48 protein-coding genes and 1 pseudogene (2 of these 49 cut by a window edge) are annotated in these 57671 nt (G+C 70.0%); 19 read left to right on the top strand and 30 right to left on the bottom strand.

Going from position 1 to position 57671, the window contains the following annotated elements:
* Together dapA and thyX are read right to left on the bottom strand one after the other, a co-directional pair.
* A protein-coding gene (gene dapA / locus ACIGXP_RS23195; protein WP_363220287.1) for a 4-hydroxy-tetrahydrodipicolinate synthase crosses the window boundary here: on the bottom strand, positions 1–365 show its 5' portion. 535 nt of this gene lie to the left of the window's left edge; only the first 365 of its 900 coding nucleotides appear in the window; its start codon is at positions 363–365; its stop codon lies off the left edge, out of view.
* A 221-nt stretch (positions 366–586) separates the two neighbouring features.
* On the bottom strand, positions 587–1336 hold the full coding sequence (gene thyX / locus ACIGXP_RS23190; protein WP_399771063.1) for an FAD-dependent thymidylate synthase: 750 nt from the start codon (positions 1334–1336) through the stop codon (positions 587–589).
* 170 nt (positions 1337–1506) lie between these two features.
* Between thyX and ACIGXP_RS23185 the strand changes: the two genes are divergently transcribed.
* Both ACIGXP_RS23185 and ACIGXP_RS23180 read left to right on the top strand, forming a co-directional pair.
* Entirely contained in the window at positions 1507–1743 is a 237-nt protein-coding gene (locus ACIGXP_RS23185) for a hypothetical protein (protein ID WP_399771060.1), read from the top strand.
* 92 nt (positions 1744–1835) lie between these two features.
* Positions 1836–2390, top strand: a complete 555-nt coding sequence (locus ACIGXP_RS23180) for a hypothetical protein (protein ID WP_363220284.1) — start codon at positions 1836–1838, stop codon at positions 2388–2390.
* A gap of 201 nt (positions 2391–2591) precedes the next feature.
* Here ACIGXP_RS23180 and ACIGXP_RS23175 read toward each other — a convergent pair whose 3' ends face one another.
* The 5 genes from ACIGXP_RS23175 to rpsO all read right to left on the bottom strand — a co-directional run bounded on the left by ACIGXP_RS23175 (position 2592) and on the right by rpsO (position 8066).
* Positions 2592–3044 (bottom strand): tetratricopeptide repeat protein, encoded by a 453-nt coding sequence (locus ACIGXP_RS23175; RefSeq protein ID WP_363220283.1) that lies wholly within the window; start codon positions 3042–3044, stop codon positions 2592–2594.
* A 13-nt stretch (positions 3045–3057) separates the two neighbouring features.
* Positions 3058–3810 (bottom strand): 4-hydroxy-tetrahydrodipicolinate reductase, encoded by a 753-nt coding sequence (gene dapB / locus ACIGXP_RS23170; RefSeq protein ID WP_399771055.1) that lies wholly within the window; start codon positions 3808–3810, stop codon positions 3058–3060.
* Between the two features lie 32 nt (positions 3811–3842).
* Complete coding sequence (locus ACIGXP_RS23165) at positions 3843–5222, bottom strand: M16 family metallopeptidase (protein ID WP_399771052.1); 1380 nt, start codon at positions 5220–5222, stop codon at positions 3843–3845.
* Positions 5219–7441: a polyribonucleotide nucleotidyltransferase gene (locus ACIGXP_RS23160; RefSeq protein WP_399771049.1), complete on the bottom strand. Its 2223-nt coding sequence runs from the start codon at positions 7439–7441 to the stop codon at positions 5219–5221. The genes ACIGXP_RS23165 and ACIGXP_RS23160 overlap by 4 nt, the downstream gene beginning before the upstream one ends.
* A 337-nt stretch (positions 7442–7778) precedes the next feature.
* Complete coding sequence (gene rpsO, locus ACIGXP_RS23155; RefSeq protein ID WP_030619140.1) at positions 7779–8066, bottom strand: 30S ribosomal protein S15; 288 nt, start codon at positions 8064–8066, stop codon at positions 7779–7781.
* A gap of 268 nt (positions 8067–8334) precedes the next feature.
* Between rpsO and ACIGXP_RS23150 the strand changes: the two genes are divergently transcribed.
* Positions 8335–8628 (top strand): DUF397 domain-containing protein, encoded by a 294-nt coding sequence (locus tag ACIGXP_RS23150; protein WP_363217945.1) that lies wholly within the window; start codon positions 8335–8337, stop codon positions 8626–8628.
* Between the two features lie 58 nt (positions 8629–8686).
* Here ACIGXP_RS23150 and eccD read toward each other — a convergent pair whose 3' ends face one another.
* Positions 8687–10195 carry a type VII secretion integral membrane protein EccD gene (eccD, locus tag ACIGXP_RS23145; protein WP_363217948.1) on the bottom strand — a complete coding sequence of 503 codons (1509 nt, stop codon included), beginning with the start codon at positions 10193–10195 and terminating at the stop codon, positions 8687–8689.
* A gap of 342 nt (positions 10196–10537) precedes the next feature.
* Here eccD and eccCa point away from each other — a divergent pair, with 342 nt between their 5' ends.
* The 5 genes and pseudogenes from eccCa to ACIGXP_RS23120 all read left to right on the top strand — a co-directional run bounded on the left by eccCa (position 10538) and on the right by ACIGXP_RS23120 (position 16553).
* Positions 10538–14503: a type VII secretion protein EccCa gene (eccCa, locus tag ACIGXP_RS23140; protein ID WP_399771044.1), complete on the top strand. Its 3966-nt coding sequence runs from the start codon at positions 10538–10540 to the stop codon at positions 14501–14503.
* A gap of 135 nt (positions 14504–14638) precedes the next feature.
* Positions 14639–15002: pseudogene (locus ACIGXP_RS23135) on the top strand (hypothetical protein).
* Between the two features lie 11 nt (positions 15003–15013).
* Positions 15014–15505 (top strand): hypothetical protein, encoded by a 492-nt coding sequence (locus ACIGXP_RS23130; RefSeq protein ID WP_399771041.1) that lies wholly within the window; start codon positions 15014–15016, stop codon positions 15503–15505.
* Positions 15427–16017, top strand: coding sequence for a hypothetical protein (locus ACIGXP_RS23125; protein ID WP_399771038.1), 591 nt, complete (start codon positions 15427–15429; stop codon positions 16015–16017). Before ACIGXP_RS23130 ends, ACIGXP_RS23125 begins: the two co-directional genes overlap by 79 nt.
* The gene (locus ACIGXP_RS23120) at positions 16014–16553 is read left to right on the top strand and encodes a hypothetical protein (protein WP_399771035.1); all 540 of its coding nucleotides are present in this window, start codon (positions 16014–16016) and stop codon (positions 16551–16553) included. Before ACIGXP_RS23125 ends, ACIGXP_RS23120 begins: the two co-directional genes overlap by 4 nt.
* 46 nt (positions 16554–16599) lie before the next feature.
* Here ACIGXP_RS23120 and ACIGXP_RS23115 read toward each other — a convergent pair whose 3' ends face one another.
* The 8 genes from ACIGXP_RS23115 to ACIGXP_RS23080 all read right to left on the bottom strand — a co-directional run bounded on the left by ACIGXP_RS23115 (position 16600) and on the right by ACIGXP_RS23080 (position 26565).
* Positions 16600–18696, bottom strand: coding sequence for a PQQ-binding-like beta-propeller repeat protein (locus ACIGXP_RS23115; RefSeq protein WP_399771032.1), 2097 nt, complete (start codon positions 18694–18696; stop codon positions 16600–16602).
* Positions 18697–18736: 40 nt separating this feature from the next.
* Positions 18737–20950, bottom strand: coding sequence for a protein kinase (locus ACIGXP_RS23110; protein WP_399771029.1), 2214 nt, complete (start codon positions 20948–20950; stop codon positions 18737–18739).
* Positions 20951–20961: 11 nt separating this feature from the next.
* Positions 20962–21948 (bottom strand): serine/threonine protein kinase, encoded by a 987-nt coding sequence (locus ACIGXP_RS23105; RefSeq protein ID WP_399771026.1) that lies wholly within the window; start codon positions 21946–21948, stop codon positions 20962–20964.
* 154 nt (positions 21949–22102) lie between these two features.
* Positions 22103–22402 (bottom strand): WXG100 family type VII secretion target, encoded by a 300-nt coding sequence (locus ACIGXP_RS23100; protein WP_363217940.1) that lies wholly within the window; start codon positions 22400–22402, stop codon positions 22103–22105.
* Between the two features lie 78 nt (positions 22403–22480).
* Positions 22481–22831: a WXG100 family type VII secretion target gene (locus ACIGXP_RS23095; protein WP_363217939.1), complete on the bottom strand. Its 351-nt coding sequence runs from the start codon at positions 22829–22831 to the stop codon at positions 22481–22483.
* A gap of 141 nt (positions 22832–22972) precedes the next feature.
* A complete protein-coding gene (locus ACIGXP_RS23090; RefSeq protein WP_399771022.1) occupies positions 22973–24220 on the bottom strand; it encodes a S8 family serine peptidase in 1248 nt (415 codons plus the stop codon).
* Positions 24221–24310: 90 nt separating this feature from the next.
* A complete protein-coding gene (locus ACIGXP_RS23085; RefSeq protein ID WP_399771019.1) occupies positions 24311–26122 on the bottom strand; it encodes a hypothetical protein in 1812 nt (603 codons plus the stop codon).
* 2 nt (positions 26123–26124) lie between these two features.
* Positions 26125–26565 (bottom strand): hypothetical protein, encoded by a 441-nt coding sequence (locus ACIGXP_RS23080; RefSeq protein WP_399771016.1) that lies wholly within the window; start codon positions 26563–26565, stop codon positions 26125–26127.
* 606 nt (positions 26566–27171) lie between these two features.
* Between ACIGXP_RS23080 and ACIGXP_RS23075 the strand changes: the two genes are divergently transcribed.
* From ACIGXP_RS23075 to ACIGXP_RS23065, 3 genes are read left to right on the top strand one after another with little or no spacing between them, the layout of a single operon-like run.
* A complete protein-coding gene (locus ACIGXP_RS23075) occupies positions 27172–27681 on the top strand; it encodes a hypothetical protein (RefSeq protein WP_399771013.1) in 510 nt (169 codons plus the stop codon).
* Positions 27682–27738: 57 nt separating this feature from the next.
* Positions 27739–30012, top strand: coding sequence for a hypothetical protein (locus tag ACIGXP_RS23070; protein WP_399771011.1), 2274 nt, complete (start codon positions 27739–27741; stop codon positions 30010–30012).
* A gap of 24 nt (positions 30013–30036) precedes the next feature.
* A complete protein-coding gene (locus ACIGXP_RS23065; protein WP_399771009.1) occupies positions 30037–30579 on the top strand; it encodes a hypothetical protein in 543 nt (180 codons plus the stop codon).
* A 3-nt stretch (positions 30580–30582) separates the two neighbouring features.
* Here ACIGXP_RS23065 and ACIGXP_RS23060 read toward each other — a convergent pair whose 3' ends face one another.
* Positions 30583–30972, bottom strand: a complete 390-nt coding sequence (locus tag ACIGXP_RS23060) for a putative T7SS-secreted protein (RefSeq protein ID WP_399771007.1) — start codon at positions 30970–30972, stop codon at positions 30583–30585.
* Positions 30973–31552: 580 nt separating this feature from the next.
* Here ACIGXP_RS23060 and ACIGXP_RS23055 point away from each other — a divergent pair.
* The gene (locus ACIGXP_RS23055; protein ID WP_399771004.1) at positions 31553–31906 is read left to right on the top strand and encodes a DUF4333 domain-containing protein; all 354 of its coding nucleotides are present in this window, start codon (positions 31553–31555) and stop codon (positions 31904–31906) included.
* 131 nt (positions 31907–32037) lie between these two features.
* Here the strand turns inward: ACIGXP_RS23055 and ACIGXP_RS23050 are convergent, their stop codons facing one another.
* Genes ACIGXP_RS23050 through eccB form a run of 3 tightly spaced genes read right to left on the bottom strand, consistent with a single transcriptional unit; the run spans position 32038 to position 35481 of the window.
* Entirely contained in the window at positions 32038–32646 is a 609-nt protein-coding gene (locus ACIGXP_RS23050; RefSeq protein WP_399771001.1) for a hypothetical protein, read from the bottom strand.
* Positions 32643–33932 (bottom strand): type VII secretion-associated serine protease mycosin, encoded by a 1290-nt coding sequence (gene mycP, locus ACIGXP_RS23045; protein WP_399770998.1) that lies wholly within the window; start codon positions 33930–33932, stop codon positions 32643–32645. Before mycP ends, ACIGXP_RS23050 begins: the two co-directional genes overlap by 4 nt.
* A 25-nt stretch (positions 33933–33957) precedes the next feature.
* Complete coding sequence (eccB, locus tag ACIGXP_RS23040) at positions 33958–35481, bottom strand: type VII secretion protein EccB (RefSeq protein ID WP_399770996.1); 1524 nt, start codon at positions 35479–35481, stop codon at positions 33958–33960.
* Positions 35482–35688: 207 nt separating this feature from the next.
* Between eccB and eccE the strand changes: the two genes are divergently transcribed.
* From eccE to ACIGXP_RS23025, 3 genes are all read left to right on the top strand, one after another.
* A complete protein-coding gene (eccE, locus tag ACIGXP_RS23035; protein WP_399770993.1) occupies positions 35689–37050 on the top strand; it encodes a type VII secretion protein EccE in 1362 nt (453 codons plus the stop codon).
* The gene (locus ACIGXP_RS23030; RefSeq protein ID WP_363217925.1) at positions 37050–37814 is read left to right on the top strand and encodes a hypothetical protein; all 765 of its coding nucleotides are present in this window, start codon (positions 37050–37052) and stop codon (positions 37812–37814) included. Before eccE ends, ACIGXP_RS23030 begins: the two co-directional genes overlap by 1 nt.
* 358 nt (positions 37815–38172) lie before the next feature.
* Positions 38173–41355, top strand: a complete 3183-nt coding sequence (locus tag ACIGXP_RS23025) for an SCO5717 family growth-regulating ATPase (RefSeq protein ID WP_399770990.1) — start codon at positions 38173–38175, stop codon at positions 41353–41355.
* Positions 41356–41463: 108 nt separating this feature from the next.
* On the opposite strand, the gene ACIGXP_RS23020 is transcribed toward ACIGXP_RS23025, so the two are convergent.
* From ACIGXP_RS23020 to rimP, 9 genes are all read right to left on the bottom strand, one after another.
* The gene (locus tag ACIGXP_RS23020; RefSeq protein WP_399770987.1) at positions 41464–42411 is read right to left on the bottom strand and encodes a bifunctional riboflavin kinase/FAD synthetase; all 948 of its coding nucleotides are present in this window, start codon (positions 42409–42411) and stop codon (positions 41464–41466) included.
* 139 nt (positions 42412–42550) lie between these two features.
* Positions 42551–46936, bottom strand: a complete 4386-nt coding sequence (locus ACIGXP_RS23015) for a hypothetical protein (protein WP_399770984.1) — start codon at positions 46934–46936, stop codon at positions 42551–42553.
* A 255-nt stretch (positions 46937–47191) separates the two neighbouring features.
* Positions 47192–48097: a tRNA pseudouridine(55) synthase TruB gene (truB, locus tag ACIGXP_RS23010; RefSeq protein ID WP_363219959.1), complete on the bottom strand. Its 906-nt coding sequence runs from the start codon at positions 48095–48097 to the stop codon at positions 47192–47194.
* Positions 48094–48552, bottom strand: a complete 459-nt coding sequence (rbfA, locus tag ACIGXP_RS23005; protein ID WP_363219960.1) for a 30S ribosome-binding factor RbfA — start codon at positions 48550–48552, stop codon at positions 48094–48096. The genes truB and rbfA overlap by 4 nt, the downstream gene beginning before the upstream one ends.
* Positions 48553–48592: 40 nt before the next feature.
* Positions 48593–48886 carry a DUF503 domain-containing protein gene (locus ACIGXP_RS23000; protein ID WP_067008837.1) on the bottom strand — a complete coding sequence of 98 codons (294 nt, stop codon included), beginning with the start codon at positions 48884–48886 and terminating at the stop codon, positions 48593–48595.
* 208 nt (positions 48887–49094) lie between these two features.
* A complete protein-coding gene (gene infB / locus ACIGXP_RS22995; protein WP_399770980.1) occupies positions 49095–52157 on the bottom strand; it encodes a translation initiation factor IF-2 in 3063 nt (1020 codons plus the stop codon).
* 146 nt (positions 52158–52303) lie between these two features.
* Positions 52304–52600 (bottom strand): YlxR family protein, encoded by a 297-nt coding sequence (locus ACIGXP_RS22990; RefSeq protein WP_363217625.1) that lies wholly within the window; start codon positions 52598–52600, stop codon positions 52304–52306.
* Between the two features lie 101 nt (positions 52601–52701).
* The gene (nusA, locus tag ACIGXP_RS22985) at positions 52702–53688 is read right to left on the bottom strand and encodes a transcription termination factor NusA (protein WP_363217624.1); all 987 of its coding nucleotides are present in this window, start codon (positions 53686–53688) and stop codon (positions 52702–52704) included.
* A gap of 2 nt (positions 53689–53690) precedes the next feature.
* Complete coding sequence (rimP, locus tag ACIGXP_RS22980) at positions 53691–54239, bottom strand: ribosome maturation factor RimP (RefSeq protein ID WP_363217623.1); 549 nt, start codon at positions 54237–54239, stop codon at positions 53691–53693.
* A 241-nt stretch (positions 54240–54480) separates the two neighbouring features.
* On the opposite strand from rimP, the gene ACIGXP_RS22975 reads away from it, so the two are divergent.
* The 4 genes from ACIGXP_RS22975 (at position 54481) to ACIGXP_RS22960 (ending at position 57242) form a co-directional block, all read left to right on the top strand.
* Complete coding sequence (locus ACIGXP_RS22975; protein WP_399770975.1) at positions 54481–54984, top strand: hypothetical protein; 504 nt, start codon at positions 54481–54483, stop codon at positions 54982–54984.
* Positions 54981–55490, top strand: coding sequence for a ferritin-like domain-containing protein (locus ACIGXP_RS22970; RefSeq protein ID WP_399770973.1), 510 nt, complete (start codon positions 54981–54983; stop codon positions 55488–55490). Before ACIGXP_RS22975 ends, ACIGXP_RS22970 begins: the two co-directional genes overlap by 4 nt.
* A 52-nt stretch (positions 55491–55542) precedes the next feature.
* Positions 55543–56442 (top strand): aminoglycoside phosphotransferase family protein, encoded by a 900-nt coding sequence (locus ACIGXP_RS22965; RefSeq protein WP_399770970.1) that lies wholly within the window; start codon positions 55543–55545, stop codon positions 56440–56442.
* Between the two features lie 401 nt (positions 56443–56843).
* Positions 56844–57242, top strand: a complete 399-nt coding sequence (locus tag ACIGXP_RS22960; protein ID WP_399770968.1) for a hypothetical protein — start codon at positions 56844–56846, stop codon at positions 57240–57242.
* A gap of 18 nt (positions 57243–57260) precedes the next feature.
* Here ACIGXP_RS22960 and ACIGXP_RS22955 read toward each other — a convergent pair whose 3' ends face one another.
* Positions 57261–57671: the 3' end of a proline--tRNA ligase gene (locus ACIGXP_RS22955; RefSeq protein ID WP_399770966.1), read on the bottom strand. Its footprint extends 1293 nt past the window's final position; the window shows 411 of its 1704 coding nt (coding positions 1294–1704); its start codon lies off the right edge, out of view — the gene reads right to left on this strand; its stop codon occupies positions 57261–57263.

Below are 57671 nucleotides of genomic sequence, written 5' to 3'. Positions count from 1 at the left end.
TCCTGCGGGGGCTTGTTGTAGTACGGCGTGACGACGAGGAGGCCGTGGGCGCCGATGCGCTCGGCCTCGCGGGCCAGCTCGAGGCTGTGGTGGGTGTCGTTGGTTCCGACGCCGGCGACGACGTGGGCGCGGTCGCCGACCGCCTCCAGTACGGCTCGTACGAGGTCCGCTTTCTCCGCGTCAGTGGTGGTGGGGGACTCGCCGGTGGTGCCGTTGATGATCAGGCCGTCGTTGCCTGCGTCCACCAGGTGGGCGGCGAGCCGCTGCGCGCCGTCGAGGTCGAGTGCGCCGTCCGCCGTGAAGGGCGTGACCATGGCGGTGAGGACCCGCCCGAAGGGGGTCTGCGGAGTCGAGGTCGGAGCCATGGGTAACACGCTACTCGGTGCTGCATACGTGGTCTGCCCGTGGGGTGCCGGGAAAGTCAGGACAAATGAGGAGCCCGGCACTGCCTGCTCGGGGGTTCAAGCAGTGCCGGGTCCGTTTGATCAGGCTAGATGAACTTCTCTAAATGCCGCAATACGGACACTTCGCCCGGCTGATCCGGACATCCGTTCCTGGTGGGGGAACAGAGCTTCGTAGGCCTTTCTTACGGGGCCACGCGCCCGTTCGCGTTGAAGGCGGCGTAGGTGAGCGGCATGAGCTTCGCCCACTCCGCCTCCATCTGCTCGCCGACCATCTCGATCTCCCGCTGCGGGAAGGACGGCACCTTGGCCAGCTCGTGCTGGGTGCGCAGGCCGAGGAAGTGCATCAGGGAGCGGGCGTTGCAGGTGGCGTACATCGAGGAGTACAGGCCGACCGGGAGGGCGGCGCGGGCGACCTCACGGGCGACGCCCTCGGCGAGCATCTTCTGGTAGGCCGCGTAGGCCTGCTCGTACGACTCCCGCAGGGTGCTGCTGACCGCCTCGTACTGGGCCGGGGTGCCCTCGACGAAGACGTACTTGCCGGGGCGGCCCTCCTGGACCAGCTTGCGGTCGGTGCCGGGGACGTAGAAGACCGGCTGGAGCTCCCGGTAGCGGCCGGACTCCTCGTTGTACGACCAGCCGACCCGGTGCCGCATGAACTCGCGGAAGACGAAGATCGGGGCGCTGATGAAGAACGTCATCGAATTGTGCTCGAAGGGGCTGCCGTGCCGGTCCCGCATCAGGAAGTTGATCAGGCCCTTGGAGCGCTCGGGGTCCTTCTTCAGCTCGTCCAGGGACTGCTCGCCGGCGGTCGAGACCCGCGCGGCGAAGAGGACGTCGGCGTCCGAAGCGCTGGACTTCACCAGCTCGACGGTGACGTCACTGCGGAACGTGAGCGACTCGGGGGTGGTCACGGGGGTTGGGGTCCTTCCCATCACAGCTGTGGTTCGCGCCCACCTTACGGGGCACTCGCCGGGGCCACGGCAGTACCTCACGTCAAAAATCCCACCATGGATTTTTTCCGACATGGGCACCTTTTGTGTCACTCGAGCGTCTGTACCGGTGAGGCCTGCTCGTTCGATCCCCGAAAGGAGACGTACCCGCGATGTTCCGTCGGCGCGAGCCCGTGCCCTTCGCCTTCCTGGCCGAGGCGGACCGGTTCCGCAGCAATGTCACTCCCCCGCCCCGTCAGCGGGCGTCCTTCGGCGAGATGGCCGGGCGCTGGCTGCTGGGTCTCACGATCGCCGCGGGGTTGGTCGGAGCCCTCGTACTCGGCATGCCGGCCATGTCCACGCCGTCCAGTACGCCGGTGCAGCAGTCCCAGGCCTCCCAGGGGCACTGACTGACCCTTCCGGCCGCCCACGGGTGGTGAGCGGGAACACCGGCGGATAGCCTCACCGGGCACAGCTCACGCAAGGATTGTGAGGACCAGCCGTGCCCCTGTCCTTCCTGACGGCCGACCGGACCTTCGAGGCCGCCGCCGAGAGCGCGCTGCCGTACGACGACCGCGAGCGCTGGCGGCGCCCCTACCGACCCGGCCCCTGGCGTGTGGCCGCGGCGGCACTGGTGCTGCTGTTCGCCTCCTTCGTGCTGTTCGCCGCGGTGGCCCTCGCCCTGACCGACTCACTGTCCTCCGGCGGAGCGGTCTTCGTCGCGGCGCTCCTGGTGATCACCGGCGCGCTGCGGCTGCTGCGCATGGGCGTGTGGGTGAGCGGCCGGGGGCTGCGCCAGGTCGGTTTCCTGGTGACGCGTACGGCGCCGTGGGCCCGGGTGATCTCCGTGCGGACGGTGCAGCAGCCGGTGCGCTGGCTGGGGCTGCCGCGGACGGTGCAGGGGCAGGCGCTGACGCTCGTACGAAAGGACCGGGCGGCCGGGGAGACGGCGCCGCTGCTGACCACGCACACGCTGGACTTCCTGGGCCGCCCGGCCGCGTTCGACCGGGCCGCGGATGTGGTGGAGGCGTGGGCGGCGGAATACGGGCGCGGGTGACCGAAGGGTGCCCTGTGCTGGTCGGGGGCGGCGGGCGCTGCCCGCTGTGAGGCGCCTCCCCCGGAGGGGGGTACCCCCAGCGCCCAACCGTGCCGCCCCTGGGGTCCCCCAGGCCCTTGAGGCACTGGGGGAGGCAGGACTTCCCGCCGCTACGGCGCGATGCGACCGACGGGGCTGCCGCTCCCCCAGCGACAGGGGCAGTCAGGGTTGGACGGGTCGGCCGTCGTGCAGGGCGATGGCCCGTTGCATCGCCTTGCGGGCGCGTGGCGTGTCGCGGGCGTCGTGGTAGGCGACGGCGAGGCGGAACCAGCAGCGCCAGTCGTCGGGGGACGCCTCGGTCTCGGCCTTGCGCTTGGCGAAGACCTCGTCGGCCGAGTCGCGGTCGATCCGGCCGCTGGGCAGGCGCTTCAGCTCGTCGACCGGCAGGCCGCCCTCGGCGTCCAGCTCGGCGGCGAGGGCGTTGGCCCTGCGGACGAACCGGGTGTTCTTCCACAGGAACCACAGCCCGATGACCGGCAGGATCAGCACCGCGACCCCGAAGGTCACGGTGACGACCGTGCCGGACTCGATGAGCATGACGCCACGGCTGCCGACCAGGACGAAGTAGAAGACCAGGACGGCGGCCGTGACGAGGTAGGAGATCTTCGCGCGCATGGCAGGGCCTGTCTCAGCTCAGGTCCAGGAAGTGCTCCAGGCCGAACGTCAGGCCCGGAGTGGTCACCACGCGGCGGGCGCCGAGCAGGATGCCCGGCATGAAGCTGCTGTGGTGCAGGGAGTCGTGGCGGATGGTGAGGGTCTCGCCCTCGCCGCCGAGCAGCACCTCCTGGTGGGCCAGCAGGCCGCGCAGGCGGACGGCGTGCACCGGGATCCCGTCGACGCTCGCGCCCCTGGCGCCGTCCAGGGCCGTGGCCGTGGCGTCCGGTGCCGGCGCCGTACCGGCCGCCCGGCGCGCCTCGGCGATGAGCTGGGCGGTGCGCGTGGCCGTACCGCTCGGGGCGTCCACCTTGTTCGGGTGGTGCAGCTCGACCACCTCGACCGACTCGAAGTACGGCGCGGCGATCTGCGCGAACTTCATCGTCAGCACGGCCCCGATCGAGAAGTTCGGCGCGATGAGCACACCGGTCCGCGGGGACTCGGCGAGCCAGCCCTTCAGCCGCGCGAGGCGCTCCTCGTTCCAGCCCGTCGTACCGACGACAGCGTGGATGCCGTGGCGCACACAGAAGTCGAGGTTGTCCATGACGGAGTCCGGGGTGGTCAGCTCCACGGCGACCTCGGCGCCGGCCGCCGTCAGCGTCTCCAGGGTGTCGCCCCGGCCGAGAGCGGCGACCAGCTCCATGTCCTCGGCGGCCTCGACCGCCCTGACCGCCTCGGACCCGATCCGGCCCTTGGCACCGAGGACCGCCACGCGCAGCTTGCTCATCTCTTGCTTCCTTAGGGGAGTGACCGGGAGGGTTAGGCGACGGCGTCGTGCAGCCGCGCGGCCTGCTTGTCCTTCAGCGGGCCGATGACCGACAGCGACGGGCGCTGTCCCAGGATGTCGCGGGCGACCGAACGGACCTCGTCCGGGGTGACCGCCGCTATCCGGTCCAGCATCTCGTCGACGGACATCTGCTCGCCCCAGCACAGCTCGCTCTTGCCGATGCGGTTCATCAGCGCGCCGGTGTCCTCCAGGCCGAGGACGGTGGAGCCCTGGAGCTGGCCGATGGCGCGGGCGATCTCGTCGTCGGTGAGGCCGTTCGCGGCGACGTGGTCGAGTTCGTCGCGGCAGATCCTCAGCACGTCGTGCACCTGGCTCGGCCGGCAGCCGGCGTACACGCCGAACAGGCCGCAGTCGGCGAAGCCGGAGGTGTACGAGTACACGCTGTAGGCGAGGCCCCGCTTCTCCCGGACCTCCTGGAAGAGGCGGGAGGACATGCCGCCGCCGAGGGCGGTGTTGAGCACGCCCATGGCCCAGCGGCGGTCGTCGGTGCGGGCGAGGCCCGGCATGCCGAGGACGACGTGCGCCTGCTCGGTCTTGCGGCCGAGCAGCTCGACCTTGCCGGACGTGCGGATCGTACGGCTGCCGTCGCGCGGGGCGATGGGCTGCGCGTGCAGGTTCTTGAGCGCGTCCGCCTTCTCGAAGGCAGCGCGGACCTGTCGTACGACCGTGGCGTGGTCGATGTTGCCGGCGCAGGCGACCACCAGGTGGGTGGGGTCGTAGTGCTTCTTGTAGAAGCGGCGGATGCGGTCGGCGGTGAGGGCGTTGACGGTGTCGACCGTGCCGAGGACCGGGCGGCCGAGGGCGTTGTTGCCGAACATGGTGTGCGCGAACAGGTCGTGCACACAGTCGCCCGGGTCGTCCTCGGTCATGGCGATCTCTTCGAGGATCGCGCCGCGCTCGACGTCGACGTCCTCCTCGAGGATGAGCGAGTCGGTCAGCATGTCGCAGACGACGTCGATCGCGAGCGGCAGGTCGGTGTCGAGCACGCGCGCGTAGTAGCACGTGTACTCCTTGGCCGTGAACGCGTTCATCTCGCCGCCGACGGCGTCGATGGCGGAGGAGATGTCCAGCGCGCTGCGCTTGCGCGTGCCCTTGAAGAGCAGGTGCTCCAGGTAGTGCGTGGCGCCGTTCAGGGCCGGCGTCTCGTCGCGGGACCCGACGTGTGCCCAGATGCCGAAGGTCGCTGAGCGGACCGAGGGCAGGGTCTCGGTGACGATGCGCAGGCCGCCCGGGAGGGTGGTCTTACGGACCGTGCCGATGCCGCCTGTGCCCTTGATGAGGGTTTGGGTACGGGCGACGGCCCGCGCCTCCGAAGAGGTGCGGGCCGTCGTCCTGGAGCTACGGGACGTCACTGCTCGGCGTCGTCCTTGTCCTGGTCGTCGTTGCCTTCTTCGCCCTCGATCACCGGGACGAGGGAGAGCTTGCCGCGGGAGTCGATCTCGGCGATCTCGACCTGGACCTTCTGGCCCACGCCGAGGACGTCCTCGACGTTCTCCACGCGCTTGCCGCCGGCGAGCTTGCGGATCTGCGAGATGTGCAGCAGACCGTCCTTGCCGGGCAGCAGGGAGACGAACGCACCGAAGGTGGTCGTCTTGACGACCGTACCGAGGTAGCGCTCGCCGACCTCGGGCATCGTCGGGTTGGCGATGCCGTTGATCGTGGCGCGGGCGGCCTCGGCGGAGGGGCCGTCGGCGGCACCGATGTAGATCGTGCCGTCGTCCTCGATGGTGATCTCGGCGCCGGTGTCCTCCTGGATCTGGTTGATCATCTTGCCCTTGGGGCCGATGACCTCACCGATCTTGTCGACCGGGATCTTGACGGTGATGATCCGCGGGGCGTGCGGGGACATCTCGTCGGGCCGGTCGATGGCCTCCATCATCACGTCGAGGATGTGGAGACGGGCGTCGCGGGCCTGCTTGAGGGCCGCGGCCAGGACGGAGGCCGGGATGCCGTCCAGCTTGGTGTCGAGCTGGAGGGCGGTCACGAACTCCTTGGTGCCGGCGACCTTGAAGTCCATGTCACCGAAGGCGTCCTCCGCACCGAGGATGTCGGTGAGGGTGACGTAGTGCGTCTCGCCCTCGATCTCCTGGGAGATCAGACCCATGGCGATACCGGCGACCGGGGCCTTCAGCGGCACACCGGCGTTCAGCAGCGACATGGTGGAGGCGCAGACCGAGCCCATGGACGTCGAGCCGTTGGAGCCGAGGGCCTCGGACACCTGGCGGATCGCGTAGGGGAACTCCTCGCGCGTGGGCAGCACCGGCACGAGCGCGCGCTCGGCGAGGGCGCCGTGGCCGATCTCGCGGCGCTTCGGGGAGCCAACGCGGCCGGTCTCACCGGTGGAGTACGGCGGGAAGTTGTAGTTGTGCATGTAGCGCTTGCGGGTCACCGGGGAGAGGGTGTCCAGCTGCTGCTCCATGCGGAGCATGTTGAGGGTGGTGACGCCCAGGATCTGGGTCTCGCCACGCTCGAACAGCGCGGAACCGTGCACCCGCGGGATGGCCTCGACCTCGGCGGCCAGCGTACGGATGTCGGTCACGCCACGGCCGTCGATGCGCTTCTTCTCCTTGATGACGCGCTCACGGACCAGGGTCTTGGTCAGCGAGCGGTACGCGGCGGAGATCTCCTTCTCGCGGCCCTCGAACTCCGGCAGGAGCTTCTCGGCGGCGAGCCCCTTGACGCGGTCCAGCTCGGCCTCGCGCTCCTGCTTGCCGGCGATGGTGAGCGCCTGGGCCAGCTCGGGCTTGACCGCGGCGGTCAGGGCCTCGAGGACGTCGTCCTGGTAGTCCAGGAAGATCGGGAACTCGGCGGTCGGCTTGGCGGCCTTGGCGGCGAGGTCGGCCTGGGCGCGGCACAGGACCTTGATGAAGGGCTTCGCGGCGTCGAGACCGGCGGCGACGACCTCCTCGGTCGGCGCCTCGGCACCGCCCTCGACCAGCTTGATGGTCTTCTCGGTGGCCTCGGCCTCGACCATCATGATCGCGACGTCGCCGTCCTCCAGGACGCGGCCGGCGACCACCATGTCGAAGACGGCGTCCTCGAGCTCGGTGTGCGTCGGGAAGGCGACCCACTGGCCGTGGATCAGCGCGACGCGGACGCCGCCGATCGGGCCGGAGAAGGGCAGACCGGCCAGCTGCGTGGACGCGGACGCGGCGTTGATCGCCACGACGTCGTACAGGTGGTCGGGGTTGAGCGCCATGACCGTGGCGACGACCTGGATCTCGTTGCGCAGGCCCTTCTTGAAGGACGGGCGCAGCGGGCGGTCGATCAGTCGGCAGGTGAGGATGGCGTCCTCGGACGGCCGGCCCTCACGGCGGAAGAAGCTGCCGGGGATCTTCCCGGCTGCGTACATCCGCTCCTCGACGTCCACCGTCAGCGGGAAGAAGTCGAGCTGGTCCTTGGGGTTCTTGGAGGCGGTGGTGGCCGACAGCACCATGGTGTCGTCGTCCAGGTACGCCACGGCGGAACCGGCGGCCTGCTTGGCCAGGCGGCCCGTCTCGAAGCGGATGGTGCGGGTGCCGAAGGGGCCGTTGTCGATGACGGCCTCGGCGTAGTGGGTCTCGTTCTCCACTAGCGTTTTCTCCGTTACATATCGTCTTTCGTCCCTTGGCTGCCCGTGTGGCAGGGGGACGGTGGTGGAGAAGCGCGCCGTCTGGTGCGGGCCGGTCTTCGATCGAAGCACCCGGGGCTCGCAATCCCCCGGGGGCCACTACCGAGGACCGGCGGCGGCGAGGAGCGCTTCTCCTCGTTCTTCGTCGTACGTGCTGTGTCGTACGCCGTTCTGTGTCATGCGTATTGCGTTGTGCTACCACACTACAAAGCGTGAGTGACACTCCGCACGTTTCCGCATGTACGACGAAGGGAGCGGTCCCCGGGTGCTACCGGGAACCGCTCCCCTTCATGGCGTCTTACTTGGCGCCCGCCGCACCACGGCGGATGCCGAGGCGGTCGACCAGCGTACGGAAGCGCTGGATGTCCTTCTTCGCCAGGTACTGCAGAAGGCGGCGGCGCTGACCGACCAGGATCAGCAGACCACGGCGGGAGTGGTGGTCGTGCTTGTGGGTCTTGAGGTGCTCCGTCAGGTCGGAGATCCGACGGGAGAGCAGAGCGACCTGGACCTCGGGGGAGCCGGTGTCACCCTCCTTGGTACCGAACTCGGCGATGATCTGCTTCTTCGTAGCGGCGTCGAGCGACACGCGTACTCCTCATAGTCTGTTGAGTGCCACCGAGTGCCCCCGGTCTGCGTCTCGGGGGAGCTTCCGTTACTCGGGAGGCGGGGATCCGCTGGGCGCAGCCACCAGAACCGAGGGTTCCGGGGGTGCGTACACAAACGGCCGTCGCCCAGAGTACCAGCTGGTGGCCGACGCCATTCCCCCCGCTCCGGAAACCGCCCGGCCGGGACGCCGCAGGCCACTAGGGTGAGCGCCGGGACCGTACGCACGCCGGAAAGGGATCGCGCCAACGATGACGGAGACGGAAGCGGAGATCAAGGCACGCAAGGAGCGGGAGCGGGACGAGCTGTACGCGCTCGACATCTCGGACGTGGAGTGGCACTGCGCCCCCGGCACCGAGGAGCACGAGGAGCGCGTCGAGATCGCGTACCTGCCCGACGGAGCCGTGGCGATGCGCTCCTCCCTGGACCACGACACCGTGCTGCGTTACACCGAGGCGGAGTGGCGGGCGTTTGTGCTGGGGGCACGGGACGGGGAGTTCGATCTGGAGCCCAGCGAGCGCAACGGCGGTCTTGCGGCCCAGTGAGCGGAACGTGACAAAGGGCGGCACGCATGCGTGCCGCCCTTTTCCGTGGCGCCGGTCCTCAGCTGGTCATCGCCCGTGCGCGCGCGTACACGTCGAACACGGCCAGCGCCAGCGGGATCAGCGTGAGCAGGACGAAGCTCTCGGCGATCTCCAGGAAGCGCCCCCAGAAGGGGGTGACACCGCGCCGCGGAGTGATCAGCCCGATCGCGGTGACCAGGGCGGTGGCCGCGCCGACCGCCGCGGCGAGCCAGACGCTGCGGATGTCGAGTGCGGTGGTGTCGCCCTGGAAGGCGTCGATCAGGTAGCTCCGGGGCGGGTTCAGGGCGAGCCCGAGGCCGAGGAAGACGATCGCGGCGAGACCGGCGGCCAGGGTGGCGCCGACCTGCGCGGTGTAACGGAACAGGTGTGCCCGCATCAGCATCGCGAGGCCGGTCGCGAGAGCCAGGAGCTGGGCCCAGGTGTTGCTGGAGAAGCCGAGGACGATCGACGCGCCCACGGCGACGAGGGCACAGCCCCCGACGAGGCCTACGAGGAGTTCGTGGCCGCGCCGGGCCTGGGCGGCCACCCGCTCGGCGTCCACGGGCTCCTGCTGGGCGGGCTCGGCGGTGTCATAGCCGCCGCGGGAGGGGTTGGGCGGTTCGAAGCCGATGGGCAGCCGCGCGAAGCGCATGGACAGCCCCGGCAGGAAGGCCAGCGCCACCACGGACAGCGGGGCGCAGATGGCGGCCGTCTCGATGGGCTGCAGATCGGTGAGGGTCGCGATGAAGGTGGTGATCAGACCGATCGCGGAGGCGAAGAGGAACGCGACGAAGGGTCCGTCGCCGCCGGGCGAGACCAGGGTGAGCACCAGGGAGGCGACGAGGACCGCTGTGCAGGCGAGCAGGAACTGGAGCCGCCCGATGCCCTCGCCGGCGGCGAGCGGCAGCAGCCCGGAACCGGCCACGCCGACATTGGGCAGGGCGCCGAGTCCCAGCGCGACCGCGGACCCCCGGTCGTCGTACACACGTGCGCGTACGCAGCCGATGGTGACCAGCAGGATGCCGGTGACGCCCGCGATGATGCCCTGCAGGCTGTGCATGTCGTGGCGGACCTGGGAGCTCCAGGCCACGAACGCGAGCAGCGCGGGCAGGATGCCGCCGGCGACGAGTCCGGCGGCGCGGGTGAGGTCGCCGCTCCACAGGGTGCGGTCACGGGTGACGGCGGAGGCCACCGCCTCGGAGACGTCGTCGAGGACGGCGGGCGGCAGCGACTCGGCGAACGGGCGCAGGGTGAGCAACTCACCGTCGAGAATGCGCTGTGCCGTGAAGGAGCGCGCGCCGTCGAGGACGGTGCCGTCCCGCCGTACGAGGTGGTAGCCGACCGGAGCGCCCTCGGCGGGGCTCTGCTGGGACAGGCGCAGGATCTCCGGGTACAGGTCGGCGACCGGTACGTCGTCGGGCAGCGCCACGTCGATACGACTGTCGGGCGCCACGATGGTGACCCGGCAGAAGCCGAATCCCATGCCCGCCCCGGAAGGGGCTCCGGTGCCCGGTCCACCGGTCGCGCCGGCCGGCGCGGAGGCCGTCATGCTCACCTGCTGTTCCCCCTCGTCGGTGGTGGGGCGGCCCATGGTGCCGCTGCCGCCGCGCACCTTCCGCCCGTAAAGATCCTGTGTAGGTTGTGCGGCGCCCCGCGCTCAACCGGTCGACCGGGCGGTCGCATCCGGGGTGTGCGGGGAGGCGCCCCCTTCGAACCGTTGCGGATTGCCCGGGTTTTCCCGGAACGATTCGCAACTGCTCACGCGTCTCACCGGCACCCTACCGCCAGCCGTTGTCAGTGGTTGTCAGTAGGATCGCGCTTCGCGATCGGCGTTCGCCTGACACGGGGCGGCGGACGAAAAATCTCGGTCCGGCAAGGGAATTGGTGCGTAGTGAGCCACATCGTCGTCAAGCGCCCGCCACGGGCACTGCCGAAGGAAGTGCCCACGGACGAGGTCGTGCTGGAGGCGCCGCCGGAACTGCCGCGCGGTCAGCAGGAAAGCGCTTGGATGCAGCTCCTGCCCATGCTCGGCATGGGCGGTTCGGTGGTGTTCTTCTTCAACCCGCAGGCCCAGCCCTTCATGAAGATCATGGGTCTGCTGATGGTGGCCTCGACGCTCGCCATGGGTATCTCGATGCTGGTCCGCTACCGCCGCGGCAACCAGGGGCAGATGGCGGACATGCGCCGTGACTACCTCCGCTACCTGTCCCAGACCCGGCGCTCCGCCCTCGACACCGCGAAGGCCCAGCGCGACGCCCAGTACTACCTGCACCCTTCGCCGGAGCAACTGTGGGCACTGGTCGCCGAGGGCAGCCGGGTGTGGGAACGGCGCACCGGTGACGAGGACTTCGGGCAGGTGCGGGTGGGACTCGGCCCGCAGGCCCTGGCCACTCCCCTGATCCCGCCTCAGACCGCCCCGGTGGACGAGCTGGAGCCGTTGACCGCGGGCGCCATGCAGCGCTTCCTGGCCACGCACAGCAGCCTCGACGAGCTGCCGATGGCGGTCTCGTTGCGTGCCTTCTACCACGTGACGATCAGCGGCGAGCCCAACACCGTGCGCGGCGCCGCCCGTGCCGTCGCCGCCTCCCTCGCCTCACTGCACTCCCCGGAGGACCTGGTCATCGCGGTCGCCACCGGACGTCAGTCGGCGCCCGAGTGGGAGTGGGCCAAGTGGCTGCCGCACGTACAGGCCCCGGGCCTCGCCGACGGCGCCGGCAGCATGCGTCTGATCACCACCGACCCGGTGGAGCTGGAGGACCGGCTCGCCGCCCGCCTCCAGGGCCGCCCGCGTTTCCACCCCGGTGGCGCTCCGGTTGCCGAGCAGCCGCACGTGGTGGTCGTGCTCGACGGCATCTCCCTGCCCCCCACGTCACTGCTGGCCAACCCCGAGGGCCTGCAGGGCGTGACGGTCCTGGAGGTCGTGCCGGGCGACCTCACCGCCGGCCGCGGTGACCTCTCCGTCATCGTGCAGCCCAGGGAACTGCGCCTGGAGTCGGCGCACGGCATGGTCTACGAGGGGACACCCGACGTCCTGTCGTACGAGGCCGCCGAAGCCCTCGCCCGTCAACTGGCGCCGCTGCGGATGGCGTCGGGCGGGGACGACGACGAACCGCTGCTCGCCAACCTGGAGTTCACGGACCTGCTGAACCTGGGTGACGCGGCCTCCGTCGACCCGAAGCGGACCTGGCGGCCGCGCTCGCAGTCGGAGCGGCTGCGCGTGCCGATCGGTCTCGGTGAGGACGGCCGGCCCGTGATGCTCGACCTCAAGGAGGCGGCACAGGAGGGCATGGGACCGCACGGCCTGTGCGTCGGCGCGACCGGTTCCGGCAAGTCGGAGCTCCTGCGCACGCTGGTCCTCGGCCTCGCCGTGACCCACTCGTCCGAGACGCTGAACTTCGTCCTCGCCGACTTCAAGGGTGGTGCCACGTTCGCCGGCATGGCCCAGCTGCCGCACGTGGCGGCCGTGATCACCAACCTCGCGGACGACCTGACGCTCGTCGACCGCATGGGCGACTCGATCCGCGGTGAGCTCAACCGCCGCCAGGAGATGCTCCGTGACGCGGGCAACTACGCCAACATCCACGACTACGAGAAGGCCCGCGCGGCCGGCGCCCCGCTGCAGCCGATCCCGTCCCTCGTCCTGGTGATCGACGAGTTCAGCGAGCTGCTGACCGCCAAGCCGGACTTCATCGAGATGTTCGTGCAGATCGGCCGTATCGGCCGTTCACTGGGCGTGCACCTGCTGCTGGCCTCGCAGCGCCTGGAGGAGGGCCGCCTGCGCGGCCTGGAGACGTACCTGTCGTACCGCATCGGCCTGCGGACCTTCTCGGCGGCGGAATCCCGTGCCGCGCTCGGCGTCCCGGACGCCTATGAGCTCCCGAACGTCCCGGGTTCCGGCTTCCTGAAGTTCGGCACCGACGAAATGGTGCGCTTCAAGGCGGCGTACGTCTCCGGTGTGTACCGCACCAGCTCGCAGCAGGCCGCGGCGCTCGGCGGTCCGTTGCCCGTCGACCGCAGGCCGGTCGTGTTCACCGCGGCCGAGGTGCCGGTGCAGTACGTGCCGGTCCCGCAGCAGCGTCAGGAGGCGGCAGCCGAGCAGCAGGACGACGCACTCGCCGACACCGTGCTCGACGTGATCGTGCGGCGCCTGGAGGCGCAGGGCCCGGCCGCCCACCAGGTGTGGCTGCCCCCGCTGGACAGCCCGCCGTCGCTCGACACGCTGCTGCCGGGGCTCGCCCCGGTACCCGGCCGCGGCATGACCCAGCCGGGCTACGAGGGCGCGGGCCGGCTCGTCGTCCCGGTCGGCCTCATCGACAAGCCCTACGAGCAGCGCCGCGACCCGCTGTGGCTCGACTTCGGCGGCGCGGCCGGCCATATGCAGATCATCGGCGGCCCGCAGTCCGGCAAGTCGACGCTGCTGCGTTCGGTCATCGCGTCGTTCGCCCTCACCCACACCCCTCACGAAGTGCAGTTCTACGGTCTGGACTTCGGTGGCGGCGGTATGGCCGCGGTGGCCGGCCTGCCACACGTGGGCGGCGTGGCGTCACGTCTCGACCCGGAGAAGGTCCGTCGTACGACGGCCGAGGTGTACGGCGTCATGACCCGACGCGAGGAGTACTTCCGCTCCACGGGCATCTCCTCCATCGCGGAGTTCCGCTCCCGCCGCGCGCGCGGCGACATCTCGGTGACCGACCAGCCCTGGGGCGACGTCTTCCTGGTCATCGACGGCTGGGGCAACTTCCGCACGGACTACGAGGCCCTGGAGCCGCTGGTCCTGGACATGGCCCAGCGCGGCCTCGGCTACGGCATCCACGTGATCATCACCGCGTCGCGCTCGATGGAGGTCCGGGCGAACCTCAAGGACCACCTGATGAACCGCCTTGAACTGCGGCTGGGTGACCCCATGGACTCCGAGATCGACCGCAAGATCGCGGCGAATGTGCCCACCGGCGTACCGGGCCGCGGCCAGACCCCGCAGAAGCAGCACTTCATGGCAGCGGTCCCGCGCATCGACGGCCTCTCCTCGGACACGGACCTGGCGGAGGCGACGACCGCTCTCGCGGCCGAGGTCACCCGCCACTGGCAGGAGCCCGGCGCACCGCAGGTACGCCTGCTGCCCCGCGAGTTCGCGGCGGCCCAGCTCCCGCCGGGCGACCGTTTCCCGAACCGGGGCATCTCCTTCGCCCTCGACGAGGACAACCTCGAGCCGGTGTTCGTGGACTTCGAACAGGACCCGTTCTTCCTGGTGTTCGGTGAGAGCGAGTCCGGCAAGTCGAATCTGCTGAAGCTGCTGATCAAGCGCCTCACCGAGCGCTACGACGGGCACAGCTGCAAGCTGTTCGTCGTCGACAACCGCCGCTCGCTCCTCGGGGTGACCCCGGACTCGCACCTGGCCGAGTACATCCCGATGTCGAACCAGATGCAGCACCACATGGACGCGCTGGCCGACCTGATGCAGCGCCGCACGCCGACGGCCGACGTGACCCCGGAGCAGCTGCGCAACCGCAGCTGGTGGCGGGGGCCCACGGTGTACGTCGTCATCGACGACTACGACCTGGTGTCCACCTCCAGTGGCAACCCGCTGGCCGGCCTGACGGAACTCCTCCCCTTCGCCCGCGACGTCGGCGTCCGCTTCATCATCGCGCGCTCCACGGCGGGCGCCGGCCGCGCCGGCTACGAGACCTTCATGCAGCGCATCAAGGAACTCGGCGCCCAGGGCGTGGTCCTCGCGGGCGACCCCGCCGAGGGCGAACTGCTGGGCGGCGTCCGACCGCGGGCGATGCCGGCGGGCCGGGGCATCTTCGTGTCGCGGAAGCGGGGGAAGCCGATGGTGCAGGTGGGGTTGGTGGAGTCCTAGCGGATTGTCATCCTTTCGAGCGATACGGCTCTCCGGCCGACCCGGGATGCCGCGGACCATGACGGTCCGCGGCATCTTGCCGTTCGCCTCAACCAGCTAGCGGCAGACAGTGGGGGTGGCGGAGGGACTGGGGACTTGGTCGTCCACCAGGACGACCTGGGAGCCGTTGGGCACGAGGCCAACATCCTTTACGGCGAAGTTGAAGAGTCAGGCGGACATCGCCGCGGCCGGAGCGGGCAAGGGCTCGACCGGCTCGACGATGCAGGCCGCAGCAACTCTGAAGTCGCACGGATTCCAGACGGGCAACGCCCTGGAAACCACCGTCGAGATCTGGACCTCACAGGTGAGGTCCGTACTACAGGCATGTGCGCATATCTCCGACCACCTGGACTACACCCGTAAGCGGCACGCGCAGGACGACGCCGAGATCGGTGCCGTACTCCGGGGCCGTGACGGCTCAGCCGTGGCCGTCTCCCAACTCAACGAGTACTTCAAGTAGGAGTACCTCCGATGGCCCTCACACTCACAGACCTCGTTGACGTCGACCTCAGCAGACTCGCCACTGCCGTGTCGGACTGGAAGAAGGCCGTCGACGGCTTGAAGAAGGCGGCGGAGAGCGCACGTACGGGGATGCAGGCCAAGTCGGACTCGGCACGGTGGGCCGGCGTGAACGCGACGGTGACGCGTGAGTTCGTTGCAAAGACCGCCAAGGAGGTCTCGGATCTCCACAGCGAGGGCAACAGCAACTACCAAGTCCTCGAGGACGGGCACAACGAACTTGCCTCGCTGCAGAAGCAGTTGAGGACCGCCGTTCAGGTGGACGCCCCGCATCTCGGTGTCCGGGTCGAGGACATCGGTGCCGGAAAAGTCCCGGTGCCGCAGCCGACCTCGACCCGAACGACGCTGCTCGCTTCCTGGGTGAAGTGGGACAGGACCCGGACGCCTATTCCGCCATCACCACCGCACAGCAGACTTACACGACCAATGTCGTGGATCATGTGATCAACGGATCCAGCCATTCGACGGCGTCGCTGGACGGGCGAGTAGGTGCCGCTGTCGCCCCCGGTTCTGCGATCGCAGGGATCATGAGCGACACCCGGGCTCATGCGATCTACGAATACCACACCGCTTCCGACGCAGAGTTCAACGAGGCTGCTGCCGAGGAGCAAAAATGGGTGAATCGCGTCCTGGGCATGGGCATCGAAAAGGTGGGGGAACGGGTTCCCATCGCCGGCGCCCCTCTTGAATGGGCCTCGGAGGACATCCAGGAATCCATCATGGAGAGCATCGAGCACGACACGTCGAGCGAAGCCGAGACGCAGGCCGGTGAGGAGTACACCAACGGTCGGCAGGCGGCTCTGGATTCTGCCCGGTCCGCCGTCGACCACGCACTGGTGAACAACAAGACCATCGATCCCGACACCGCCGACGATCTCAGGAGGGCCGCGCGCACATCTGCCGGTCACAGCCATTCGGACGGCGGCCAGTGGAAATCGGAGAGTAGCAAGCATTGAGATACGCACCGCATGCCCTCCGTGGCGTATCACTCCTTGTTGCCGCGCTGACCGCAGCCGGCTGCTCCTCCGACGCACCCCGGCAGGACTTCACCGTCCCCAAAGCCCTGTGCGGGATCTCTGTCCCGACCGACGCTCTCTCTCAGCTGTTGCCTGCCTCGGGCAAGCAGCTCGCCGCCGAACGGACCGGAAGTCTGGACGAAGGCTCCGCGCTGTGCACGGTCAAGGTCGACGGAGCCACGGTGCTGGAGGTCAGCGGAGAGCGCATCGATGCCGGAGACTCGGCGCGGAACATCTTGCGCAGCCGACTGTCCATTCAGGATCCGAAGTCCTCAGACACTGGCTCGATCGCATATGCCGATCACGCCGCAGCGTCGCTGATCAAGTGTCGCGGCAGCGAAGTCGAGGTGGAGGACGTCAGCACCGTCATCAAGACTCTGAAGCCGGCACGCGCAGACGAACCAGCGATGAAGAAGCTGACCCAGGGATACACGAACTCGCTCAAGGCGCAGAATCCGTGCAAGAAGAAGTCCTGAGTCGGCCCTTCCACACCGAACCGCCGATGAACCTTCCTGGAGGCCTTCAGAACACCGGCAGCGCGTAGAGCGAGCTGTCGTTCGTGATGAACGCCCTGTTGCCGTCGACTGCGATGGAGTGGTGCCGCGCTTCGGGCAACTCGTATGACCAGCCCGACTGCCCCGAGTCCATGTTCACGGTATTGACCGTCGTGCGGTACGAGTGGTCGATCATCCACACTCCGGTGCCCTGGACGAGCACGGCGCAGTCGCCGCTGCCGGCCTTGTAGGAGGTCCAGGTGTTGCCGCCGTCGGTCACCCTGCGCCGTTCGGGGAACCGCCCGCCAGTCGCATAGACGGAATCTCCATGGACACTCACCGGCCCCCACTGCGCGGGATGGTTGTACATGTCCTGGGTCGTGTGAGACCAGATCTCCGTCGCGTCGGTGATTTTCAGGGCGGTCAGTGTCTTGCCGTTGAGGTAGACGACGCCGTCCTGTACGACAGGAGTGATCGAGACCTTCTCCGCCTGGTGTCGCAGCTCCCACGCGAAGCGGCCGTCGCCGGTCATCACCGCCAGTACGTGGCCGTCGGTCGTCGGAAGGACCAGACGTCCACTCCCGACGGCTCCCTTGGCGGAAAGCTTGCCGCGGTACCGCGCCGGGGCCTGGGCCGTCCAGCGGATCCTGGCATCCGAGCGCCCGACGCTGCGCAGCCGGCCGTCCTTCGTGACAACGTAGACCGCTTCGTCGTCCACGCCCACGAGTGACTTGGCTTCGGCCTCCACGGTCCATTTACGCTCGCCCGTGGACGGAACGAACGTGTGCAGCGTGCCCTCGGCGTCGACGGTCACGATCAGGCGGTCGGACAGCGAGAGATACTGGCTCGGCTGCACATCTGCTGCCAGCCAGCGCCGTTTGCCATTGACGACGTTGTAGGCGCCGATCCCCCGGACACCATTGTTGTAGTCACCGATCACGACGACATCCCGTACGGGCAGTGGAGCGGGAGATTCCTGGTCGATGATGTCGTGGCGGCTCCACAGCGCTTTGGGAGACCCGTCGACGATGTAGTCACCGTCGTCCGCCGAGAGCAGGCGGGCTTCGGGAGTCGTCACTGCAGGGGGAATGTCGAACAGGGCGTCCTTCTCGTCCCTCCGCTCCTCCCGGAGCAGCCACCAGCCCGTCGTACCGCCCCCAGCGGCGAGCACCGTGCCGCCGGCCGCGAGCCCGGTGAGGAGACGCCGCCTCGTCACGGTCCTGACGGTGCTCAGCAGGAGTGGGGCAGTGAGCCGCCGTACCTCGTCTTCACGCGCCTTGATCTCCTCCGCGACCGGCCCGCGCCGCCACACGCGACCGCTGTTCCTCAGCGGGGCGAACGCCGTAACGATCTGGCCTGGGCTCGGCCGTGACGCGCCGTCCTTGGCCAGACAAGGGGCGACAAGTGCGTGCAGTTGGGGAGACAGTCCGTCCCAGCGTGGCTCGCCATGCACGACCTCGTACTGGACGGCTGCCATGTGCCCGCCCTCGAACGCGCGTCGACCGGTGGCCGCATAAACAAGCACAGCGCCCAAGGAGAACACGTCCGCGGCAGGCGTCACTCGCCGCCCGAGCACCTGCTCAGGCGCACCGTACCCCGGAGTGACGGGGATCTGACCGGTCGTGGTGAGCGTCAGCCCGTGCTCCGGGCGGGCGATGCCGAAGTCGATGACCCGTGGACCGGTCGACGTCAGCACGACGTTCTGGGGTTTGAGGTCACGGTGAATGAATCCCGCGGCGTGGATGTCCGCGAGGGTCTGCGCGATCGTCGCCGCCAAACCGCGCACACTCGTCTCGTCGAGAGGCCCGAGCTTGTCGACCGCCTGGTCCAGGGTCGGGCCGGCAAGGAATTCGGTGGCAATCCAAGGGCGACCGCCCTCGGTGTGCGCGCCCAGGACCGCCGCCACGCCCGGGCTGTGCACGGCCTGTGCCGCCAGCGCCTCACGCACAAAGCGCTGGGCGATGTTCGGGTCGTGAGCCAGTTCCGGGCGCAGGACCTTGATCGCCGCGACGGCCCCGGCGCCGTCCTGGCCGACGTAGACCCTGCCCATGCCGCCCTCGCCGAGGACGCCGAGCAGGCGGTAGGGGCCGAGGCGGACCGGGTCACCGACGCCCAAGGAGTTCATCGCTGACTGCTTTCTCTTCTGCTCATCGGGGGACGGCCACTCACTTGAGCGGGAAGGCGGCGAGGAACTTGCCGCCCAGTGCGACCGTCACCCTGGCCTTCTCGTGAGTGATGAAGCGGTCCCCGGTGGTCTTGTAAGAGTTCACGGGTGTGCGCGACGCGAGATCGACCGCCCAGAGTGCCGAAGAACGTTTGCTGTAGGCGAAGTCGGTGCCGATCACCGGCGCGGCGGACACGTCCGCTCTCGCTCCTCCACCGCCCCTTTCCTTCCACAGCACCCGGCCGCTGCCGGAGTCGAAGGCGACGAGACCGAGACCCTTTTCGACGGCGTAGACCACGCCGTCCTTGACAGCCGGAGGACCGTAGGTATGCCCGGGGCGCTCAGACCTGGAGTCCCATACCCGAGCGCCGTCGCTCAGCCGCAGCGCCCGCAGCCGACCGGTACCGAGGTACAGATTCCGGGCGTCCGTCGCCAGCGGTGCGTACACGCGGTCCGGTGCGGCGCCGTCGAAAGGCTTGTCCCAGCGCACCGCACCTGTCCGGGTGTCCCGTACGACGATGCGCACCTTGCCGGCGTTCGTCTCCTGCAAGGCCACCAGGTGGTGACCGACGACTCGGGCCGTGAGGAAGTGCAAGCGGTCGGTCTTGTCCGGCCGTGAGGGCAGCGGCGCGGCCCACAGCTTCTTCCCCGTGCTGATGTCGACGGCGAAGACGGACCAGGACTGGGATGCCAGGAAGTACGCGATGTCGTACTTGCCCTTGCCCGCCGCCGCGTACACGACGCCATCGGCCGTACACAGCACCTGGTTCTCGTCGATGACGCCGTTGAAATCCGTGAGTTGGGCAAAGGGCTCACTCGCCACGCCCGACAGAAGGTCTACGGAGGCAAGGACGAGCGGAAACCCACCAGGCTTCCCCGCGTTTCCCTCGGATCCTCTCGGGGCCACCATGCGCACGAGCCGCTCGCCGTCAGTGGCGACCTGCCAGTGGATCTCCATCTCTTTCGACGTCCACTTGATGTCACCGGAGCGGGCGTCGATTCCGGCCAGACCGGTACCAGCCACCAGCGTCACAAGGTTGTCGACGGCGAGTGGCTGCGCGGGCGGTTCGGTGCCGTACGGCGGATCGGCGACTTGGTACTGCCAGAGCGAGTCGAGCTCCTTCTCCGGCAGCTGGCTGTTGCTTGGAATCACGACAGGATGCCTCTGCCCCGACTCCGATCGCCGGTTCCATGCCCAGGCTCCCGCCCCGACGGCCACCGCGCCGACTGCCAGTCCGCTTCCCGCCAGCAGCAGCCTGCGTCGGGACATCGGCGCCGTCGGTGTGGTCAGCGTTTCTGCAAGGTGTTCCGGCGGTGCGGGGAGTCGTCGAGGCGCGATCTGCCAGACCTCGGTGGCCCGGCGGGCGATCTCCGCGAGCAGTGAGTCCGGCAGGTGATCGGCGAACTCCCCTGAGCCGTCGTGCAGTTGGGTGGCGAGCTCAGAGGTGGTCGGACGGCGGAACGGGTTCTTGTCCAGGCACTGGGCGAGGATCGGGACCAGGGTGGCGGGTACGCCGCTCAGGTCCGGGTCGCCGTACCGGACCCGGTAGAGAAGATCGGCAGCCTGCCCCTGGCCGAACGGGGCACGGCCGGTGGCGGCGTAGACAAGCACGCCGGCCAGTGCGAACACGTCGCCGGCCCCGGTGTGTTCCTCTCCGCTCGCCTGCTCCGGTGACATGAAGGCCGGCGTACCCATTGCCGATCCGGCTCTGGTCAGACGGTCGTCACCGATCGCTCGGGCGATACCGAAGTCGATGACCTTGGGCCCGTAGGCCGTCACCAGAATGTTGGAGGGCTTGAGGTCGCGGTGGACGACCTCGGTGCTGTGCAGTTGGCCAAGTGCTCCGCACAGAGCCGCCCCGAGCGCGCGCACGGCCCCCTCGGGGAGGGGTCCTTCCCGTTCGACTGCCTCGTCGAGCGGCGGGCCGAGCACGTACTCGGTGGCGAGCCAGGGCGTCGCGGCTTGCGTGTCCGCCTCCACGACCTGGGCACCGTGCTGCCCTCCGATCACGCGGGCGGCATCGGCCTCGAGCCGAAACCGGGTTCGAGCAGCGGGGTCCGAGGCAATGCCGGCGTGCATCGTCTTGACCGCGACGGTCCGTCCACCGGCCGATCGCGCCAGGTAGACCGTGCCCATGCCGCCGCTGCCAAGGCGGACGATCGGTCGGTACGGGCCGAACGCTTGAGGGTCGTCATGAGTGAGCGGAGTAGGCATACGGCGGATCGTCAGTCCTGGCGTGGGATGGACGCGCCGACGCCCGGGATGTCGGCGGCGAGTACGGCGGCCGACTGGTGGGCGATGGCGGCGATCACGCGGCTCGGCAGCCAGCCGGGGCTGAGCAGCCCGGCGACTCTGGTCGCGAATCCGACATCGGCCGGCATAGCCGCCATGGCGGGGCCGATGGGACCCGGCGCCGCTGAAGAAGTCGCCTCAGCAGGGGCGAACGCATCGATCAGCTCGGCAAGTTGAGGCCGCGCGGCGGCGTCCCTCGACAGACAACGGCTGACGATCGTACGCAGCGGGGCAGGAAGATCGTCGCGTTCGGGCGTCGTATGACCGGTGGCAGCGTAGGCGAGCGTTGCGCCCAGCGCGTACACATCGCCCGGGGGCCGTGGGTGCCCACCGGACGCCTGCTCGGGCGGCAGGCTGCCTGGCTCCAGTCCCGGCATGCCGGAACGGACCGTGCCGTCCGGGGCTGCGGCTCGTACGGCGCCAAAGCACGAGAGGCGTGGCCCGTCGGCAGCGAACAGCACGGCCGCCGGGGACACTCCGGCATAGGCCAGCCCCTGCCCGTGCACGATGGCCAAGGCCTCCGCGAGGGCCGCGCCAAGGGCCCGGACGGTCCGCTCAGGAAGTGGGCCGCCATGCACGGCAAGTGCGGTGGGAAGGGGAAGCGCCGGCAGATAGGGACGGGCGTGCCAGGCGGGCTCCTCAGGGGCGGCGCAGGTGACGGCGGGGGACATGACCTGGCCGAGAAGGTAACGCGAGCCCTCGGCTTCCATCATGAAGCGCTGTGGATCGGTGCCGGCGAGCGGAGCGCTGAGCAGGACCGTGCGCTCGCCATCGGTGCTGCGCGCGATGTAGCGGCGCTCCGGGACCGGGACTCCGCTGTAGGGGTCGTCCAGCGGGGTGAGAAGGACGTACGGGCCGATCCGTCGGGAGACTGAGCCGCTCTGCTGCGCCGCGCCGCTTCCGGCGGTCGTCGCCTGCACCTGATACCCATCCTTGTCCGTGCGTTGTCCGCGCCGGTCCCGGCGATCCAGCCGCGGCCAAGGACTGGGCGTCAGGCGATGGGTCTGTGGGCCGACGACAGGGTGGGCGCCTCCCGCGCGCGCCCACCCTGGAGTTGCTTGTGCGAGCCGTGTCCTAGTGGAAGTAGGAGGCCGCCTTCTTGTCGCCTTCCATGTACGTACCGCCGGACTGGGCGACGACGTGACCGATACCCTGCAGCGCCTGGTGGATGTCGTTCGCTTCCTTGTCCCAGCGCTGCAGCTTCTCGTGGAAGGTGCCCTGGGCCTGGCCCTCCCAGTACTGCAGGCTGTTCACCACCAGTCCGCGCAGGTCGTGCAGGTCCGTCTCGAGCTGGCTCGCCTGGTTGCCGATGCTGGTCGCCGCGGTGTCGAGCCCGTCGTAAGTGACTGACAGCCCCTCAGCGTTGTTGGCCATGCGTCTTTACCTCGTCTCGCTGGTGTGTAGCTGATGAGTGCGCCGGTTGCCCGGCAGTCGTTCTGAGTACTGCTCGGCTCAGTAGGAGCTCAGAGCGGACGGCGGGATCGAAGAAGCACCGTCCCGGACGTCGATCTTGTTGACGGCCGCGCGGACCTCGTCTTCCTTGCTGTCCTTGATGTTGCGCGTCGTGGTCATGGCCTCGATGACATCGCCGAGGATGTTGCCGATGTTGCGCAGGGACGTGTTGATCTCGACCTGCTTCTTGTCGAACGCGGCACGGCCGATACCCTGCCACTGGCCCTCGAGGCTGTCGATGACGCCCTGAAGCGTGTGCACGCGCTTCTGGATGTTCTCGTACTTCTCGAGCATCTGCTTCTGCAGCCGGATTACTGCATCATCGTGAAGCTTCTGCGTTCCGCCGGCCATGTTCGGCCCTGCCTTTCGTGTGTCCGTTGTTGATCTGACGGTTTCGGCTCACCGCTGTCGCTTGTCGCGTCCAGCGGTGAACACGCAGTGCCTGCCCTGTCCGAACGGCACCGGACTGTACGGCTGTTGATGCCGAGGAACTCACCTGGCTCGTCGTGCCCGCGCGATGGCCAGGGCACCACCGCCGACCACGACGACCGCACCAACGGCGCCGAGTGCGATCCACGTGGTGTTGCCGCTGCCACTCGATGACTCCGCGCTCGATCCTGCCGCCGAGGTCGAGCCCGTGGAACCCTTGCCCTGGGCTTGTGACGAGGCTGATGCAGAAGGGGACGAGGGAGATGCGGGCTGAGCAGAAGAGCCTTTAGGGGCCACGGGGGCCACGCTCTCCCATCCCTTGCTGCGGTCCTGTTTCTGGAGCGGATCGACATCGGCGGGGCCGGGGTCGTAGTTCTTGTCCGCCAGAACCACGCGAGGACGGATGACTCCATAACCGAGGTACTTGCTCGGCTTGTCCTTCGGCCAGGTGCGTCCAGCGGTGTCGAGAAGGGCCCGCTCGACCTGATACACAGTCCAGTTGGGGTGCGCGGACCAGATCAGGGCGGCGGCGGCTGAGGTGAGGGCGGTAGCGGGGCTCGTACCTTTGTAGTTGTCGCAATACGAGCGGAAGGTGCCGTCACACCAGCCGGGATATCCCTCACCAGGAGCTGCCAGGTCGGCATAGCCTCCGCTCGAGGAGAAGCTCGACGTGGTGAGGGACTTGCCCACGGACGCTACGCCTAGGACGTAGGGATACGAGGCAGGATAGTCGGAATAGCCGTTCTTCCCCTGGTTACCCACTGCCGCGATCAGCAGCTTGCCCTTCGAGAGCGCGTATTTGACCGCAGCCTCGTCCTTGTCGCCACCCAACCCGCCGAATGAGATACTGATGATCTTTGCGTCAGTATCGGCAGCGGCCCTCAGAGCCTCGTCGGCGCCCGGAGTCCTGGCCTCTTCCTTCGCCCCTTTGATGCCATCAAGCTTGATGCGGTACGGAACGATCTTCGCGCCTGGCGCCAGCCCCTTCAGCCCGCCACCCTCCCCGGTACCTGCGATCAGCTCGGCCATGGTCGTGCCGTGGCCCAGGTAGTCGTCCGTCGCGTGGTAAGCCACTGCCTTGGGGACCTCATCGGTCAGGACCTGCCCCTTGAGCGACGGCGTGTTCGCGTTCACCCCGGAGTCGATGACCGCGATCTTGACGCCCTTGCCCGTGCTCACCTTCCACATCTGTTCGGCCTGCATGGGGCCCAAGTACCACTGCTTCGACTGTTCGTCGGACGCAGCGGCACCCGGTGCCAGCCCGACGGTCACAGCGGTCAGGGCGCCAACGGCCGCGCCCACCGCGCGCACTCGTCTTCCAGAGCGCGCCCTGCGGGCCGCAGCCTGCTCGGCTCGTCGGCTGGTCCCTGACTTCATGGCGTTGACTGTCCTCGCTTGCGTTCAGTTGGTGACCGGCGGTACATCGCGCCGGGGCTTGTTCGGTAGGTGGGTCTCTTCGTCCTCGACCAGGTAATCGGGGCGCGCAGTTCCATCCGTCTTCCGCTCGTCGCCGAGCCTTCCCTTGTGGCCGGCGCCGCGCGTAAGGCCGACGCCACCACGGGTCATGCCATTGCGTTCGGCTCCTGCCTCGGAGTTACGCGCGGTCGGCCTGCCCGTGACAGCCTCGGTCGGCCGGGCGCCGGTACGAGAACCCGTGACACCCGAACCCGGCCGCGCCGAGGACTCGGGCGCGCCGAAGACACCGCGCTGTCCCGGTCGGCCAGTCGTCGAACGGGAGTTGGCCTCTCCCTCGCCGCCGACAACTGTGCCGCGAGGAATCCTCGACCCATTCTTCCCCGACGGGTTCGTGGTGGACGGCCGTCCCCCGACGACTCCGTTGGACCGCGCGGCTCCCGTGGTCGGCCCGCCGTTCGCACGTGGTGCCGCCGTGCCTGTCGGTCGGGGTGTGCCGCCCGTGACTCCTCGGCCCATCGGCGAGGAGGACCTGGGTCCGGAACCGGTGCCCTTGACAGCGGACTGGCCAGTGGACGTCGCGCGGCCCATCTGGTCCATGGGGCCTCGTGCCACGGCACGACCCGAGCCCGGGTTTGACAAACCAGACGTACCTGCGCGCCCCTGTGCAGACGGCGGTGTACGGAAACCGCCGGCGCCGTTCAGGCCCCGACCCGATGTGGCATTGGGCATGGGAAGCCTGAATCCACCGCCGTCGAACACGTTGGGCTGGCTGCCACCTGTGGGCGGCGTACCAGTGACCGGCGGAGTGTGGGTGGGCCCGGGAGTGGTGGTTGTAGGAGGCGGCAGCGTGCCGGTGGTGTCGATGTGCGTACCCACCGGCGCATCCGGCTGCCTGACTCGGTCCTTGGTGTCCTTTACGGGTGCCGGCGTGTCGCTTGCGGGTGGCGGTGTGTGGCTTGTGCCGCTCACGCCCACATGCCGCACCGGCTCCACCGTCACATGGTGCCCCCCGACCGCGCTCGAGCCTGTGCCTTGGTGGCCGTTCGACGCAGAGCCCTGCGAAGCTGGATCGTCGAGTTTGGAGGGCCTGGGCACCCCAACGTTCGGAAGGCTGTCGAAGCGAGGCGCGGCCTTGTGCCATTGCTGCAGCGATGCGTCCGACACCGCGTAATACGACGCCAACCGGTTCATCTGGTTGATCGCCTCTTGGCGGTGCTTCTCCACCTGGACCGCAGTGGCGTATCCCTCTTTATCCGCCGCCTTTTTGGCCGCCGTGAAGTCTTTGGGCCGCGTCGCAACCGCTCTCGTGTCACGCGGAAGCCGCATGGCGTTGCGAACAGACGCCAGCCCCTCGGCGGCGGTGGCGATCGAGTCGCCGGCTCCGCCCGCGAAATCAGCAAGCCCGTGTGCGTGCTTGACGAGATCCTCGCCCCATACGCGGAAGTCGTGGCCCGCCTGACCGACCCAGGGGACCGAATCGAACTTGCCCTTGAGTGTTTCAGCTGCCCTCTTGATGGCATCACGCGCGTCCCAGAGGGCCCGACCGGAGGACTCCAGGTCCTCGGGGTTCGTCTGCTCGACCAGGTCGATCATCGCGTTGAGGTCATAGTCATCGAATTCCGTGCGCTTGACCATGGCCTGGCCGTACGGGGTGGCCTTGGCAAAGGAACGAAGGATTTCGACTGGATTAAAAAAGAGGCCGCCAGGACTGGGCTGGTCCCCGAGACCTCGGGCAAGGTCCGTGAAGCCGTTCTCCGCGGAGACCCGATCCATGTCCGCTTTGTGCTTGTCGGCCATCCTCAGATCTCTCCCTGCTCGCCGCCGCCGGTGTTCTTGCCACCCTGTGACTTGAGGTGTTCGAGTTCTGTCTTGATTTCGTAGAACCTACGACGCTGCTCTTCCTCGACCTCGTTGAAGGTACCCCTCGCCCCCTGGACGGCGATGCCGATCGCCTCGATCTGCAGATGCAGGGCCTTGGAAAGGTTCGTCAGCGCCTGGTGGACCTCGTTGAACGTCCCGTACAGGGCGTCGGCCTCATGAAAGGCCGCAGATCCGCTCCTGAGTGACGTTCGCTGGATCGTCTGGTCCCCGACGCGCGCCGGATTGCCCGGCGACTTCTCAAGTTCCGCGAGAACACTGTCCACGGTGTTGACGAACTGCGTCAGGGCGTCACCACTGACCTCGAGGTTCGCCGCCGACCCGCCCCCGCTCATGTTCCTCCCCGTTTCCCCGTACACCATCGGCCTCGACAGGATCGGGACCGACCACCCGCGCTCGCCGTACGATCGCAAAGCGAGCCGCGCCTCACAACGCGTTTACCACTGTAGTCAACCCGCCCAACTGGTCCAACCAAGCATGTGTCTTAACTCGGTTACGAGCCTGCACAGGTTCCACAGTTTGCCCGACTTGCCGGTTTGCAGGGAACGGGTGGACACGACGGTCCGCCAGACGCCCTGCCAGCAAGCCCATCATGGACATGCCTGACGTCGGTGACGTGCCCCGCTCTTCCGAATCTTCATCGAACCTCTACGCGCGAGCGGCTGACCCCGCCCGACAACCCACGCGGACGGTCAGCCGAGTTGCGATGGTCCCAGGAGGTCGCACTCGAGTCGAACGCAGCCCCGATCACCGCACTGACGCCCCCTCACCTGACGACCGTGCGACCTGATGCACAGGCCTCCCGGAAACCTTCACAATCGACAATTGCTACATGCGGGACATTGCCTAAATTTTTCATTGTCTGGGTTGCTAACTTGAATGGCCACCAAGCCATCGAAGTAGCATCACGTGTCCGAAGGCGAGGCATGTACGGGCTGATGGCCGGACAGTTGGGGATGAGATCACCCATGGCATGGGACGAGTGGGAAGAGCTCAAGGCCAAGCACGAACCGACGAGCATGCAGCTGAACAGCGTGCCTGACGGGGGTGGCGCCTACGGCCCGTACGTGGTGCCGAGTCAGACCGGCGACCTCAAGGTCGGCCATGAAGACCTCGCCAAGATCGGCAAGAGCGCCCACGAGCTGTACAACCAGCTGTGGGACAAGGCTCGCGTGAGTATCGCCAGCAGCGACTCCGCGGCGAGCAACCTCTCGAAGCAGGGCTTCGACCTGGCAAAGGGACTGCAGCATGTGTCCGAACGCTGGGACGAGCAGTTGAAGTCCTTGATGGACGCCTGCGCCCAGATCTCGAACCACATGCAGACCACCAAGAAGGTCCATGCGGGCGACGATCACTACATCCAGCGGCTGATGAGCAGCATCGACGTACTGGACGCCGGCTTTGACGAGCGGGTCGGTGAACCGGGCGCGAAGAACAACTACAGCAAGCAGGACAAGGGAGAAAGGCCCGGCGGATGACGGCGCAGGACGCGCATCACCTGTCTGCTTCTCCAACTCCCATGTAAGGGCCAACTCATGGATCTCGACACCCTGCGCTTCGCCAACTTCTCGTCGATCAACGAGGCCGTCACGGACTGGTCCACACTGGTCACCAATCTCGAAGACCTGCGGAAACAAGCCGAACAAGGGCTGCATCAGGCCGCCAACAAGGCCAACTGGGCCGGCATCAACGCTCAGGTCACCAAGGAGTTCATCGGCAAGACCGCCGGTGAGTTCGCCGACGCGCACACCCAGGCTCAGACGATCCACAGCATCCTCAGCGACACGGTCGGAGAGCTGAAGAAGTACCAAGAGGACCTCAACGCGGCCATCGACCGCGGTCTGAAGAAGAACCTGACCGTGGCGGACACCGGCAACGGGACCTTCACGGTCACCATGAACATCCACCCGGACCGGGCTGCGAAGGGCACCACTGTTCCCGAACACGACGAGAACGACGTCACAACGCTGCGGAACGAGGTGCAGGAGATCCTGAGGAAGGCCACCGAGAGCGACACCTCGGCCGAGACGGTACTGAAGGCCATCGTCGACCAGGCCGCCATGGGTTTCTCCGACGCCAGCTACAAGGACCGGGACGCCGCTCAGGCAGCTGTGCACGAAGCAGACGAGCTGGCCAAGCTCGCGAAGAAAGACCCGGAAGACCTCACGGTCAAGGAATTCGATCGCCTGACCGCCGGGCTGAAGAAGTACCACGACGATCCGCTGTTCGCAGAGCGCTTCGCCACCGACCTCGGACCGAAGAAGACGCTGGAGTTCTGGGCAGGCGTCGCTGATCCCCAAGTGAGCCCTGATCTCACTCGAGAACGCCGTAACCAGCTCGGTGACTTGCAGAAGGATCTGAGCCTGACGCTGGCCACGGCGAGCAAGAGCGACTCCCTTGAGATGACGGAGTGGAAGCGCGACGTCATCGACATGGGCGACAAGCAGGTCGGTCACCGAGGCAATGTCCTGGGCTTCCAAGTCATGAGCAATCTCATGCGAGCGGGCGACTATGACGACTCGTTCATGGTCGACTACGGCAAGCGTTTGATGGAGACGGAGCGGAAGTTCACTGGTGACGGCAAGCACACCGCTTGGCAGCAGCTGGGATTCGATCCGTATCTCAACCGGATGAGCGGCGACACGGGCTGGGACCCGCTGAGCGGTTACCTGAAGGGCCTTTCCAACAGCCCTGATGCGGCAACCGAGTTCTTCAATGAGGACTTCATCCCGAAGGACGGCGACCACAAGCACTCGGTCTCCAACTTCAAGTACCTCTTCGAAGAGCGTCACTGGCCGCAGGCGATCAAGAACGACTTCAGCGGTGACGGAAGTGACGACGGCCGGAACAACTTGGCATCGGCACTGGAAGCCGCGACGACCGGACATCCCGCGGGGGAAATTCCCACCCTCGACACTCCGGCACACAATAAGGAGCAGGCCAAGCTCTTCAACGCCATCGTTTCCTCGGTAGGTGACGACCCGGAACGGCTCACGGAGCGCAATTACATGTCCGACAGTATGGGACAGATCGCTTCCGAGTATCTTCCGGACATCAACCGGGCAACGACGGACGTGAGCAGAGATTCGGAGGACTGGGCCGGAATCGAGAAGCTGTACCCGGTCGCGGGCACCGATTCCGGGGTGCACCACCGGGATGTCAGCAAGTTCCTTTTCGCCATCGGTCAGAATCCAGCGGGGTACGCCGCCGTCGAGGTTGGACAACAGGCTTACATGTCCAAGCTCATGACGTATCACCTCGATCCGGACCTTCCCGCGGATCAGCGTTTCTCCCAAGACCAGGAGACCACCGTCAAGTACATCTCCGAACGGTCCGGTGAGGTGTCGGGCATCCTCGGTCTCGGACGGCAGGAGGAGATCGCGAAGCCGGCTGGCGAGTCGGACAAAGACTACGACTACAGCGTCTCGCAGCGGAAGAACTGGATCTCGGGCGGAGTCGGAACAGCCGTCGGTGTCGGGACATCATTCATCGCGACTCCCTGGGTGGGCGCAGCTGCCGGCGGTGCGGCAGGTACCGTCACCAGCGTGGTGCTGGAACGGATCTTCAAGGACGCCGAAGGACATGCATTGGAGAATGCCGCCGACGAGATGGGAAGCCGCTGGCAGGCAGGTCTGACGAAGAACAACGAGTATATGGCCCTGGGTGCGCAGACTGCTGCTGAGAAGTACCATCTGGCGAACACGGACGACATCGGAACGTGGTCGCGAGAAGGCGCGCGTCAGGGTTACATCAATGCTCGTGCCATTTTGGACGGCCAGGCGCCCGGCAGCACCACCAGCTCCTCCTGACGTCCACCCAGTTGCGAGATCGGCATGAATACGTCTTTCCTTCCGCTGCACGGCCATCGCGTGAGGGCGGCCATCTCAGTCGCCACCCTCCTCATCACACTTTCGGGCTGCTCCGAGGGTGAGCAGAAACGCGAATACTCCACGCCCCGGTCTCTGTGCGGCATCACCATCGACGCTGAAGAGATGACCAAGTTCCTCCCCTCCGGGAAGACTGTCTCGACGAAGGCGACGACCAGTTCGTCCACGGCTACGCGATGCTCTGTTTCAGTGGACGGGAAGCGGATCGTCTACGCCGCTCAGGAATGGTGGAACGACATGTCGGTGCTCCAGTTCGCTCGAGGCCTGACCCTTGAGAAGGTCGATCATCAGACGGACGACGGGCATTTCGTGTACTCGGGCAATCAAGCGTTCGGCAAGACAGAGGGATGCCACAACAGTCAGCACGACGATCTGGTCCTCTACACCGCTCTCCAGGCCACCGGATCGAAACACAAGGACGCAGAGGCCATGAAGAGACTGATCACCTCATACACCAAGCAGGTCGAACAATCCAGCGCTTGCCGGTAGCACTCAGGACGTAGGTGTCGAATGGCGCTGTGACGCGGGGCGTCCAACGGACCGACATGACTCGCGAGGCCTTGTGCGGTCAAGAGGAAGCCCAGGTTCACAGCGCCACCACGGTCCGACACCCAGACTTTGAGTACGAGGTGTCTGATCGGCCGCCCCGGACATCGCGTCGGACGCGAGGTACCAGTTCGTCTTCTCCTTGGCCAGGGTGGGCCAGAAGACGTCGCTGGCCTGGCCGGTCCAGCCCGGGATCTTCAGGTCGCGCAGGCCGTCGCCGATCTTCTCGAACTTCTTGGACCAGCCAGTGAGGGTGGTGGCGAGACCGGTCAGCTTTTCGGGGTCTCCGGGGATGAGGTCTTTGGGGTCGCTCGTCGACCCCAACTCGCTTGCCATGAGTGCGGATTCCCTGTCCCTAACTCAGATCCGACTTGACCGCATTCACCGCGTCACGGATCGCCTCGTCCGTCTCCGCGTAGTCGTTGTTGGCCTTGTTCAGCCCGCCGGCCAGGGTTGCGGCGGTATCCGCGAGAAACTGTGCCCACAACTGCCCGGTGGCGCAGAACGTGACCAGTGCGCCGACCGCCGAATCATCGCCCAGCGAAGAGCCCCGCTCGGTCGGGTCCTTCAGGTCAACCTTGTGAATCGGCGTGAGGCATTGTTGAACTCACCGCCCCGCACTGCTCCTGCCACGCGGCGCCACCAGCGTCACAGGCCGGTCAACTGCCCGCAAATTCAGGGGCATTACGTCACTTCGTCGACTTCGGATTCACTCTCGTGAGTGACGCGGGCGTACTTCGTTCACCGGTTACGCCGGACTTTCAGGCGCCGCGGACCATTCGCGGAGAAAGTGGAGAACTTATGGAGCATCGCCTGCAACGGCAAACGCCCGGATAGCCGTTCAGCGCGCCACAGGCCCTCGCCGCGTATGCTTTCCGGGTCTTCTTTTCATCACGAGCCGACGCGGAGTGTTGCAATGTCCAAAGCCCGGACGACCACAGCTGTTTCGATTCTCTCGGCCGTGGCCGCCGGTACGCTGCTCGTCGGCTGCTCGGGCTCGGTGAGTGTGGGGAAGTCCGAGCCGAAGGTGTCCGCCGACAAGCTGGCCACCACGGTTTCCGAGCGGCTCGCCGCACAGACGGGCCGGCCGAAGCCGCACATCAGCTGCCCCGAGGACCTCACGGGGAAGGTCGGCACCAGCACCCGCTGCAAGCTGACCGCTGAGGACGGCAGCACGTTGGGCGTGACCGTCACCGTCACCTCGGTGAAGGACGGCCGGATCAACTTCGACATCAAGGCCGACGACAAGGCCTCTCCGGCCGTCAACTGATCCGCCAAGTGATCCGCCAACCGATCTCGGCGCGGGACACCGTCCTCATGTCCTGCTGGACCCGGCGGGGAGTGATCTTCGGCAGGCCGTCCGTGAGGTCTGGCAGGTCTGTCGGCCTGCCGCCACTCCCCTCAGCACTCACCCTTCTGCGTCGTCGCACTGAGCCTGTATCCCCGGTACGTCAGTGAGCCCTCCCCGCCGGTGATGCCCGGCGGTGTGTAGTCGTCCTTCTTGGAGCGGGTGCGCTCGATGCGGGTGCAGAAGGCCGCATCCGTACCGGCCGCCGTGACGGTGAGGTGCGCGTCGTCGTACGTGTCGGTGTCGGCCGGGGTGACGGTCACGCCGGTCTGGGGGGCGTCGCCGCCGCCGTACTGGACGACCTTGTCCTTCAGCAGCGACGTGTAGTCGTCGAAGGAGAGCGGCGTGCCGGAGTCGTCCGCCGTGAAGGTGTAGCCGTCCAAGTCGTCCACGGCCTGCTGCACCGCGCTGGTCAGCTCGCTGTCGTCCCATGACGTGTCGTCGGAGACGCCGAAGCCCTGGATCGCCGTGTAGATGCCGATGGCGGCCAGGGTGACGAAGAGGACGCGTGCGGCGACGAAGGCGGCGTCGGGCAGCTCCGGTGCCGATGGGTTGATGTTCGAGCGCCAGGACCGCACCCGGTCCGCCTTGACGCAGGCCATGGCCAGCAGCACGGCGGACACGGCCAGGCCCAGCACGTTCAGCTCGTCCAGGGCGTTCACCGGCCGGCCTCCGCCTGCCTCCCGCGCCTGCGGCGTGCGTCCCGTACCGCCACCGCCGTACCGCTCAGGGCCGCGACCAGGACCAGGCCGCCGACGACCACGTACATCGCCATACGGGAGTTCCGTTCCTCCGCCGTCTCGCCGAAGTGCAGGGGCGTGACCGACGGGGCCTCGGCCTTGGACACGCCGCCCTCGGGTTTCGGGGACTGGACGGGGTGTTCCGGGTCGACGTCCGTCAGTGCCTTGACGGGGTCCACCACGCCCCAGCCCACCAGCTGGTCATGCCCCGGGATCGAGCGTTCCGCGGTCTGTTCGATCTGGGCGACGACCTCTTGGGCCGACCAGTTGGGGTACTTGGACTTCAACAGGGCGGCCACGCCCGCCACATAGGGGGCCGAGAAGCTCGTGCCGTTGTCCGAGCAGTGGCCGCCGCCCGGGACTGTGGAGATCATGTCGACGCCGGGTGCCGCGACGCCCACCGTGTCCTGGGACTGTGAAAAGGGCGCCCGTTCGTTGTTGCGGTCGGACGCGGCCACGGCCAGGACGCCCTCGTACGACGCCGGGTAGGTCCGCTTGACGTTGCCGCCCAGGCCGTCGTTGCCGGCCGAGGCCACCACGACGACCTTCTGCCCCAGGGCGAAGTCGACGGCGTCCTTCAGCTTCGAGTTCCTCGGGTCGAGCGCCTTGGCCGTGTCCTGGGAGATGTTGATGACGTCCGCGCCGGCGCGGACCGCGTCGCGGATGGCCTGGGCCAGCGTGTCCGCCGTGCCGTCGCCTTCTGCGTCGTTCTGCTTGATCGGGATGATCACCGCGTCCGGGGCCAGGCCGACGAAGCCCGTCCCCTTCATCGGGCGGGCCGCGATGATGCCGGCCACGCGCGTGCCGTGGCCGACCGTGTCCGTGGTGCCCGACTTGTTGCCGCGGTCGATCTTCTCGCCCTTGGAGTTCTTCTCGGGCAGCAGGTTCTCGCCCTTCGACGCGTCCACGGCCTTGGTGAGCTGCCGGTTCTTGACGTCGACTCCGGTGTCGATCACGGCGACCTGGACGTTCTTGCCCGTCGACTGCGCCCACAGCTCATCGAGGTTGACGCGCTGCAGCGCCCAAGGCCGGCCCGTGTACGGCTTGGACGGGAAGGTGCACTGGCCGTCGTCCGCCAGGGCCGGGGCGGCGGGGAGGGCGATCGCCGTCGTCGTGGCGGTGAGGGCCACCGCGGCGGTCAGGGCCGCCGCTCTTGCCGCGGTGGCCGATGTCCTGGCTCCCGGCGTCCTTGCCTTCGCCTTCAGCATGATTCCGTTCTCCTCCGCGCCGCCGCTACGAGCCCTGCGGCTGCCGGGCCGCCGCCTCCGACAGACGCGGTCCCGTCGGCAGGAACGTCGACCACTGCATGGGGATGGGGGTGGGCGTCACCTGCGCGTAGCCGAGGTGGGTCTGGGCGATCTTCGCCTCCTGCAGCTCCTCCTTGCGCTTCTTGGCGGAGGTGCCGACGCCCTCGTTCTTGGAGTCGTTGTCGCTGTTGGACTGGAGGGCGTAGCGCAGGCCGGTGTCGGTGACCAGGAAGACGCCGCCGACCGTGGTCTCCGTGCCCTGGAACTGACGGTAGAGCTGGCCGGAGCCGGGGGTCACATACCCGCTGGAGGAGCCGGTGGGCAGCTGGGCGGGGAAGTCCTTGCCCACCCAGGTCGACAGGGCGGTGCTGCCCTTGGCGCCGACCGACCGGAGCACGTTGCAGACCGTGTTGCGGCCGCTGGTGGCACTGGAGCCGTCGTTCACCGTGTTCGGCTTGTACGTCGGCCAGTTCTTGCTCATGCGGAAGGTCGTGCTGTCGGCGACCGCGCCGGGGCTGACCTGCTGCGCCTCGCCCGCCTGGCCCACCCTGAGGAGCTGGGGGCTGTTGAGCAGGAGCGTGGCCGTGAACTCGGAGACGCGGGCCACCTTGCCCTGCAGTACGACGTAGTACTGAAGGCTCTGGCCGTCGTACGCCTTGATGACCTCGCCGACCTTGTCGTACTGCGCCGGAACAATCCCGGCGCCGGCCTTCGCACCGGGCGTGCCCTGGATCCTCGGGATCGAGACCGGGTCGCCCTTGTGCAGGGTGTCGAGCCACTCCTGGGAGACGCGCTGCGGGGCGCGGCTGCGGGTGTCGAGGGCCTTGAGCAGTTCCTTGTCGCCGGGAGCGGCGATCTGGTACGCCGTGCCTTGCGCGTCGACGACGTACTGCGTCTTGCCGTCGGGGCCGACGACGTACATCAGATCTCCACGGGTGAGCCTGTCGGGCCCCTCCGTGGTGGACCATTCCTTCTTCGCGAGGACGAACGCCGCCTTCTGGATGGCCCGGCCGCCCTCGCCGGGGCGTTCGCAGACCGCCCAGCGCTTGGCTGCGGAGGCCTCGTCCGGGGAGGGCAGACGGTCCGGGGCGTACGGGATGCCGATGGTGACGCCGTGGGGGGGCTTTCCGCTGTCGAGGACCTTCTCGTCGACGGTGATGACGCTGTCGTTGTCGGGGCTCAGGAGCAGCTTGGCCGAAGCCATGTTGAGGACCGGGTGCAGCTGCTTCTGCTTGCCCGTCTTCAGCACGACGTAACGCGTGGTCGACTCGCTCGCGACGATGACGTGCTTTTCCGGGTCGTCCCAGCCCTTGGGCGCCGTCGGACTGAACATGCCGATCGCGCCGAACACCGCGAGGACGACGGCGCCGACGACGAGGCCGGGCACCAGTGCGCCCAGCGGTTTGGGAGCGCCTTCCTCCGAGCCGGAGGGCGAAGGCTGAAGGAATGCTGCGAGCGTGCGGCGCTTCGCGAAGGTGTAGGCGTTGAGTTCGTCCCGCCGTGATGCCATCTGTGTCCGCTCTCTCCCCGTTGCGGAGCCGTGGGGAACCTGTGAAGATCCGTCCCCCGCCCTCGGTTGCCTCTGGTGACTCGACTGTCAGACCCGCCCCCTACTATGCCTGTTGCGTGGACGTGCGTGTGGCACGGGTAGGGTGCTCAGGGCTTGAAGGGACCGGAGCTGAAAGGGTTTCCGGGTGAGTTCGGGGGTTTTGGAGTGATGGCTTCCGCAACGCGGACCCGGTCGCGATCGCAATCGGGCTCACGACCTCATCGTGCGCGCCGGTCGGGCGGCCGCGGCGACTCTTCCTCCCTGACCACCGTCCAGCAGGCACCGACGCCCCATCAGGGCGCTTTCTCGCCGCATCTGGAGTCCCGCTCGGGTCGTGGCGGTTCGTTCGCGCTGCAGCGGCTGGTACTGCTGGAGATCGCGGCCGCGCTCCTGGTGTGCGGGTGGCTGATGGGGACCATCGCGCTGATCGCCGTGGCTCCCGTCGCCGTGCTGTTCGTGGTGCTCGCCGTCGTACGACGCCGGGGGCGCTCCCTGCCGGAATGGCTCAGCACCCTGCTGGCGCTGCGGGCCCGTAAGCGGCGGGCCGCGAGCACACCGGTTCCTTCGGGAACCGACTCCGGTCTCGCGCCCGCCGTGGAGTGCGACCCGACCCTGCGCACGTACAGCTACAGCCGCGGTGACGACCGCGACCAGCGGCCGATCGGCATGGTGGGCGACGGTGGTTTTCTGACCGCGGTGCTCCAGGTGGAGTCGGACGCCGACGCACTGCGTGCGGAGCGCGGCCGCAGACCGCTGCCGGTGGCCCTGGTACGGGACGTCCTCGAAGTCGACGGGATCCGGCTGGAGTCGGCGCAGATCGTGGTGCACACCCAGCCCGCGCCCGCGTTGCACCTGCCCCAGCAGTCGGTCGTGGTCAGCAACTACGCGCCGCTGCAGGCCCAGACCGGCTCCCCTGCCGTGCGCATCACCTGGATCGCGCTGAAGCTCGATCCCGAGCTGTGCCCGGAGGCGGTGGCCGCGCGCGGCGGCGGGCTGCCGGGCGCGCAGAAGTGCCTGACGCGCGCGGCCGAGCACCTGGCGAGCCGGCTGACCGGCGCCGGCTTCCGGGCGAGCGTGCTCACCGAGGAGGAGCTGACGGCGGCCATCGCCACGTCCGCCTGCGCCAACCCCATGGTGACGGCCCAGGCCGGGCGGGGGGAGGCGCCGCAGCGTCGCACCGAGGAGTCCAGCCGCAGCTGGCGCTGCGACAACCGTCGGCACACCACCTACTGGGTGCGCCGCTGGCCCCAACTGGGCGGTGCCGACGGTTCGTTGGCGCAGCTGGTGGCTCGGCTGACCGAGGTCCCCGCACTGGCGACGACCTTCAGTCTGACGCTGGCCAAGGGTGCGCAGCAGGACGTGGCCATCACCGGCCATGTGCGGATCACCGGCCGCAGCAACCAGGAACTGACCGACGCACGCCGCGATCTCGAACGTGCGGCGCGCGAGGCGCGGACCGCACTCGCGCGTCTGGACCGTGAACAACTCCCCGGCGTTCTGGCCACCCTGCCGCTTGGAGGTGCCCGCTGATGGCCCCGTCGACATCGTCCGCGCCGTCGCGCACCACCACGTCGGCGCCCGGCCTCGGCGAGCGGTTGCGCACCGGCTTCGGCCTCCTGGGCCCCCGCCACCCGCGGCACGCGCTGCCCGTGGAGCAGGCCGACGCCCTGTCCCTGCCCATCGGCGACGACGGCGTGGTGGTCGGCGTCAACGCCGAGGGCCAGCCCGCCGTGCTCGGGGTGAACCGTCCCACGCCCTACGACATCGTGCTCATCGGCGGTCTGTGGACCGCACAGGTCATGGCGTTGCGGGCGGCAGCGACAGGGGCGCGGGTGGCTGTGGAGACCGGACGCGCGCAGGCCTGGATGCCCATGGTGCACGCCATGGGCGGCGGGCAGAACGGCCTCGCGGTGTACGACGTCGGCCGTGTGCCCCCGCAGGGCGCCTCGGCCGGTACACCGGTGCTGGTGGTGCGGGACTGCGGCATGCGGCCGCCACGCGGACGGGTGGTGTCGGCTCCCTGGCAGTCCGTGCTGACACTGCTGCCCTATCTGAGCCCGGTCGCGCCGCGGTTGATGCGTCAGGCGCGTCTGGTGGGCGTGCAGCGGGTGTCGCCGGACGAGGCGGCGGAGATCGGGCGGGTGATGGGGCTCCCGCGTCCCGAACTCGAAACGCTGCCGACGCTTCCGGACGGTGTGACGCTCTGGTGCACGGAGCGGGACCGGCAGTACGTGGTGACGCGGGCGACCGACGCCGAGACAGGACTGCTGGGCGTGGCACGCCGGATGGACTGAGAAGCGCCCAACTTGACCGGTTTTCACGTGCACTCGCGGGTTGTCGCCTGAATTCGCCCGCTTCCGTGGGCGAATTCCGATGCGTCTTCGTCACGTTTTGGTGTACGCACCCATACGCCGTGGCGGTCTCGGGCCCGGTGTGACGCGTCGGACGGGCAGGAAGGGGCGGACGGGCCTGCCAGCCGCGTCGTTTTGGTGATTAGGCTGGGGTCGGGCACGTCGCGAGCCCCCGCGAGCGGGTGGTGCGCGCTCTGCGACGCAGGGGTCCAGTGACCCAAGGGGGAAGCCCGGCGAATCGTACGACAGGAACGGTCGCCCCCAAGCACGGCATGAGGGTGTTCGACCACCAGGAGGAACTGTGAACAGCGATCGGGACGGGATCCGCGGGGGCTGGGACACACCCGACGACGACCAGACCGACGCGGAGTCCGCCATCGAGATGACGGGCGAGTTCACCATCGACTACGCCCCGCCCGCCTGGTACACGCAGAACGCGTCGGGTCCGTCCGGCGCGCCTTCGTCGGCCCCGATGCCGCCGCCCCCGCCACCCCACTCCGCGCCGTACGCCGCCCCCGTGCCGCCCGTCGGGAATCCCGTGCCGATGCAGAAGGTGCCGGACGGGTTCGAGTTGCAGCAGGCGCAGCCCGTCCCGCAGGCGCAGCCCGTCCCGCAGGCGCAGCCCGTCCCGCAGGCGCAGCCGGAGGCCGTGGCGCCGGCTGCGGCGGTCGGGCCGGAGACGGGCAACGGGGACCTGGAGAGCGGGGCCACCATGCGGTTCTCCGCCGTGGCCCTGAAACGCGAGATGGCCGAGATCGCCGAGCGCGCGGCGGCAGCCGCGAAGGAGGCCGGGTCCGGCGGCGAGGGCTCCGCCGGGGTTGCGGGTACGGCTGCGGGCGACGGGGCGACCACGCCGTCCGCCGGTGCCGAGGGCGCTGCGTCCGAGGAGCCCGCGCCGGATGCCGCGGCAGCACCGCAGGGCTCCGAGGAGCCGGCGGGCGAGGAGTCCGGGGACGGGGTCGTCGGGACTGACCGCCCCGGGCGCGATGCAGCCGCCTCCGACGGAGCCGGGGAGGCGGAGCACCCTGACAGCTCCGGCGCCGACGGGGGTGAGGAGCCGGGTGACCGCGACGCCGTGAGCAAGGTTCAGGCCGAGGGCGACACCGGGGCCGGGGACGCGGCCGGTGCTCGGGCAGGTTCCGCCGATGACACCAAGTCCGATGACCCCGGGTCTGCCGAGGCCGAGTCCGCCGACGCCCGGTCCGACGCCTCGGAACCCGCGGACGCCGTCGTCCAGGCCGCCATAGCGGCGGACACCACCACCCAGGACGGCGCCTCTCAGCCGGGCACGCCCGAGAGCGGTGCTCAGCCGCAGGCCGGCCAGTCTCACGGCACCCCGCAGCCCGGCGCGCCCCAGGCCGCCGTACCGCCCGTTCCTCAGGACGCCCCGCCCGCCTGGACGCCTCCGCCCGCGCCGCAGAACGGGGTACCCCCGCTGCCGCCCTCCTACCAGCCCGCGGCGCCCGCTCCGGCGGCCCAGTGGCCCCTGCAGCAGCCCGCGCCGCAGCAGCCCGGCCCGATGCCGGGGCAGCCACAGCCGGCGCCCGCGCAGGGCCCCGGCCAGGTACCCGCACAGCAGCAGCCGTTCCAGCCCCAGGCCCCGCAGCCCGCCCCCGCCGCCTGGAGCCAGGCCGACCAGCCGGGGCCGGGTCAGCCGGGTCATCCGGGTCAGCCGGGTCAGGGCAACCAGGTCGGCGCGCCTGTGGCGCCGCAGCCGGGGCAGCCGACGGCGGGACCGGGACCGCAGCCGGTCCCGGCCGGGTCCCCCACGCCGAGCGGTTACGGCTTCCCGCAGCCGCCGGCGCCGCAGGCCGACCCCAACGCGCAGGCCCGGCCCGGAGGGTATGGGTTCCCTCAGCCCGGCACCCCCAACGCCCAGCCCCAGCCGCAGCCCGGAGGTTACGGATTCCCCCAGCCGCCGGCGCCGCAAGCCGACCCCAACGCGCAGGCTCAGCCGGGAGCTTATGGATTCCCCCAGCCCGGCGCGCCCAACGCCCAGCCCCAACCCCAGCCCGGTGGTTATGGGTTCCCCCAGCCCCCGGAGAACCTGCACGGGCCGCAGGGGCCGGAAGCCGGGCAGGGTGGCGGTGGGCCGCAGGCTCCGGTCGATCCGCGGTCCGGTGCCGCGTGGCCGCAGCCCGTTCAGCACGACCAGCGGCAGCCGACCAACCCGGGTGCGGCGCCGCTCGGTTACACCGCCGCCGTGGAGCTGTCCTCGGACCGACTGCTCAACAACAAGAGGCAGAAGGCGAAGAGCGGGCGGCCCGCTGCGGCGGGCGGCCGGTTCAAGATCGGCGGCAAGAAGGAGGAGGCCGAGCGGCAGCGCAAGCTGGAGCTGATCCGCACGCCGGTGCTCTCCTGCTACCGCATCGCGGTCATCAGCCTCAAGGGTGGTGTCGGAAAGACCACGACGACCACGGCCCTCGGCTCCACCCTCGCCACCGAGCGGCAGGACAAGATCCTCGCCATCGACGCCAACCCGGACGCCGGCACGCTCGGGCGGCGTGTGCGCCGGGAGACCGGGGCGACCATCCGTGACCTCGTCCAGGCGATCCCGTACCTGAACTCGTACATGGACATCCGGCGGTTCACCTCGCAGGCGCCCTCCGGGCTGGAGATCATCGCCAACGACGTGGACCCGGCCGTCTCGACGACGTTCAACGACGAGGACTACCGGCGCGCGATCGACGTGCTCGGCCGGCAGTACCCGGTCATCCTGACCGACTCGGGCACCGGTCTGCTGTACAGCGCCATGCGCGGGGTGCTCGACCTCGCCGACCAGCTCATCATCATCTCCACGCCGTCCGTGGACGGTGCGAGCAGCGCCAGTACGACGCTTGACTGGCTGTCCGCGCACGGGTACGCCGACCTGGTCTCGCGGTCCCTCACCGTGATCTCCGGGGTCCGCGAGACCGGCAAGATGATCAAGGTCGAGGACATCGTGTCGCACTTCGAGACGCGGACCCGCGGTGTCGTGGTCGTGCCCTTCGACGAGCATCTGGCCGCCGGTGCCGAGGTCGACCTCGACATGATGCGGCCACGGACGCGCGAGGCCTACTTCAACCTCGCCGCGCTGGTCGCCGAGGACTTCGTACGGCACCAGCAGTCGCACGGGCTGTGGACCAGCGACGGCAACCCGCCCCCGGTGGCCGCCCCGCCCATGCCGGGCCAGCCGATGCCGGGTCAGCCCATGCCCGGCCAGATGATGCCGGGTCAGCCCATGCCCGGCCAGCCCATGCCCGGGCAGCCGATGCCGGGTCAGCCGTACCCGCCGGCTCAGCCCTACCCGCAGGGCCAGCAGCCCTACCCGCCCCAGCAGGGCCAGCCGTACCCGCAGGCCGCGCCGGGCCAGCAGCCCCACCCGCAGGCGGCACCCGGCCAGCAGCAGCCCTACCCGCCGCAGCAGCCCGGCCAGCCGTACGGCTACCCGCAGCCTCCGCAGCAGGGACAGCAGCCGCCGCAGGCGCCGCCCCAGCAGCAGTAGCACGGCAGGAAACACGGAGCAGGAGACAGGAAAAAGGGCGGCCGGTGCGTTCTTCGCACCGGCCGCCCTTCGCCGTGGAAGGAGTCAGGAAACGCTGCCGCTCAGGGCCTACGCCTCCGCGGCGACGATCTCCCGGCACCGCTTCACATCCGCGGCCATCTGCTCCAGCAGGGCCTCCAGCGTGTCGAACTTCGCCTGGCCGCGCACATACGCGAGGAAGTCGACGGCGACGTGCAGCCCGTACAGGTCGAGGCCCACGCGGTCGATGGCGTACGCCTCCACCGTGCGCTCGGTGCCGTCGAACTGCGGGTTCGTGCCGACCGAGATCGCGGCGGGCATGGCCTCGCCCTGCACGTGCAGGTAGCCGGCGTACACCCCGTCGGCCGGGATGGCGGTGTGCGGGAGCGTCTCGACGTTGGCCGTCGGGAAGCCCAGTTCGCGGCCGCGCTGGGCGCCGCGCACGACCACGCCCTCCACGCGGTGCGGGCGGCCCAGGATTTCGCGGGCGCCCTCGACGTCGCCCTCGGCGACCAGGCGGCGGGTCAGGGTGGAGGAGAAGGGCTCCCCACCGCCCGCCGAGCCGGTGACGTACAGGTCGACGACCTCGACCTCGAAGTCGTAGGTCTTGCCCTGCTCGGCGAGGAACTCGACGTTACCGGCGGCCTTGTGACCGAAGCGGAAGTTCGGGCCCTCCACGACCGCTTTCGCGTGCAGCTTGTCCACCAGGACCTTCACGACGAACTCGGCGGGCGAGAGCTTCGAGAACTCGGTGGTGAAGGGGAGGATGAGGACCGCGTCCACGCCCAGGTCCGCCATCAGCTCGGCACGGCGGTGGTGCGGGGCGAGCAGCGGCGGGTGGCTGCCGGGGCGGACGACCTCGCTGGGGTGCGGGTCGAAGGTGACCACGACGGCCGGTACACCCAGCTCGCGGGCGCGGTCGACGGCGTGCTTGATGATCAGCTGGTGGCCGCGGTGGACGCCGTCGTAGGAACCGATGGTGACGACGCTGCGCCCCCAGTCCTGGGGGATGTCCTCCAAGCCACGCCAGCGCTGCACTGTGACCGCTCCTCGAACCCGTGTCCGTGTCTGTCTTGACTCTTGTGCAGGTCTAAGGGTGCCATGCCGGGTGCCCGGGGCCCGCATCGGTACCAGGGCTGTGACCGGGCGCACGTTCACCGTTCGCCCCGGGCACGGCTCAGGCCGGTACGCGTACGCCCGCCAGGTTCTCCAGCATGCGGCGGGTGCTGGGACCCACCACGGCGGCCCAGTCCTCCGGGGCGGCGGCCAGCCAGCGGGCCATCCGGGCGGCGAAGCCGGGCACGTGCCGGCCCAGGTCGACCAGGCCGCGGTCGAAGTGGGTGGCGCCTTCGGGCGTGCGGACGAGGAGCAGTCCGGTGCGGTGGACGAGCCCGCGGGCCTCCTGCTCCCACTCCTCCCAGGCCTCCCCCTCCTCCCGATCCTCAAGGTCCTCCCGCTGCTCACAGTTCTCCCAGTGCGCCCGCTCCGCCCGCTCCTCCGACTCCTCACGATCCTCCCGAGCGCCATGCCCGGCTCTGTCGCCATGGCCGTCGCCGGCGCCGTAGCCGTACTCGGCCGCCGCGTGCAGGACGGCATCCAGGACGGAGGGGGCCTGCTCCCGGGCGAGCAGGAACTCCAGCAGCTCGCGGCGCAGGGGGCGGGAGGCGGTGGTGCCGGGGGCGGCCAGGACGGTCGCGAGGGCGGCGCGCAGCTGTTCGGGGGCGTCGTCCAGCAGGCCCGTGACCAGCGGCAGCAGGACCGGGCGGGTGGTGGGGCCCTGGGCGAGGCGGCGGTCGACCTGGGCGGCGACGTGTCCGGCGGTCTCCGGGTGCAGCCGTACCGCCTCCCGGACCAGGGCCGCGACGCGGCGGGCGAGGGCCGGGTCCGTGACGTCGGTCAGGGTGCCCAGTGCCTCTCGTGCGTGCGGGCCGCGCAGTCGGGCGCGAAAGGCCTCAAGGACCGGTTCGGGGTGGGTGGCCAGGGCGGGGGCCAGGGCGCCCGGCGGGAACTGCGGGTCGCCGTCGGCGAAGTGCCGCAGGGCTGCGGCGAGGTGCTGGTCGCGGGTCTGCGGGTCGCCCACCAGCAGGGCGAGGGCGCCGCCGTGCAGGGTGCAGTCGGCGGGTCGGGCGAGCAGGGCGAGGGCGGCGTAGCGCAGCAGTTCGCGGTCGGCCGCCGAGCGGACGTGCGGGGCCGCGCGCAGCCCGAAGGCCACGGCGGCGACCCGGCGGGCGGGACGCTCGTCGTGCGCCCAGCGGTCCACGGCCCGGCAGATGGCCGACGGCTCGTCCTCGGCGAGGGTGGTGAGCAGTTCGTCGGCGCGCCGGTGCGCGCTCGCCACCAGGATCTCGGTGAGGTCGTCCAGCGCGCCGTGCCGGTGGGTGTGCAGCAGCGCCTGCGCGGCGGTCGCGACGGTGGCGTGCGGGGTCGCGGGCAGCGGCCGTTCGTCGTCGAACCAGCACGTCAGTCGCGGCTGTACGACGGCGGGGGCGGCGGCGAGCAGCCGGGCGACGGCGTCCAGGTAGCGCTCGCCGGCCTCCGGGGGCGCCTGGTCGGCCAGCACCAGCCGGCGCAGCAGATCGAGCCGCTCGGTGTCGGAGACCGGCAGCTCGGTCCAGAAGGCGGGACCGAACTCGGCCGGTACCGGCCGCTGGGCTCGGCGCCAGACGACGATGCGGTCGGCGAGCTGCCGCAGCACCTCGGTGTACGGGGTCGCGTCCGGGACCTGGAGCAGGGTGCGGGTGAGCAGCCGGGCCCCCCACCAGGAGCCGGGGTCGCGGTCCAGGGCATCCGTCAAGTCATGTAGTCGAAGGGCGAGTTGGTCGTGTCCGTACTGCCGCGCGAGGAGCAGCAGGGCTTGGACGACGGGGCCGATCCGGTGGTGCGGCACCGGCACGGGAGCGTCTTCGCGGTCGGCGCGGGGACGGTGGACCAGGGCGCGCAGGGCCTCGTCGAGGTCGAGGTGCAGGCCCTGGATCCAGTCGGCCAGCTCCTCGTGCGCGAAGCGGTAGCCGCGGCCGGCCGGGACGAGGAGGCCCTCGGTGAGGACGGCGGACGCCCAACCGGTACCGCCGCCGAGCCGGGCCGGGGCGGGGCCCCAGGGGAACACCGCTTCGAAGGACTCCCGGTCCAGCTCGCCCTGCCCGGGCCCGAGGCTGCGCCGGGCGGCCTCGTGCACCTGCCCGGCGACGCGTGCGGCGAGCCGGCGTACGGCCGTGCCGCGCAGGCCGCTGCCGGCGGCGAGCCGGACCGCGATCCGCAGGCACATGAGGTCCAGGTGGGCCGCGAACACCTCGTGCCGGTCGACCGGCCCGGCGACCGGCATGTCCGGCACGGCGGCGCGGATCTCGGCCAAGAGGCGCAGGGTCAGCGGATGCCGCGCTTCACGATCGGCCAGGACCCCGTCCGGGATCCAGTAGCGGGCCCGGGCGAGACGCGCCTCGTCCTCGGTGAGGTCGGGGAGGTGCAGGCGGGGCGGGAGAGGCCGGGCGGGTTCGGTGGGGGTGGGCGTGGTCGGCGGCGTGGTGGCCTGGGGAGCGGGAGGCCCGGGGGGTTCGGCCTGCGCGGTGATGACGGCGCTGGTGACCTTGGTGGCGGTGGCGCCGAGGGCGGGCAGGGCCGTGGGCGCCATGCAGGCGGGGCTCGGCGTGGAGGTGGGGGCGGCAGATGTGGCGCGGGCGGCGGATGTGGGCTGGGCAGCCGACATGGTGCCTGCGATCCCGGGGGCCTGCGCGGCTGAGGGGGCTGCCGGGGCTTGGATGGCGGCCGCGTCTGTGGGAGACGGTGACATGACGGCGGGGGCCGCCGGCGCGGCGAGACTTGCGGTGCCGACCCAGAACGCGGGCGTCACGACGTGTGTCGGAGCGGCGGGTCCCTCGGGCGCCACGGCGCCCCGCGAAGTGACCGGAGTCGCAGAAGGCAGTCGAGTGATCGGAGTCGCCGGAGCGGCCGGAGGCACCGGATCGGCGGGGGCAGTGGCGGGGCCCGGGGCCGGCGGGGTGTACAGCAGGTCGGTGGGGAATTCGGCCCCCGCGCGCTCCCAGTACTCCTCGCTGCAGGCCACCACCAGCCGTGCCCCGGTCTCGCGCAGCCAGGCGGCCGTTCCCCTGGTCCACTCGGGCAGCCGGTGTGCGAGGACGGGGGGCATCTCCTCGGGGCAGTCGAGGACGAGCAGGAGCGGGCGGCCGGCCCGTGCGGCGCGCCGGGCCAGGTGTTCCGGGCCGAGGTCGCCCAGGTCGGCACGGTGGACGGCGCGGGCGGCGGCGACGATCCGTGCGGCCCGTTCCAGGGTGCGGCGGGCCGCGTCGGCCACGGAGTCGTCGGCGTCGTCCAGGTCGGCACCGCGCAGCCACAACGTCGGGGCTGCCCGCTCGCCGTGGGCCCGCCGCGCGGCAAGGGCGGCGAGTTCCGTCGTACGGCCGCTGCCCGGGGCGCCGACGAGCCCGAGCACCGTGCGATCACCGTCCGTGAAGGCCCGCAACTCCCGTACGACATCGCCTCGTTCGACCGGTTCCACGGCACCTGCGAGGAAGCCCTGCGCGCTGTCCTGGCCGGCCGAGGTGGCGGTCAGCTGCAGGATGCCGGCCAGGTTGAGGTCGGCGCCGTAGGCGGGCACCGTGGTCGCGTTGCGGGCGAGCAGCTCGGCCAGGGGGCCGTCGGCGGGCCGAAGCGGCACCGCGAAACCCGTGTCGCGCTGCGCGGAGTGCAGGGCGGTGCCGAGGACGCCGAGCACCGCCCCGGTCCTCGCGTCGACCACCGGGCCCCCGGCCGCTCCGCCGCCCAGCCGCAGTGCGTCCTGGCCGGCGGTGCCGATGGCCAGCTCCAGCGCCTCCTGGACGAGGTGGAAGCGGTCGTTGGCGGTGTACGTCACCTCGGTGGCGGCCAGCACCCGTGCCTCCCGCCAGCAGCCCGCAGGGAGCCGCACGTACGTGCCGGCGTCGACATGCTCCCGCACGGTCAGCGGCAGCGGGTCCAGGCCCAGGCCCTCGGTGCGGATCAGGGCCAGGTCGAGAGCGGGCAGGGGGGTGACGGCGTCCGCGGCCACCACGCAGGTGCGGTCGTCCGCGGCATGCAGTACGAGCCGGGGCAGGCCGTCGACGGTCTCGTGGCTGGTGATCAGGGTCCCTTGGTGATCAGCGAGGAAACCGACGCCTCTGGGGCGCCCGGCGAGATCGCGGATCAGGACGAGGGCGGGGTCGGGGCTGGGGCTGGGCCCGGGGCCGTCGCCGGCGGGGTCAGAGGGGTCCGGGTCTGCGGTGGTGCCGCCGCCGACCGCGCCCCTGGTGGCGCCGGCGCCGCCGATACCGCTGGTACCGGTGGTGTAGCCGGTGCCGGCGGGGTTGCTGGTGTAACAGCTGCGAGCAGTGCCCGTGGCGTACCCGGTGTCGTCACCGCCCCCGCGGCCCCTGCCGGTCCTGTCGCGCCCCCGGCCACGACGCTCCCCTCCAGCGCCGTACCCCGGCTCCCCGGTGCCGTACGCCGACTCCCCGATGCCGACCGCCGACTCCCCCACGCCGTCCGCCGCCGCCCCGCGACCGCTTCCGGTGCGCGGGCCCCGTACCGCCATGCCGTACCTCCCGCCCGTACCGCCTGCCCTGTTTTCCGACGGTAGGTGCGCGATGATCGACGGGACAGATCGCCTGACGAAAGCGCCCCCTTCCGCTCCCCCGGTTCACTCCGAGCGCCTGCCCGGACGGGTGAATAGGCGGGAGCCGTTGGATAACCCTAGAGGTGGGGGAACCGAGGGGGGACCGTGGAGCGGCGGCAGGGGCACACCCCGTGGCAGGCCGCCGCTCCACGGGCAACACCCGTGGCAGGTGTCTCAGCCGAAGACGGCCAGGCTCTTGGCCTTGCCCTTGTGCTGCTCGACGAGCGCGAGAAAGCGGCCCTCGGGGTCGAACACCGCGACAGGACCGGCGCCCGCGTACGCGTCGGGCATCTCCAGCCGGACGCCGTTCAGCAGCAGCCGGGCGCGCCGGGCGTCCACCTGCCAGCGCGGGAACGCGGCTCCGGCGGCCTGTGCGATCGGCATCACGGTCAGCTCCTTCTGGAGCTGGTCCAGCGTCTTCGCCGTGTCGATCTTGTACGGCCCGACGCGCGTGCGGCGCAGCGCGGTGAGGTGGCCGCCGACGCCCAGGTCTGCACCCAGGTCACGGGCCAGGGCACGGATGTAGGTGCCGGAGGAGCAGACCACGGACACGACCAGGTCGAGCACCGCGGTGCCGTCGTCGGCGACGGCGTCCCGGACGTCGTACACCGTGAAGGAGGAGATCGTCACCGGCCGGGCGGGGATCTCGAAGTCCTCGCCCTCGCGGGCCCGCTTGTACGACCGTACGCCGTCGATCTTGATGGCGCTGACCTTGGACGGGACCTGCATGACGTCGCCGGTCAGCTTGGCGATGCCGGCGTCGATGGCGTCCCGGGTCACCTTGGAGGCGTCGGTGGACGAGGTGATCTCGCCCTCGGCGTCGTCGGTCACCGTGTTCTGGCCCAGGCGGATGGTGCCCAGGTACTCCTTCTCGGTCAGCGCGAGGTGCCCGAGGAGCTTGGTGGCGCGCTCGACGCCGAGGACCAGGACGCCGGTCGCCATCGGGTCGAGGGTGCCCGCGTGGCCGACGCGGCGGGTCCTGGCGATCCCGCGCATCTTGGCGACCACGTCGTGCGAAGTGAAGCCCGACGGCTTGTCGACGATGACGAGGCCGTCGGGCGTGGTGTGCTTCTGGGTCATTCCGCGGCGTCGCCGTCCGTCTCGGCCTCGTCCTCGGCAGGCTTGCGGTACGGGTCCGCGCCGCCCGCGTACGCTGCCCCCGCGGAGGCCTCGCGGACCTTCGCGTCGGACTGCCGCGCCTTGTCGAGGAGGTCCTCGATGGTCCGGGCGGTGTCCGGCAGGGCGTCCGCGACGAAAGTCAGGGTCGGCGTGAACTTCACACCGGCTGCGCGGCCGACCTCGGAGCGCAGGATGCCCTTGGCGCTCTCCAGGCCCGCTGCCGCGGCCTTCCGCTCCTCGTCGTCGCCGTAGACCGTGTAGAAGACGGTCGCCTCCCGCAGGTCACCCGTGACCCGGGTGTCCGTGATGGTGACGTGCGAGCCGAGCCGCGGGTCCTTGATCCCGCGCTGCAGCTTCTGGGCCACCACCTCCCGGATGAGGTCCGCCAGCCTTTTCGCCCGCGCGTTGTCGGCCACTGGTCCGTCTCCCGTTCTTTCTTCTTCTTGCGTTCTGTGGTCAGTCGTCGTCGCCGTGGAAGCGCCGCCGCACGGACAGCAGCTCCACTTCGGGGCGTCCGGCGACCAGCCGTTCACACCGGTCCAGTACGTCGGTCAGGTGCGCCGCGTCGCCGGAGACCATGGCCAGGCCGATGATCGCTCGCCGGTGGAGGTCCATGTGGTCCACCTCGGCCGCGCTCACGGCGTACTTCCGCTGGAGTTCGGCGACGATCGGGCGGACGACGGAGCGCTTCTCCTTCAGCGAGTGGACGTCGCCGAGGAGGAGGTCGAAGGACAGAGTCCCCACGTACATGTGTGTAGCCGGTTCACCCGCCGGTACGGGATCGATGGCCCCGGGTCCGTGTGGCCGGGGACATCAAGAACGGTACCGCGTACCTGCCGGTGACTCGACAGGGTTTCGGCACCGTGGACTGCGCTCCTGCCCGGGGGCGAAGCCCCCGGGAACGGCGCGCTGGCCGACAGGACCGCAGTCCCGCCGGCCAGCAGCAAACCGTCGGCCATCAGGCCCGCGGCTTCTCCCGCATCTCGTACGTCGCGATGACGTCGTCCACCTTGATGTCGTTGAAGTTGCCGAGGTTGATACCACCCTCGTAGCCTTCGCGGATCTCGGTGACGTCGTCCTTGAAGCGACGCAGGCCCTCGATGGTGAGGTTCTCCGCGACCACCTTGCCGTCGCGGATGAGGCGGGCCTTGGTGTTGCGCTTGACCTCGCCCGAGCGGATGAGGACACCGGCGATGTTGCCCAGCTTGGACGACTTGAAGACCTCGCGGATCTCCGCCGTACCGAGCTCGACCTCTTCGAACTCCGGCTTGAGCATGCCCTTGAGGGCCGCCTCGATCTCCTCGATCGCCTGGTAGATGACCGAGTAGTACCGGACGTCCACACCCTCGCGCTCGGCCATCTGCGCCGCGCGGCCGGCCGCACGGACGTTGAAGCCGATCACGATGGCGTCGGAGCCCATCGCCAGGTCGATGTCGGACTCCGTGACCGCACCGACGCCGCGGTGCAGGACGCGGATGTCGACCTCTTCGCCGACGTCCAGCTGGAGCAGGGAGGACTCCAGGGCCTCGACGGAACCAGAAGCGTCACCCTTGATGATCAGGTTCAGCTGCTGGACCTCGCCGGCCTTGAGCACCTTGTCCAGGTCCTCCAGGGACACGCGGCGCGTGCGCTTCGCGAAGGCCGCGTTGCGCTCACGGGCGGCACGCTTCTCGGCGATCTGACGGGCCGTACGGTCCTCGTCGACCACCAGGAAGTTGTCACCCGCACCCGGGACGTTGGTCAGGCCCAGGACCTGGACCGGCGTCGACGGGCCGGCCTCGGCGACGTTGTTGCCGTTGTCGTCGAGCATGGCGCGGACTCGGCCGTAGGCGTCGCCCACGACCATCGTGTCGCCGACCCGCAGCGTGCCTCGCTGGACGAGGACCGTCGCCACGGCACCACGGCCGCGGTCGAGACGGGACTCGATGGAGATGCCCTGCGCGTCCTGGTTCGGGTTGGCCCGCAGGTCGAGCGAGGCGTCGGCCGTGAGGATCACGGCCTCCAGCAGCGAGTCGATGTGCAGACCCTGCTTGGCGGAGATGTCGACGAACATGGTGTCGCCGCCGTACTCCTCGGCCACCAGGCCGTACTCGGTCAGCTGACCGCGCACCTTGGTCGGGTCGGCACCCTCGACGTCGATCTTGTTGACCGCGACCACGATCGGCACGTCGGCCGCCTTGGCGTGGTTGAGCGCCTCGACCGTCTGCGGCATGACGCCGTCGTTGGCCGCGACGACCAGGATCGCGATGTCGGTCGACTTCGCACCACGGGCACGCATGGCGGTGAACGCCTCGTGACCCGGGGTGTCGATGAAGGTGATCTTGCGCTCTTCGTCGTTGACCTCGGTCGCGACCTGGTAGGCACCGATGTGCTGGGTGATGCCACCGGCCTCGCCCGCGATGACGTTCGTCTTGCGGATCGCGTCGAGCAGTCGGGTCTTACCGTGGTCGACGTGACCCATGACGGTCACCACCGGCGGACGGACGACCAGGTCCTCCTCGGAGCCCTCGTCCTCGCCGAACTCGATGTCGAAGGACTCGAGCAGCTCGCGGTCCTCCTCCTCCGGGCTGACGATCTGAACCGCGTAGTTCATCTCGTCCGCGAGGAGCTGCAGCGTCTCGTCGGAGACGGACTGCGTCGCGGTGACCATCTCGCCGAGGTTCATCATGACCGCGACGAGGGACGCCGGGTTGGCGTTGATCTTCTCCGCGAAGTCGGTGAGCGACGCGCCGCGGGAGAGACGGATGGTCTCGCCGTTGCCGCGCGGCAGCATCACGCCGCCGACGCTCGGGGCCTGCATGGCCTCGTACTCCTGGCGCCTCTGCCGCTTCGACTTGCGGCCACGGCGCGCGGGACCGCCGGGACGCCCGAAGGCACCCTGCGTGCCACCACGACCGCCCGGACCACCGGGACGACCGCCGAAGCCGGGACGGCCACCGCCGCCACCGCCGGGACCACCCGGACGGCCGGCGAAGCCACCGCCGCCACCGCCACCACCGGGACGGCCGGCGAAGCCGCCGCCGCCACCGCCGCCACCGGGACGGCCGGCGAAGCCGGGACGACCGCCGCCGCCACCGCCGGGACGACCGCCTGCACCGGGACCGCGGCCGCCGGGGCCGCCACCGGGGCGCGGGCCGGCAGCGGGACGCTGCGGCATCATGCCGGGGTTCGGACGCGGACCGGCCGGGCCGGGACGCGGGCCGCCCTGCGGCCGGGGCATGCCGGCCGGCGACGGACGGGGACCACCGGGAGCCTGCGGACGCGGACCGCCGCCCTGCTGGCCGGGAGCCTGCGGACGGGGACCGGCGCCGGGGGCACCCGGGCCGCCCGGACGGGGACCGCCCTGCGGGCGCGGGGCCTGCGGACGGGCCATGCCGGTGGAGCCACCGGAGGTGAAGGGGTTGTTACCCGGACGCGGACCGGCCGGACGGGCACCGGGACGCGGGGCCTGGCCACCGGGGCGCGGGGCACCCTGACCCGGACGGGCCTGCCCCTGGCCGGGAGCCGGACGGCCACCGGGCTTCGGGGCACCCGGACGGGCACCGGGACGCGGACCCTGCGCGGCCGGGGCCTGCGGGGTCTGGGCGGCCGGAGCGGCCGGCGGAGCGGTGAACTCCGGAGCGGCCGGAGCCGGACGCGGCGCGGGCTTCGGGCCGGGAACCGGACGCGGACCCGGCGTCGGCGCGGGCGCCGAGGGGGTCGACGGGGCCGCCGGCTGCTGGGCAGCGGGCGCCGTCGGAGGCTTGGGAGCCGCCGGCCTGGGGGCCGGGGCAGCCGGACGCGCCGCCTGCGCCGGAGAGGGCGCGGCGGGCTTGGGGGAAGCCTTGCGGGGGGCGGCCTTGCCGGCGGACTTGCCGTTGCCACCGCCCTGGAAGGCGTCGGTCAGCTTACGTACAACCGGCGCTTCGATGGTCGAAGACGCCGAACGGACGAATTCACCGAGTTCCTGGAGCTTGGCCATGACGACCTTGCTCTCGACACCGAACTCCTTGGCGAGTTCGTAGACCCGGACCTTAGCCACTTCGCTCCTTTGAGGTCCGGGTTGAAGCCGGACCGTCGCTAGTTCATGGGCGTACTCATCGCGTACTCATCGAGTGCTCATCGCAATCTCGACCTGCTTTCGACTCGCGAGGTACCAGGGCCGCACGGGGTTCCGCGCGGCACGTCTTACCGTGTTGCCTGCTCGACAACTGTTGTCTGCTCGACGTATCGGCGCAACGCCTTTGTGTCGAGCGGCCCCGGGGCGCGCAGTGCCCGCGGGAACGCCCGGCGGCGTACCGCCTGGTCGAGACAGACCAGAGCGGGGTGTACATAGGCACCCCGGCCGGGCAGCGTACCGCGAGGATCGGGGGCGCATGCGTCCTCGATCCTCACGATCCGCAGTAGATCGTTCTTGGCCGCCCGCTCCCGGCACCCCACACAGGTGCGCTCAGGGCATGCTCGGGCGTGCGTCCGGCCAGACACAGTTAAGTCTACCTCCCCGTACCGACCTCACCCGTTTGGGGCAAAGATCGAACGGTTGTTGTCGTGATCTCAGCGACCTGCGGCCGGGATTTATTCCCCGCCTATTCCCCGGCCTGCTCGGTGTCGGGCCGGATGTCGATGCGCCAGCCGGTGAGGCGAGCGGCGAGGCGGGCGTTCTGCCCCTCCTTGCCGATCGCGAGCGACAGCTGGTAGTCCGGCACGGTCACCCGGGCCGAGCGGGAGGCCATGTCGACGACCTCCACCTTGCTCACCCGAGCGGGTGACAGGGCGTTCGCCACCATCTCGGCCGGGTCGTCCGACCAGTCGACGATGTCGATCTTCTCGCCGTTCAGCTCGCCCATCACGTTGCGCACCCGGCCGCCCATCGGGCCGATGCAGGCGCCCTTGGCGTTCAGACCCGAACGGGTGGACCGTACGGCGATCTTGGTGCGGTGACCGGCCTCACGGGCGATCGCGGCGATCTCGACGGATCCGTCGGCGATCTCCGGCACCTCCAGGGCGAAGAGCTTCTTCACCAGGTTCGGGTGGGTACGGGACAGGGTGACCGACGGTCCGCGGACGCCCTTCGCCACCCGGACGACGTACGACCGCAGGCGCATGCCGTGCGGGTAGGTCTCGCCGGGCACCTGCTCCTGCACCGGCAGGATGGCCTCCAGCTTGCCGATGTCGACCAGCACGTTCTTCGGGTCGCGGCCCTGCTGGACCACGCCGGTGACGATGTCGCCCTCGCGCCCGGCGTACTCGCCGAGTGTCGCGTCGTCCTCGGCGTCGCGCAGCCGCTGCAGGATCACCTGCTTGGCGGTGGTGGCGGCGATACGGCCGAAGCCGGTGGGGGTGTCGTCGAACTCGCGGGGCTCCTGGCCCTCCTCGAGGTCCTCGGGGTCCTCCTTCGCCCACACGGTCACATGCCCGGTCTCCCGGTTGAGCTCCACGCGCGCGTGTCGGCGGCTTCCCTCGGTGCGGTGGTAGGCGATGAGGAGGGCCGACTCGATCGCCTCGACCAGCAGGTCGAAGGAGATCTCCTTCTCCCGAACCAAGCCCCGCAGGGCACTCATGTCGATGTCCACGGCTACGCCTCCTCCTCTTCCTTCATGGTGTTCTCGTCCGTCTTGTCGGCCTTGCCGGCCTTGTCGTCGGTCTTGTCCTTGCGGTTGAACTCGACCTGCACGCGCGCCTTGTCGATCTCCGGGAAGCCGAGTCTGCGGGTGGTCGCCTTGCGGCCCTTGACCCCGGGGACCTCGACGTCGAGACCGTCCTCGTCGACCGCCAGGATCCGGGCGACCAGCTCGCCGCCCTCGGTGAGCTGGAACTTCACGAGCCGGTCGGTGGCGCGCACGAAGTGCCGGTGCTCGGTGAGGAGGCGCTCCGCGCCGGGGGTTCCGACCTCCAGGTCGTACGCCGCGTCGCCCATCGCGTTGGTCTCGTCGAGCTTCGCCGAGAGCGCACGGCTCACATCGGCGATGGCGTCCAGATCCGCTCCGGTGTCGGAGTCCACGACCACGCGCAGCACCCGCTTGCGCCCGACGGAGTCCACGGCGATCTCTTCGAGATCCAGTCCCTGGGAGGTGACGAGCGGTTCCAGCAGCTCTCGCAGCCTCTCGCTCTGGGTGGTGCTCATCCGGGTGACTCCTCGGCCGCGTGTGCTGTTGTGGGATGGGTCGCGTGTCTGGTCAAAGGGTATCCGGTCGCGGGGGGTGTTGCTGTCCCCTCCGGGGGTGGGGCGGGGCGCCTTCGAGCTCGGGTGGCTGTGGTGACGGGCTGAGCCGGTGACATGAAGCGAGGGAGTGCACGGGTACCGTGATCACGGCGGGCCGCGCTCCCGCCCGTGTGTTCGTACGAGCCCCCCGAGGACGTCAGCCGTGCCGTACCCGCCACCCCTGCGCGCCCCCTCGGGGCCGCGCAGAAGATCCCTGCTCACCTCGGCCGCCGGCGCCGCGCTGCTGGCGGGCTGTTCGGCCGACCCGGACTCCGCCGGCAGCGGCGGCCCGTCTGCGACGGCACGGGCACGCGCGCGTGCCGCGCGGGACAGCCGGGCACTCCTGGAGCGGTACGACGCCGTCCTCGCCGCGCATCCCGGGCTCGCCGACCGGCTGCGCCCGCTGCGCGCCCAGGTCGCCGCCCACGCCGCGGCCTTCACGGACGGTGCGACGCCCACGACGGCGACCCCGGCATCCCCCTCCCCCGCCCCCGTGCCGGCCGCCGAGAAGGACGCGCTGGCCGGGCTGGCCGCCGCCGAGCGCGCCCTCGCCGACCAGCGTGCGAAGGAGCTGCTGGAGGTGCCGGGCGAGCCTGCGCGGCTGCTGGCGTCGGTGGCGGCGGCGGGCGCCGCGCACGCGTACCTGCTGACCGAGGCGGCGAAGTGAGCGGCAGGGCGAGGGACGACGCGAGGGCCGCCGAGCTGACCGCACTGCAGGCGTCGCTGGCGGCGGAGCACGCGGCGGTGTACGGGTACGGCGTCGTCGGCGGCCGGATCGGCGCGGCGCGCCGGGCCGAGGCGCGGGCGGCGTACGACGCCCACCGGGCGCGTCGGGACGCGCTGATCCTGGAGGTCCGGGACCTGGGCGGCCAGCCGGTCGCCGCGAACGCCGCGTACGCGCTGCCGTTCCCGGTGCCGGACTCGGTCGCGGCCGTACGGCTCGCCGCCCGGCTGGAGGAGCGGGTGGCCGGCGTGTACGCGGACCTGGTGCGGGCGGCGACGGGCGCGCGGCGCGGTGCGGCCGCCGCGGCGCTGCGGGAGGCCGCGGTGCGCGCGGTGCGCTGGAGCGGGGAGAGCGTAGCCTTCCCTGGGCTCGCCGAGCGGGCCGGCGAGGGGACGGGCGCGGCCGGCGCGGCCCCGTCGGCCTCCGCCTCGGTGGCACCGTCACGGTGACCCGGTGAGTGCCCGTACGACAGGAGCCGGACTGGAAGGGAACGACTCGCGCATGGCTTTCGAACCGCCGCCGCGCCTGGTACGGGCGCTCGGTGAGACGGCACCGGCCGGGGACGCCTGGCTGGCGGAGCTGCCCGCGATCGCGGAACGGGCCGTCGCCAGGGGCGACTTGACCGTGGAGCGGATCCAGCTGCCGGGCGGGCGCAGCAGCCTGGTGGTGCTGGTGCGGCGGGCGGACGGCACCCCGGCCGTGCTGAAGCTCGCCCCGCCGAGGGCCCGCCTGGAGAGCGAGCGGGCGGCGCTGGCGCACTGGGGCGGACGGGGTGCCGTACAGCTGCTGGAGACCGGTGCCGAGGACGGTGTGCTGCTGCTGGAGCGGCTGCATCCGGATGTGTCGGTGCGGTCGCTGCCGGAGGCGAAGGCGCTGCTGGAGGCGGCGGGGACGCTGCGGCGGCTCTGGGTCGAGCCGCCGGCCGGTCATGCCTTCGAGACCGTCGCCGAGCGCACCGGGCGGCAGGCGACGGCGATGCGGGCGGGTGCGGACGCCGACCCCGAGGTGGCACCGCTGGTCGACGCGGCGCTCACGGCTCGCGAGGAGCTGCTGGCCGTGCCGCTCGATCAGCGGCTGCTGCACGGCACGTTCCGGCAGAGCAAGGTGCTCGCCGGGGAGCGGATGCCGTGGCTCGCGGTGGGGCCGGATCCGGTGGTCGGTGAGTGTGCGTTCGATCTGGCGCGGCTGGTGCGGGACCGGGTGGAGGATCTGATCGCGGCGCCGTCCGGAGCGGCCGTCGTCCGGCGTCGGGTGAAGCGGCTCGCGGAGTCGCTGGAGGTGGACCAGGAGCGCCTGCGGGGCTGGACGCTGTTCCGGGCGGTGGAGTCCGGGGTGCGTGCGCTTCGGGTGGGGCGGCCGAAGGACGCCGAACTCCTGCTGGAGTTCGCGGGCTGGCTGTAGGCATGAGTAGGCGTACTCATGCACCTGGGTAGCCGGACCCGTGCCGGCTGGGCAGGGCACCGGACAGACTCACCGCATGCGAACAACATGGCACGGGGGCCTGCTGATGGCCATGGCCGGGCTGCTGGTCGCGGGCTGCTCCGCCGCGGAGCCGGACGACGGCGAACGCCACCGTCTGGCGGCGTCTGCGGCGGCGCAGCGGCAGCGGGCAGGCGAGGAACGGGCCCTTCGCAAGCGGGTGGCGGACTTCGCGGCGCTGCCCTCGCTGGAGCCCGTGCTGCTGCGGTTCAGCGACTTCTGCTTCGGTCCTCGGCAGCCGGATCTGTTCGACCAGTCCGAGGACCCCGACGTGGTGCACTGCCGGATGGACGCCGTCGCCCACTACGGGGGCGTCCCGCGGGGTGACGCCGGTCCTTCGGGACATCGGGCGGGCGCACCTCGGCGACTGGGGCGGCTTGCCGGACGGGGTTCCGGACACCGGCGGGCGCGGCGGGCTCCGGTACGCCCTGGAGTACCAGCGCGCCAAGGGCCGGGGGGCCGACGGACGGCTCATGTCCGAGCCCGACCTCGAGGATTCGTCGCTCACCGTCGAGTGGGACGACCCGTGGGACCGGAGGGAGCGCGTTCAGGAGCCCGTGCCGTGCCCCTCGCCCGCCCCGGACGGGCGGTGCCGGCTGGAGCCCGGTGGCACCACCGTCGCCCGGGCACGCGCCCGCTACGGCACCGTCTTCTCGGTCACCTTCACGAGCCGGGAGTACTGGACGCTCTCCCGCAAGGAGTGGCGGCGGTCCCACACGTGACCGCCGCCCTCACCGTCGTCAGGCCGTCAGGCGGGCGATCGCGTCCTCGACGGACAGTTCCTCGCGCTCGCCGGTCCTGCGGTCCTTCAGCTCCAGGACGCCCTCGGCGGAGCGGCGGCCGGCGACCAGGATCTGGGGGACGCCGATCAGCTCGGCGTCGGTGAACTTCACGCCCGGGGAGACCCCGGCCCGGTCGTCCACCAGGACCCGGGCACCGGCGGCGGCCAGCTTCTCGGCGACGTCGAGGGCCAGCTCGGTCTGCAGGGCCTTGCCGGCGGCGACGACGTGCACGTCGGCCGGGGCGATCTCCTTGGGCCACACCAGGCCCTTGTCGTCGGCGCTCTGCTCGGCGATGGCCGCGACCGCGCGGGAGACGCCGATGCCGTAGGAGCCCATGGTGACGCGGACCGGCTTGCCGTTCTGGCCGAG

This window comes from Streptomyces sp. NPDC053069 (assembly GCF_044546895.1).
Lineage (GTDB): Bacteria > Actinomycetota > Actinomycetes > Streptomycetales > Streptomycetaceae > Streptomyces.
The sequence above is the reverse complement of the archived record's forward strand: the minus strand, read 5'-3'. Positions and strand labels throughout refer to the sequence as shown.

Coding starts and splice junctions, on each gene's coding strand:
- mycP (WP_399770998.1), bottom strand. CDS start 33,932: ATGCTGAAGGCGAAGGCAAGGACGCCGGGAGCCAGGACATCGGCCACC.
- ACIGXP_RS23065 (WP_399771009.1), top strand. CDS start 30,037: ATGAATACGTCTTTCCTTCCGCTGCACGGCCATCGCGTGAGGGCGGCC.
- eccD (WP_363217948.1), bottom strand. CDS start 10,195: ATGACGGCCTCCGCGCCGGCCGGCGCGACCGGTGGACCGGGCACCGGA.
- dapB (WP_399771055.1), bottom strand. CDS start 3,810: ATGAGCAAGCTGCGCGTGGCGGTCCTCGGTGCCAAGGGCCGGATCGGG.
- ACIGXP_RS23000 (WP_067008837.1), bottom strand. CDS start 48,886: ATGTACGTGGGGACTCTGTCCTTCGACCTCCTCCTCGGCGACGTCCAC.
- truB (WP_363219959.1), bottom strand. CDS start 48,097: ATGACCCAGAAGCACACCACGCCCGACGGCCTCGTCATCGTCGACAAG.
- ACIGXP_RS23130 (WP_399771041.1), top strand. CDS start 15,014: ATGGCCCTCACACTCACAGACCTCGTTGACGTCGACCTCAGCAGACTC.
- eccE (WP_399770993.1), top strand. CDS start 35,689: ATGGCTTCCGCAACGCGGACCCGGTCGCGATCGCAATCGGGCTCACGA.
- ACIGXP_RS23185 (WP_399771060.1), top strand. CDS start 1,507: ATGTTCCGTCGGCGCGAGCCCGTGCCCTTCGCCTTCCTGGCCGAGGCG.
- ACIGXP_RS23055 (WP_399771004.1), top strand. CDS start 31,553: ATGTCCAAAGCCCGGACGACCACAGCTGTTTCGATTCTCTCGGCCGTG.
- ACIGXP_RS23070 (WP_399771011.1), top strand. CDS start 27,739: ATGGATCTCGACACCCTGCGCTTCGCCAACTTCTCGTCGATCAACGAG.
- ACIGXP_RS23060 (WP_399771007.1), bottom strand. CDS start 30,972: ATGGCAAGCGAGTTGGGGTCGACGAGCGACCCCAAAGACCTCATCCCC.
- eccB (WP_399770996.1), bottom strand. CDS start 35,481: ATGGCATCACGGCGGGACGAACTCAACGCCTACACCTTCGCGAAGCGC.
- ACIGXP_RS23115 (WP_399771032.1), bottom strand. CDS start 18,696: ATGAACTCCTTGGGCGTCGGTGACCCGGTCCGCCTCGGCCCCTACCGC.
- ACIGXP_RS23110 (WP_399771029.1), bottom strand. CDS start 20,950: ATGCCTACTCCGCTCACTCATGACGACCCTCAAGCGTTCGGCCCGTAC.
- ACIGXP_RS23100 (WP_363217940.1), bottom strand. CDS start 22,402: ATGGCCAACAACGCTGAGGGGCTGTCAGTCACTTACGACGGGCTCGAC.
- ACIGXP_RS23095 (WP_363217939.1), bottom strand. CDS start 22,831: ATGGCCGGCGGAACGCAGAAGCTTCACGATGATGCAGTAATCCGGCTG.
- ACIGXP_RS23030 (WP_363217925.1), top strand. CDS start 37,050: ATGGCCCCGTCGACATCGTCCGCGCCGTCGCGCACCACCACGTCGGCG.
- rimP (WP_363217623.1), bottom strand. CDS start 54,239: ATGAGCACCACCCAGAGCGAGAGGCTGCGAGAGCTGCTGGAACCGCTC.
- ACIGXP_RS23080 (WP_399771016.1), bottom strand. CDS start 26,565: ATGGTGTACGGGGAAACGGGGAGGAACATGAGCGGGGGCGGGTCGGCG.
- ACIGXP_RS23085 (WP_399771019.1), bottom strand. CDS start 26,122: ATGGCCGACAAGCACAAAGCGGACATGGATCGGGTCTCCGCGGAGAAC.
- thyX (WP_399771063.1), bottom strand. CDS start 1,336: ATGGGAAGGACCCCAACCCCCGTGACCACCCCCGAGTCGCTCACGTTC.
- ACIGXP_RS23150 (WP_363217945.1), top strand. CDS start 8,335: ATGACGGAGACGGAAGCGGAGATCAAGGCACGCAAGGAGCGGGAGCGG.
- ACIGXP_RS22965 (WP_399770970.1), top strand. CDS start 55,543: ATGGCTTTCGAACCGCCGCCGCGCCTGGTACGGGCGCTCGGTGAGACG.
- ACIGXP_RS23175 (WP_363220283.1), bottom strand. CDS start 3,044: ATGCGCGCGAAGATCTCCTACCTCGTCACGGCCGCCGTCCTGGTCTTC.
- ACIGXP_RS23015 (WP_399770984.1), bottom strand. CDS start 46,936: ATGGCGGTACGGGGCCCGCGCACCGGAAGCGGTCGCGGGGCGGCGGCG.
- ACIGXP_RS23075 (WP_399771013.1), top strand. CDS start 27,172: ATGGCATGGGACGAGTGGGAAGAGCTCAAGGCCAAGCACGAACCGACG.